Below are 57,671 nucleotides of genomic sequence, written 5' to 3'. Positions count from 1 at the left end.
ACTAAATGGAGCAGCCTATGAGATAAGTTAATAATTAGTTAATGGTTAATTCGATCCCAGCATAAAAAAGGCCGGTCGTGTTCGAAGCACTTCCGGCCAAAGCCTGGGTCGACCAGCTGCCCGCGGGCAGCTTCCGCAAAGATTAGATCAATAACCCAAACCACACAAAAGTATGATTTTTTTTAAATTAGCACGCCTTGGACCAAAGGCGCGCGCAAACTATTTTCATTCACCAATCTGCACCACCAAAAAGAGGATTGTTCCATGCCCATCAAAAAGATTCTATAAGCAAGCGGCGAGGTTTATTTTAATATTTATGTTCAGCATCTGCGCCTTGACCTCGAAAGCGCAAACAGTTTCGCTCAGCCTAAAAAACGCACCGGTAGAAACTGCATTCGCCGAAATCAAAAAACAGACCGGCTACGGCTTTTGGTATGAAAAAACAGCTTTACAAGGCTTGAAGCCGATCAATGTACAATTCACCAACACATTGCTAAAGACAGCTCTAGATTTGACCCTGAAAGATCAACCCTTGAGCTACGAAATAGTTGATCGAACGATCGTTGTTACCAGTAAATCTAAGGGCAAACCGCAATCGGATACAAAGGAAGAAAATAGGCAATACCAAATCAGCGGAAAAGTAACCGGCGAAGATGACCAGCCGCTGGCCGGGGCCACAGTGACAGAAACTGCACTTGATATTAACGTACAAACAGACCAGTACGGCAATTTTAGCTTTTACACCAGATCGATCAGAGGAGAAATTTCGGTCCGATACGTGGGCTATGAGCGACAAAAAGCCAATTACCAATCGGGCCAAGTGGTAAACGTGCGGCTGTCACCCCAGCAATCGATGCTGAAGGCTGTTGAAATCAATGCGGGCTACTACCAGACCAACCAAAGAAACCTTACAGGCAGCATTTCAAAAGTGACGTCTACCGAGCTAGAAAACCAACCTGTGACAAATCCCTTATCGGCATTGCAGGGAAGGACCGCGGGAATACAGATCGTACAGAGCAGTGGCACACCAGGGACTGCAACTTCGGTTATCATCAGGGGTCAAAACGGGATTGAAACCTCCACTTCTCCTTTATTCCTGGTCGATGGAATTCCATTTGGCGCCAGTACGCTGACAAACACGAATTCTGTCTCCTCTACAGTTTATGGAAATGCGGGCGCTAGTCCATTGAATTCCATCCCGACATCTGAAATAGAATCGATCGAAATACTGCGCGATGCCGATGCAACGGCAATCTACGGGTCACGTGGGGCAAACGGCGTTGTTCTGATCACTACAAAAAAGGGCAAGCAAGGAAGTACAAGGGTCAACTTTGCCCATTCCAGCGGGAATTCACACCTTTCGAGCAAGGTTAAAATGCTGCAAACGGAGGACTATTTGGCCTTGCGCAAAACCGCGATAGCCCTTGATGGCACGACGGTAAAAAATACTGATTATGACCTGAATGGAACCTGGGAGCCTAGTAGCAATACGAACTGGCAAAGAGCCTTGGTAGATAATTCGGCGCCTTTCCAGAACAGCAGCCTATCCATTTCTGGTGGCGGTCCCTTGAGTACTTTTCTTCTCAGCGGCAGCCGAAACAGCCAACAAAGCAGTATTGACAAGGCGAAAGGCTACAACAGGCTTGGAGTTCACCTATCTGCCAGCCAATCAACTGCCGACAAAAAACTCACCGCGAGTTTTTCAGGCACTTATAGCGCAGAAAAGACCGATTGGCTCAATACTGACCTATTCTCCCGGGCAATGAACCTGCAGCCAAATGCTCCAGCACTTAAAAACCCGGACGGTAGCCTGAACTGGGCGAATTCAACCTGGACCAATCCTTTGAGGTTTTTAGAGAACAGCTACGATTCGAACACTTCTACCCTGCTCGCCAGCTCCAATTTCAGCTACAGACCGATCAAGGATCTTTACATCAGGATCTCGCTAGGCTACACCTCGCAAAAACTCGATGACCGAAGCACCTTGCCCGTCAGCTATTATGATCCCGCCGAGGGACGGACACCAGCCACCTCAATCGCCGACTATAACAGTTCCGCCATCAGTGGATGGTCAGCTGAGCCGCAGGTCGCCTATAATAAAGCGACTAGTGTTGGCACCTTCTCGATCCTCGCCGGCACTACCTTCCAACGCCAGCAGCGCTCGGCGCTGCTCCTTCGAGGCACGGGTTATGCCAGCGATGCGCTTATAGAAAACCCGCGCGCGGCAACTACGCTTGCAGCGCGCGACAACGCCGAAAGCCGGTACAGCTATGCAGGTGTTTATGCAAGGCTTGGCTATTCTCTCAATGACAGGTACATGATCAACCTAACAGCGAGGCGGGATGCATCTTCTCGTTTTGGGCCTGGCCGCAATTTTGCCAATTTTGGTTCAATAGGCGCCGCATGGATATTTTCGGAACAAACCTTCGTTAAGCAGCACCTGCCTTTTCTATCCTTTGGTAAATTGCGCGCCAGCTATGGCACCACCGGATCTGACCAGATCGGCGACTATGAATTCCTTTCCACATATCAAAGCTCGCTTGGCTATAACGGTGGGCCAGGTCTTTCCCCCGTACGTCTGTTCAACCCCGATTTTGGATGGGAGACCAATAAAAAAGCCGAGATTGCCATGGACCTGGGCTTTTTCAAGGATAGGGTCCGTTTTGCAACCGGATATTACCGGAACCGCTCTTCCAACCAGCTTGTTGACTATCCGATTGCACTGACAACTGGGTTTTCTTCGGTGCGCTCAAATTTGGAGGCGCTAATCGAGAATACGGGTTGGGAATCCGAACTGTCTGCAACGGTCCTTAAAGGTAAGCGCAATATCCCGCAATGGACCATCGGATTTAATTTGACCATTCCGAGAAACAGGCTGCTCGCATTTCCCGGGCTGGAAAGTTCCAGCTACGCGTCAAAGTATGCAATCGGACGGCCGCTCTCTATTGGAAAGCTATACCATCTGCTGGGCGTTGACCCAAGTACAGGGCTTTATGTGTTCCAGGATTTCTCGGGGGATGGGCTGGTCACAGCGCTCGATCGGCAGCAGGTCATAGACAAGGTACAGGATTATTACGGTGGACTGGAAAACAGCTTTTCGTTCAGGGGAGTGGAAATATCCTTCCTTTTCCAGTTCGTGCACCAAAAGGCCAACAACCTCCACAATCTTTATGGCAATATGCCTGGCCGCAGTTTCAACCAGCCGTTAAGCTATCAAGGAAGATACTGGACCGCACCGGGGGATATTGCACAACTGCAGCGCCTCTCGACGGGTTCGCTTACCGCTGCCAATACAGCATTTAACAACTATCTGATAAGTGATGCAGGTGTTTCGGACGCTTCGTTCATCAGACTTAAGAACGTAGCGTTATCCTATGCTCCGAGCCGGGTCTTTGGCGGTAACCTGAAACTGTACCTCCAGGGGCAGAACCTTTGGACAATCACCAATTATCTTGGCATAGATCCAGAGAGCACAAACCTTTCCATGCCACCGCTGCGCACTGTCGTTATCGGGGCGTCTCTAACTATCGACGTTAAACAAAATCAGAAAAATCAATGAAAACAATATACTCAATAAAACTTCTTGCCATTACTTGCGTATGCGTACTGGCATCGTGCAAGAAATTTACCCAGACAGATCTTCCCTCGACACAGCTTGCCTCGTCTGCGGTATTCCAATCAGATGCAACCGCCCAGGCGGCACTCGGCTCACTGTATGTAAATTCATCCAACTTTACCGGTGGGAGCTTCTACTCGCCGAGCATCCTTGGTGCACAGTCCTCGGATGAGACCGACAACTGGTCTACAAGCCTAGCCGTACAGCAGGTAGCCGGTGCGCAACTGATACCTTCCAATAGCTATTCTACGACCCTTTGGGGTTCTTGTTATCAAACAATCTATTATGCAAATGCGATTTTAGAAGGTACAGAAGGAAACCCTTCACTTAGCGCCAAGACTGTTGCACAATTGCAGGGAGAAGCACTTTTCTTTCGTGCACTTGCCCATTTGACATTGACAGGCTTTTTCGGAAAGGTCCCCATTGTGCTTTCCACCGATTACAGCAAAAATAACCAGTTGGCCAGGTCCACCGTCGATCAGGTGCTGGCATCTGTCGTCAGTGACCTTGAGAAGGCTTCCCCACTATTGGAAGCTGATTATGCAGTTGCGGGTGGCGAACGGATCCGGGCGAACAGGTTTGCGGCAAAGCTGTTGCTGGCCAGAACGAGCCTGTATCAAGGCAATTGGGTTCAGGCTGAAAACTATGCAACTGATGTGGTCAATAGCAGCCAGTACGGTCTGGTCTTGCTCAATGAGGTATTTTTGAAAAATTCGAAGGAGACTGTCCTTGCACTGAAACCCTTTTCTGGCACGACGAATTCCGGAGAAGGGAATATTTTCGTGATTACGGCCAAACCGACCTACATCGCCCTTCGAAAGGGCTTTTATGACGGATTCGAATCTGGCGACCAGCGCAAAACGGCCTGGACTGCAAAATTGACCACCGGCGGGACAGACTATTACTACCCCGCCAAGTACAAGGTGAAAAATTCAGCAACTGTAACAGAATATTCTGTGATCCTGCGCCTAGCAGAGGCGTATCTGGTACGTTCTGAGGCCAGAATTCATCTGGACAAACTTCCGTTGGCCATAGCCGACCTGGATATGCTGCGTGCTAGGGCAGCCCTTCCCAGGTTTGCTGTCACCAATCCAGGCATAGGGAAAGATGCATTGCTCGAGGCGGTATTGATGGAAAGGCGTTCTGAACTATTTACCGAATGGGCACACAGATGGATCGACCTGAAACGATTTGCAAAAAATTCGGCTGTCCTTTCACCAATAAAGCCAGGCTATCAGCCAACGGCATCATTGTACCCCGTTCCGCAGTCGGAAATCAACATCAACAAGAACCTGGAGCAAAATCCAGGGTATTAATTTCCATAGGATGAGAAAACAAATATTCATTACCACATTGTTCCTATTCTTCTCCTGCGCGCTCCAAGCGCAGCAACCAGCGGGAACTGGAAATATCATGGAAGGGAACAAGGCGCCAGCACTCGTCCTTGATATCTATAAAAACGGAGTAGCAAACCCTAAAAGAACCAGTCTGGAAGCCTACATTGGAAAATGGCTCGTCATAGAATTTTGGGGGAAATATTGTGTAAGCTGCATCGAGGGGTTTCCACACCTTGAAGCGCTAAGAAAACATTTCGGCACCCAAGCGAACTTTTTACTCATCGGTGGCAACCATCCCAGATATGATCAAGGCATAAAAGAATTCTATGCGCGTTTCCGCAACGAATATGGCCTCGGATTCGATACCGCATTTGACACGTTGGCATTTAAAAGGTTCAAAATTTCTTCGACCCCGACCGCAGTAGTAATCTCTCCAATTGGTGGTGTTGCCCTCATCACCTCAGGGGCCAAACTGGACGAGAAAATACTGAACAGGTTGTTTTCGGGCATTCCAACAGATTATGGCACCGAGCGAAATAACCTTCCGTTGAACACCTTCACCGACACAGCGGACAATATGGATCACTACAGTACGATCGGTGGTTCAATAAACGGAGATAGGCCAATGCTCCAATTAGACCTGTCCAGAGGAGTGAAAGACGGAAAATTTGACACCTGGCCAATATCACTTGCTAGACTGTATATGCTTGCCAGTTTCGGAAAAGCAGTTTTCTTGCCGTCTGACACCTTGGCTGCTACAGTATGGCCAGCACCAGTGCTAGAAGTCACCGACAGCTCATATTTCTCTATTGATAAAGGACGGAAAAGTCCGTATCAATATCATTTACAGCTAAAAAGCCAAGGTGCGGATCTAAATGCAGTTCAAGCTGCGATTGCAGCTGACCTTAGGGAATGGTTTGGTTACAGAACAGAAATCTCGCTCCGGAAGATGCCCGTGCTAAAATTGGTGATTATAGATGAGGAAAAATTTGGCTTGCTAAAAAGTGTTTCCTCTGCCACTAGTCGAACCGGAGATGCAACTGGATACAGGTTTCGCAATTTAACATCAGCATCCTTTGCCCGTCTGCTAAGAAAATACCTTCCAAGCCATGTGATCATCGATTGCACGCAGGCAGATTACGGGATCGACCTTGATTTTAGTGCCAACATGACAAACGTGAGCTCAATCAGTAAAGCCCTACGGCCTTTTGGACTTGACCTGATCAAAACAACTGAAACGCTAAAGGTTCTTGTACTTACCGATCCTGTTATATCAAAACAAAAGAGGGAGCAGTGATCTGCTCCCTCTTTTTTAACGCGCTTCAATTAATCTCTTAATAGGTCGTGGCATCCGCTATCGCTAACGTCGGTTTTGTAACGATATGGAAGATCTCCCTGAGAGTTCTCGTCGATACACGGTACACTTTCCCCAGGAGTACACTCTGGCGCCGGGATTGGGGTCTGACAGGTGCTATCGTCTCCAGAGAAATAAATCGGTGTAAATTTGCTTGATGCAAAAGCTCCGCTAACTGCGAATACAACTGCAAGTACTGGCAAAATAAATTGCTTTTTCATGGTTTTGAATTTTATGGATGATTGCCTACTCTATCAAAGGTTTTCGGCTTCCCCTTTCTCCTGCGCAGGAAATATCTTAATTAACTTTTTCTGTAAAACTATTCCTCCAATAGCAAGGATCAGAAAGACACTGTTGAAAACCAGATGTTCAAACCAGCCCATCGTTGCTAGGATACCACCACAGCTACAAGGAACATGTGGGCTAAAATTTAATATGTAAACGATATATAGCGTAAAAATTGCCATGATCAGGGCCGCTGCATACAGTCCAAAAAGTCTTGACCTGCTTCTAAGCAATAAAAAGGAAATGACGATTTCACTAAAAGGTATCGCCCATCCGATCCAGTTGCGATAAGGACCTAGAAGTGGGGAATGTTCCAACTGTCGAAGAAAATATCCGTAATCGAAAAGTTTGTAAAATGCGGCATATAGGAATAAAATGACGTAAGCGTAACTGATCACATCACTTACTATCCTGGCCAGGTCAGGCCTCTTGTTTTTATTCAGGTAACTTTCCATAACGTTTGGTTGCACCATCAAATATTGGAAAGGAATGCAGCAAAAAATCCGACAAATGTCGGCAAAACGAGTACCATGAAATACATCTGTACCCAGGCAGTAATTTTCAAGATATTTCAGTGATAGCGGCGAAAGCCATCATTTTTGATTCCAAGAAAACTGGCGATATCCTTATGCTTAACCACATTGAAGATATTTTTATGTGCCTGATAGAATTTCAAGTATCGCTGCTTCGCATTTAATGTCGTTAGGCTTGCTGAATGGGAAACGCGCTGGTTTTCATAGCGTGACCTGATCTTTTCTATCAGTAATGGCACTTCGGAGAACTTTTCAACTAGGGAAATAAAGTCACGGTATGCAATCTCCAGGACAAGGCTGTCTTCCACAAGCTCGATCCTTGAAGCGGACGGTTCCCTTGCAAAGAAACCAGGGTAATAGAAGATAAAATCCGATGGGAACCAGAACCAGCTCACGCGCTCGGTTCCCTGCTCTTGGATAGCGGTAACTTCCTTTACCGTTCCAGCATGAAGAAACCACACCAACTGTTCCTTTCTTCCCACTTCGACAAGCACCCGCCCTTTTTTGAGTGAGCGGCAATTCACCAGTGGAGACAATGCGGTAGCAAAGCCTGTAGAAAGGGAGGCGTAGGAAGAAAGAGAAACCATCAGGTGCAGTAGTGCTTTCTGGTCGACCATATCGTTTGATCTTAGCATGTCCATTGAAATACAAGGGGCTTTTGAAGCCCCTTGCTGTAACCGAGAAACAATCTATCAACAGGCGAAACGGCTGGTCCATAAATCTGTTAATTCTCGAACCTAAATTTAATATGTTCAGATCATGACCAGGTAGCTCCAGCGTGTATTTCAGTGGCATAATTAAACTGGCCGAAGCCTTTGTTTGTTATCAATCCAATAATCCCTAGATTTATCTATGGAAATACCGGTGAACATTTACAGATACAGCACAAGGAATCGTTCATGTCCTGTGTATGCACTTCATTTATTTTTTGCACAACCGAAAAAAATCCATTAACTTGAAGGATGGCTTTTACACTCCCATCACAGCAGCAAACCATCACAAAATTTGTACGCAAGCACGCAGTGAAATCTATTTTGCTCTCAGCATTGTTGATTTGCCTATTGGTTTGCGTGCAGGACTACCTTCAGGCAAGCTTACTCCACCAGGGCTATTTTTTTTCCGAATCGCTTCTTTTCAAATCCTTTCTGTTGCCTACCATACCTATTTTCCTGTTGCTCTGGAAAAATAGGTCCAGGTTTGCTCATGCGCGGTGGACGTTAATTGCTATACCGCCTATCGCCTCCGCCATCCATCTTCTCGCTTATACGCTGATCATCTACCTAGTTTCGTCCGCAGCATTTGAGCACACCTACAGTTTTAGCAGCGTGTGGCAACGGTCGATCGCAGAAGATCTATTTAAATATATCTTGGTATACCTCATCGTTGCAATTGTAGTGTTCACTAACCGTGCATCTATGAAAGTTCCAATAGCCTCAAGGCTAATCATCCAGAATGGAAAAGAAAGCATCTCGGTATCATTCAGCGAAATACTATGGATCAGTACAGATCATCCCTATATTGCTATCCATACGAGAAATAGGCGGTATCTGTCGAACATTACCCTAAAAGGTATTGAAGCGAAACTCGACCCAGCTGAATTTATGCGTATCCATCGTGGTATCATCATCAGTTTGCAGCAAGTCGAAAGCTATCGTTCGAGGCTTAATGGAGATTACGATGTAAAGTTAAAATGCGGAGCAACAGTCAGGGCAAGCCGCCGTTATAGCAAACGGCTGCGCAATGAGCTCAGCCATTACTCCGTTTAGCCGAAAAAATCCTCCACCTAGCCTAGTCAGACAAATCAACTTGCCCCCAGCACCTATGTTTGCGGCATGAAACGATTTTCGGGATACATAATAATTTTATGCACATGCATAGCCAGCTGTTCAAACGGGCAACAGTCGACCAAACAGAATTACCAGCTCAAGGGTGCTCCGTGTGAGGGCTGTGAAGCCGTTTTTGAATACGGCAATAAAAAGCTCAAGCCGGTGGATACCTTACCCGATTTTTCATCAACTGGTCCGAGGCTCAAAGTTACAGGGCATATCTATATGCCCGATGGAAAAACCCCAGCTGCCGATGTTATCCTGTATATTTACCATACAGACCAAAAAGGCCTGTACCGCCATAAACCTGATGCGTCGGGCTGGGAAACAAGGCATGGCTCACTTCGAGGATGGATCAAAACCGATAAGTACGGGAACTACAGTTTTTACACTTTAAAACCGGGCACATATCCAACGCGCAGTGAGCCGGCCCATATTCATGGTACTCTGCTAGAACCCGGCGGAAGATATTATTACCTTGAAGAATGGCATTTTAAGCACGATCCATTGCTCTATAAGCTAGATCTTCAACCTAGATCCAACCACGGGGGCGAGGGTATCGTCGAACTCAAAAAAGCAGGTGACATTCTAGTCGCCGAACGTGATATCATACTTGGACTTAATGTAAATGATTATGAATAGATTAGTTTTAATCCTATCGGTAGCTTGGCTGGCAATCAGCAGCACCACAAAAATGGAAATCAATACCGCAACGTCATGGGTATTGTGGAAAGGAACAAAGATGCGCGGCAGCGGCTCCCATGAAGGCACATTGAACTTCAAATCTGGACACCTGCTTCTAAAGGACGGCAAAATAAGTGGCGGAGTGATCGAGATCGACATGAACAGCCTTGAGGTAACAGACATTCCGGTCCACGAAACCGTTCCCAGAAATGCCCTGACCACACATCTTAAAGAAGAATTCGAGACCAATAGATATCCACTGGCAAAATTTTCGGTGACCGGCTCAACCGACAAAAAGATCCGCGGCAACATGACCATCATGGATCGCACGTTGCCCATCAGCATTCCTTATAAAAAAACTGCAGATGGTTTTGTTGCCGATCTGGCCCTCAGCCGGGAGGCCTGGGGTATAGGTAAAAAGGCAAATTGGTTAGAGAAAAGGCTCGTCGATGACACCATACAGGTCCGCATTTTCCTAAAGTCTAAAAATTAACAATCAGAGTTGATCCTGGTTAATATAAATCTCGGTCGCAAATAAACCAAAAGTACGTTGTGGCCTAACCTTATTTTCCTGACCACACCACATTATTCCCAATTATTGCAAGCAAAATTAAGCAACATGAAATACCTATTTGCACTAATATCTGTCTTGACTGTCAACAACTGTCTCGCCCAGGATTTACCAAATATCAAATTGGCCGCTTCCTACTTTAAAGAAGCCGAGCTTGCAAGCAAGGGCCAAAAGCTATGGAAGGCAGAAATTTATGGCCCAACACTACTTGTGGAACCCAAGTCAAGGGTTGTCTATGCGAACGTGCAAGATGACCTGGGCATACTGAAACCCGCCGGAGGGATATTTTCTGGCATACTACCGAAGGAAGTAATGATAGCGAACACAGCCATCAACTGGGAAGGGAAAAAATGGTCGGTAATGCTGTTACCCCTGCCGCAGCAGCGGGACGAAAGAGTGAGCCTTATGATCCATGAATCGTTCCATAGGGTTCAGCAGGGCCTGGGTTTCTTCGACAAAAGCCCAACTGCAGACCACCTTGCCAACCTTCAGGGCCGGATATACTTTCTCTTGGAACTGCAAGCACTAAGGGCAGCACTTTTAAAGTCCGTACCCATGAGGGTGAAAGATCTTGAAAATGCCCTTGCGTTTCGGCAAAGGCGGGCAATTCTCTTCCCTGCGACGTTTGCGAATGAGAGCATCCTAGAGATAAGTGAAGGTCTTGCCGAATTTACCGGACTGATGCTGGGTAGAAACCCCAGGCACATCCGCCAGCACTTGCTCGACCAGATTGATAGTGCAAGCAACTTAAAATCACTAATCCGGTCGTCTGCCTACCTGACAGGCCCAGTATATGGGTATCTTCTCTATGGGAAAGATCCGCAGTGGACAAACCAGTTAAGCAGTACCACAACCTTTCCAGCCCTGATCAAAAAGACCTACCATTTTAAGCTGCCAATAAACATGTCAGCTAGCAAATTATTTATGGCCAAGGCACGATATAATGGGCAATCGATAGAACAGGCTGAGACTGAAAAGGATAGACAGCGATCGCTTATCGAAAAAACGTATATTAATATCTACACACAAAATCCGGTGCTTACCATCAAACTGGTCAAAATGGAAATACAGTTCAATCCCAACAATCTTTTTGATCTTGGCAACCTAGGTACGGTTTATCCAACAGCGCAAATAAAGGATTCCTGGGGAACTTTGACCGTTGCAAAAGGCAGCATGCTCATGAAAGACTGGCAGGTGGTCCACCTTCCAATGAACGGCACCGAACCGGCAACTACTGGAAATAAAATCAGCGGAGACGGTTGGCAGATGGATCTTAAGGAAGGATGGAAAATCCAAAAAATAGATTCCCTGCACTATCAGCTCACACAATAATGCCGTCTCATCATACCCAGAAAAAATGGATTTTAGCTGCATAAAAAATATCGTAAAGATCCGTTGCCACTGACTTCTCACTCCTAACATCTCAATTTTAAAATATGGCTCCAATCAAACTTAGTACCTGCTCGTTAATTCTACTTTTATTCTCGATCACCGCTCAAGGCCAGCGCTCTCATCCGACAGCACCCAAACCAGGGGTATATTCTTCGTCTATGATGACATCATGGTTGACGGTTACGCCGAAAATGTCAGCAAATCCGAGCAAGAGCAGATCTAGCCAGGTAGATTATGGTGTTGGATCGACCTCTTTTAAGGGTCTTTTCGGCGACCTTATCTTGAAGGATAACGGGACATATACTTTTACAAAGGATGCGCATGGGGGTACATGGAACTATAACGGGAAAACCAACGAGGTTTCATTTACTGGCTGGTTGGCCCCTTTCAAGACGCACTTTTTCCAGGACGCCAATTATATGATCATTTATACGGGAGACGTAAAGATGCCCGATGGAAATACACTGAACATACGTTACCTGAAGAGCAAAAAATAAAGTCTACTTCGCCTAATTCTCGCTGCTCCTCATAGTAAACTTTATTCGAAAAGGTCAAGTCAACCAATTTAAAATGAGGTAGTGCGCGGCATGATCGGTCCAAACGTCATAATATAAAAAGACATTTCCATCCAGTCACAAATTTGGTGGTCATGAGCAATTTTCCTAAATTTAAACATGGCAATCACCACCGCTGAACATTTCCAGATCGACCTCAAGGAAAAGACGCTCGAGGTCACCGAATCCAAGCTCGGCTCTCAGCGCATCTTTCATGTCAAGTTTCCAGACGGATTAAAGACGCTTGTACTCACCGTTGGCGAAAGCAAGGAAGGGGTCAAGTTCTGGACATCGGTTCCTCCAAATAGGGCTTCAGAGGCCAAGGAAATTGGCCCGTTAATTGCCCATTATTTTAGAGCTAAGAAAAAACAATAATGATATGTGCTATTACTACGGACAGAAGGTTACCAAGGCAGAGTTCATCAGGCTAAAGGAACTTGAAAAAGAAGTGATGAAATATGAATTCCTGAACAAGCAGGAAGTCCGCAACGGATTCGCCTATAAACAGGTTGCGGTACTGAAACCAAATGAGACCAGGGACAATTTTGACATCGTTGAAATGGAATGGGGAATGGTCATGCCCTACCTTAAAAACCGTGATGCTGTGGAAAAATTCCGTAACGGCTATAAGGACGAAAACGGCAAATGGGTCACCGGCTACACCACGCTCAACGCCAAGGCAGAAAACCTTTTCATCAGCGAGAGGGGCAAAAAATCCATGTTCGCCGATTCGGCCAAAGCAAGAAGATGCCTTTTCATCGTCTCTGGAATCTATGAATGGCAGCACATCCCAAAAAAGAACAAGAAAACTGGCCTTCCCTTAAAAGCAACGGAAAAATTCCCCTACCACATTACCGTTAAGGACGCGCCCTATTTCTATATCGCAGGCATCTGGCAGCCCTGGACGGACAAAGAAACCGGAGAGCATGTAGAAATGGCAACGCTGATCACCACAACTGCAAACCATTTGATGGAACAGGTCCACAATACCAAAAAGCGCATGCCGACCATCCTTAACGATGATCTTGCATGGGAATGGATGATGGGTGACCTTTCTGAAGAACGCATCATGGAAATCGCAGCTACCATGTACCCTTCGGAATACATGGATGCCTGCACGGTAGCCAAGGAATTTTTGGCTTCACTAGAACCGGCCACACCATTCACCTACGAAGACGTGCCAGCGCTTGAACTTTCAATTGCCAGTTAATGCCAAAGCACACCATCGGATTTGGCGGCAGCTGCCATTGGTGCACCGAGGCAATATTCCAATCGCTAATCGGCATAGCAAAGGTCGACCAGGGATGGATTCAATCCCAAGCACCTAACGACACTTATTCGGAAGCGGTATTTGTGACCTTTGATCCAAAAGTCATCAGCCTTGAAACACTCATCGAAGTGCATCTGTACACCCATAGCTGCACGTCAGAACATTCTATGCGGGGTAAATACCGGTCTGCTGTTTACTACGTAAATGCCGTACAGAAAAAACAAGCAATGGAGGCTTTCAAAAGCCTTCAAAAAGAATTTAACCGTCCAATTATCACCAAGATCATTCCCTTCAAAGCCTTTAAGCTTAATGATGAGCAGTACCTAGACTACTATAGGAAAAATCCAGAAAAGCCGTTCTGCCAGAACTTTATCAGCCCAAAGCTGAGAGCACTTCGAGCAAGTCATGCAGGGCAAATGAAATAAGTAAAGGTATTAATTTCCTGCTATCGACTTATATTTCAAGTACCTTTTCCATTTCGATGAGGCTGATGTCCGGCACTTTTGGATCGCCAAACCGACCTTCGATCTCTTCAAACGCAATAGCGCCTCCGGTAGGGAGATAGCCATGGCGCTCGTACCAGTCGATGAGTTCAATCCGGGTACTGATTACAGAAATGACAATCCGAGAGCAATTATTTTCAAGTGCAAATCTTTCTGATGCACTTAAAAGTGACTTGCCGATACCACCGCCCTGGGAAGTCGGCGACACTGCAAACATACCAAGATAAAGGTCTTGCGATTTTATTTCCAAACATACGGTACCCAAAATCTTACCTTCAGAATCAGAGCTTTTCAAGATCGTTACTATTGGACGCTGAAACATTTTCTCTAAGGCCTGTTCATCGATCCGGATGCCATCGAGGATTTCTGCCTCGGTCGTCCAACCGTTTTTGGATTCTTCGCCACGATAGGCGGAATTCACCAATCTGTTCAGCGCCTTGACTTCATTAGCGGTAGCTCGGGTTATTTTCATCTTTTTTATCGTAGCGCAAAAATAAACAATGTACCCAACCGAACAATAATCTTCCAAGCAAAATAAATCCCCAAAAATGTTTTATATTCAGTCAATCTAAAACCCTCCATGAAGTACCACTACCAGTTTGTCTCTCCCACCACCGTAAGAATAGAGCTCATCCCCGATGACCAGAAAGAAATCACCCTACTTGAATCGCTGCACTCAGCAGACATCAATGACCAAACCTTAAAAGTTCTGTTCCAAGAAGGTCTTGAGGCTTATGCCGCTGGCATGAACATCAAAAAGCTTAATTTCATGAAATATCCAAAAGTGGCGCTAGTAAGTTTCGAAAAAAACATGGTCAAGGATAGAATTTTGTTATAGAAATTAGCACCAACTAATTCAAAAAGAATTTTAAAATTACAATAGATCTCGCCGGTTATTTTTTACCGTCATCATAAGGCAGGTTGTACATCATCCCGCTTTTGGAAAGGGTCATCCTTCTTTTTTCAAAGATTTCCTCCATCACCAGCCACACATGGTCTACTAGATTAAAGTATTTCATTTCTGTTGATTCTGTTTTCTTTAGATACCCGGTAATTATGATTTCGCTGATTTCCTTTAGCTCCCCCCTGCGGTTCCAGATCAGCTTTTCATTGGGCCTGAAAGTTCTTGAGACAGGTCTATCAAAAATATCCTCGTTGTGCAATGCGTCCGAGAATGATCCAATACATTTGGAAAACTTGACTTCTCTTCCATCTGATGAGCTCAGGGAAACATAAGGCATGGCCATAATCTGCTTTTCCTCGGTAATCTTCTCAAAACCAAGATCTATCTCGGTAATAATTGGACGCGTGCAGGTAATGTTCATGCGAACGTCCAACATTCCGAAGTTGATGGCCTGACCCCGCTTTACTTCCGCATCGTCAGCTTCCCAAAGCTCGACTAGCCTTATTCCCACATGTTCAGCGTGGGTTTTTGTTCCTTTTGTATATACCTGGACCTGCAAACGATTATACCACTTTCGATGTCCGCATCGGCCATGATAGACTGCAGCTTCATGACAATATCCTTGTCCACTTTCTTCTTCAGAAACTTGCATTCGATGGCAGTCAAATGGGATCCATTTTCATCGGACTGCTCAGTGAGCACATCAACTTGGTGCTCAATGCCTGACTTTCCCATCACCTTGCAATTCTTGCCATACCCCTTGATCCTGACACCATCTTTATGACCAAGGTTTCCATATATGAACCTTGTGATATCTTCGTATTCCTTCCAGTCTAATTCTTTGTTTTCTTCACTAGTCATAATCGTTATACTAATTCATAAAGCTAAAATAATTTTTTCTGGTTGCCCATATCAACATCAGGCGTTCCGGAACGGAAGAGCCGAGATCAGAAAAAGCAAAGCCCTTATCTATGCCTGCCATATAAGCAAGAAGCAAGAACCGAAGGTTTTGCAGGCCACGATGTGCAGCAGCGGTATAAACAAATTGATAGGCAGCCATCATTTAGATTTGTCCTTATAAATGATATTCTGCCATTCTTCTGGAGATCGCGATACGAGCTTTTGATGATTAAGAAAAACGCCTTGAGCATAACTCTTGTCTTGCCAACATATCTCTATAATTTTTTTAATATTATCCTTCTTAATTTCAATTCCACGGGGTCGGTATATCATGCCTTTTTTTATACTTTGAGGCTTATCAAGCACAAGGTAAAATGTAAGACTATTAATGATTATTTTCATAAACTTTAGCATATCTCCTCGCACGGTAAAACTGAAACTGATGTAGTTGTAATGCTGTATTATATTACTTTCCGCATCAACATACATCCCCCAACCCTCAGGAAATGGTTTATCTTTGAACAAGATATCTGTATAGATTTCGAGAAGCTGGCAATTCACTTTGGTGTCGCCTGCAACGATTTGATTTGAAGATATAAATGTACAAGCTGTCTTTAACAGCCATTTTTCCAGATCTTCTCCACAGAAAATATTGAATTCATTATTGGGCATTTCAATCTGAAAACCTTTATCATACTCGTTAATTGTCCTGTGAAATTTTCCCATTTCGTTATCAAAAGGAGACAATAACGCATTATGGCGCTCGCATAGGACATTCGCGACAAAAGCTTTTTTAGCAACCTGTGTAATTTCGCCCTGTGGCCGCCACGCCAGGCCGCCAATATTTACGGCATTCGCATCACCAAGATTATTTAAGATGAATTCGGAAATATAATGTTCGCCAGAAATCTTCGAAGAACAATCATTGGTATGTTTAGCATAACATTTACTATGTGAGTAACCCGTTATACTATTTAAAGGTGCTAGAATACTTGGCTTTTTATTCCACAGCCCTCCTGACAAGCAGCAAAATTTTGCCTTTTTACCACTTTGGCATGGACAGGCTTGGTAGGGATCGAACATAATCGGAATAAATAATGAATTCGTTAAGCTAGGTATTCTCAATTAAAAAGAAAAGAACGAAAAAACTAAAACGACTGCGCCTGCTCCTCACCCTTCGCTTTCTTCGGTCTAGAATTCGTCCTTTTCCTGGTTTCTTTCACTTCAGCCTTCACCTCCTGTTTGGCACATTCGGTTTTTAACAGCTCAAAAATCTCCCGCTTGATCTGTTTATAATTTTCTTCCACCATTTCAGCGGTCACCTTTTTAACCATCGGAATATCTTTATAACCCTTTTCCTCAATAGCAATCGCCTCATGGTCATTCTGGATTTCAGCATGGAACATCTTCAGCTTGATTTTCTGCTCGGGATTATCCGCCACCACGCCCACAAATTCACCTGAAGACAAGGTTGCAATTTTGCTTGCTGGTATGGCATAGTCCATTTGCGTCGCACGAGTGATCGAGGTATCCGAAGAATTGATGCTCATCGAATCCTTTCTTTGTGAAATCTTGCCAAAATTCTCCGAGAGCTGTTTTGCCGTATCCCCTGTCACCTGCCCAGAGATCACGTTGCCCACGATCCCAGTGATCACGTCCGCCTGTTCCGAGCCATAGTCCTTGGTCAGCTGCGAGAAATCCTGAACCGCAAGGCAGGTTGAAACCTTATTGCTTCTTGCCGTAGCAATCAAGGAATCCATATTATTGAAATAGATTGTCGGAAACTCATCGAACACCAAAGAGGATTTCAGTTTTTCCTTCTGGTTTACCAGCTTGATCATCCTAGAAATGTAGAGCGAAAGCACCGCCCCATATACCTGCAATTTCTGCGGATTATTCCCCACGCAGACAATCTTTGGCTCCAAAGGATTATTCACATCCAATGTAAAATCGTTCCCGCTCAACACATAATATAACTGTGGCGAAGATAATCTTGCCAGTCCGATCTTGGCTGATGCGATCTGCCCCTCAAGCTGAGCCATCGCATTATTCAGGTACGCCGAAACAAAGGGATTGATCAAAACCTTAATCTCTTCTTGGGTCTTTAGCACTGCAAAAAGCGGATCATAGTCCGACTGCATCAGCTCGATCACATGCGGCAAAGTACAATACCTGCCATCTTCGTACTTTCTCAAATACCAGATACAGGCCGTTAAAAAATTGATCGGGGATTCCACAAAGAAGTCCCCCTGCTTTTTGATCCAGTCGCGGTTCAGCCCCAACATAATAGTTCTGGATGCCTCGGTCGCATCGGTAATGTCCTCCATTGCCTGCGGATCCAAAGGGTTGCACCTGTGCGTGCGGTTCAGGTCATCAAAATTGATCACAAAGAACTTCGGTTTTATCTTATAATTTCCAGCATATTTAAGCAGTTTGTTAAAAGCAATTTTGGAAAGGTCATCGAACTTGAAATCATAGATGAACATCGAAAAGCCCTTGCGGATATGCTGGTCGATAATATGGCGGATAACAAAATAACTCTTACCCGCACCCGGTGTTCCTGCCACAAGCAATCCACGAAAAGGGTTGATGATATTGATCCAGCTGTCACGGAGCAGTTTGCCCAACCGATATTTTGCGGGTAGGTTAATGGAAAACTCGTTCTCTAGCAATCTTTCCTCCTGCGGAAAGGTCTCGTTCTCCTCATTGAAGATATCGGTACCGAATTTATCCTTTAGAAGCCTAGACAATTGCCCGCCGCCTGTCAGGATCAATAAATATCCAACAGACGTTAATCCGATATAAGCAATGGCAATAATAGTTTTGGAGCTGGGCAGAAGGCTGGGCAGAAAAAAGCAAAGCGTGCTTGCAAAGTACAGACCAGCGCCAAACAAAAGATAAATTAAAATCGGCTTCAGCAGAATCTTCTCGTCCTTCTTGCCCTTCACCCCGACCAAAGAAACCACCAGTAAAAGCAAAGCCGCCAGCTTTGCCCTAAACAGTCCTTCAAACAAACCGGTCCTAGCAATGTTCCCAACGATCCTGTCAGTTATCCCTGCCGTCCATTCCCATGTAGCAAAAACCTGGTAACAGGCGATGTAAAAATGGATCGCCAGAATAAAAATGCTGAGCAACCTTGTAAAATCAATGATCTTGCGCAGTCCCTGCACATCCTCTCCAGTATTCATAAGCTAAAATTTTGTGATTGTTCCTCCCCAGGTCTATTCTTCCTTTTCTTGCCGATGACCGTCGGGTCATCATAGTCTGCCTTTTCAAGCAGCCCATCCAACAAGCCCTCTTCTTCTTTGTCCGGCTTTCCGCCCAGCCCCACATACTTTTCCAAATAATTGCTCTGCACTTCTTTCCTTAAATAAACCTTCGGCACATCCCTATCTGAAAACATTCCTGTAATCGCCTTTGCAGCATAGGCTTTACTGATATCACTCCCGTTGAAAACTGTTCTATGCATATGGTCGACAAAGGTCAGTCCGTAAATTAGGCCAGCCTCATTTCTTCTCAGCACTAAGGCCACCTGCTCTTTTGCCAGCTCCCGCAACAAGGTTTCTTTCTTCACCAAACTGTAGCGATCCACAACAACGTCAATCCTTTCTTTGAGGCTCTGCTTAAAGGCTTTGCGTTTTTCGGCATTCCTATCAAACCTTTTCTCCAGATTTTTCATTGTGGCACCATTGTAAAAAGCGCTCGCCTTGAAAGAAACACCGACCGGATTTCCGTCAGAACCTGCAATAGAATAGACCAGTCCCTTTTTCTCGAACATGACCGAGTCTTCAAATCCACGATCTACGTGCACGTTGAACTGCGCGAGCACCGCCTTGTATTCCGCAAAAGAAGTGTATGCATAGTCCCGCATCACAGCCCCCGTGATATTTCCCAGCTGTTTTTTGGTTGGTGCCGTCCCATATTCGGCTACTTTCAGATAAGGCTCATTATTCAGTTTCCTTCCCTGCGCTTTGACCAGTCCAAACTTCTCCTCGAGCTCTTTCCTTGCCGGCTCGGAAAGCCGCCATCCGATCTTGTTGGTAAAAATCGGCTTGCCGTCCCTTTGGATCCTGGTCGTTGCGATATGGATATGCGGATGGGCAGCATCCAGGTGCTGGTAGGCAATATAGGGCTGCTCGCCAAAACCGATCTTTTCCAGGTAAGCTGAAGTGATCTGCTGCATCTTTCCCATATCGAGCTGATCATCGGGATGAAAATTTAAAGTAATGTGCATCGCATTGCAGTTGATCCTTGGGCTCAACAGGTGCAGGGTCTCAAACCTGTAGAGCCTTTGCTGGTAATTGAGCCGCTCGATGTCCGTGGCAAAACCGCTTGCCATCAGCACTTTCGCCTCTCCCTTTTCTACCTTGTCCTCATTATAATGCAGGATCCCCCTGATCGATTTCCCTTCTACGATTTTTGCAACCATTTTTCCGCTAGTTTAGAAATCAGGGCAAACAGCCTTTCCATTTTGGCATCTGCCTTCAACAAAAGTTCCACCGTCCTATCCGAATGGAATTGCTTCTCGGCCGGCGATTTCACCGCATTGAAATAGCGGGTCTGCTGGTTGATGTTGATCCCTATGCTCTTTAGTTCCTTTCTGATTAGTGCCAGTTCCTCCATGGGTCCGTTCAAAGAAACATCCCTATAAAAACAGTTGATCCTACCACCCGTCAGGATCTTCCTTGCCACTTCGCCGATGGATTTGCAACTGCTTTCAGCAAGCAGTTTTTCCAGCCGCTTATAGGTAGCATCGTTCACCCTTAAAATGATCGGATGGACCAAGATCTCTTCTCTCTCTGCTACTGGTTTTCTGGGCATATTGTGCTATCCATTAATACTGTTTTCAGGTTTTGCGAGTTCCGAAGCAAAACCCTCCGAGCTATCGGAGCAAGATATTTTCGTATACGAAAATCCATCTTGCTGCGAGCCCGCGCTTGCCCGAATCCGCTCGTTGTTTGCTATTAATCAATTGGGGCCAGTTTAAAAAGGCTTGCTTTGGTGGGGTGATATGACGGCTCATACCTGATCAGGCCAAGGGCGATCAAATCCTTAAGATAGCGGTGGTAGGCAGTTCTTCCGCGGATGTGCGCATGGGCCATGATCCGCGACCTGCTGCTGCGAAAACCAATTACAAGATTGCCCGAAAGGCTTGCAAAACAGACAGCCAAATAAAAGCTGATGTGCCATGCGGTTAACTTTTCTTTTTTACTGGAAACCTGTAAAAATCGTTGCACATGTAAAACGATATCGCTCATCTTTTTTTCGACTGATTGGCTGATAAAATCTTGTTAATGTCATCAAGCTTGTAATAGGGAATGCTGCCGATCTTGGAATAGGGCAGCGTACCATTGATCCGAAGCGTTTGCAAGGTGCCGGAAGAAATGTTTAGCAGTTTTCTCACGTCTTTGCTACGGAGCAGTTTCTGCTGTTTTTCCGCCTGCTGTTTGGGAAGAAGTTTTTGCAGTTCTGCAAAGAGCTGTGTTTTGAAAAGTTCCAGGTCGTCTTTGGTAATAAGGTCCAGTGCTGTCATAATCTTGGATTTAATTCTTCCAAAATTTGCCATTAGCGTTTGGGCCATTTGACAATCACATGGGGAGGCGTTAACGAAAAGATTAAAAAAAAGAAAGCGGGAACGATCTTTTCGACCATTCCCGCTCATCTAAATTAACGCTCTCCATTATAAGACGCTCATGCGTTCGCTTTATTGCATCATCATAAATTTATTTTTGAGGTATTACCTGAATTTTCTGAGCTTGTTGTTCAGTTCCCGCATATCCCTGCCGATTTTTTCATCGAGCACCTTTGCATAATGCTGCGTGGTTCGGATATCCTTATGTCCAAGCATTTTGGAAACCGTTTCTATGGGTACATTATTGGATAGGGTAACTGTGGTTGCAAAGGTGTGCCTTGCGATATGAAAGGTGAGCACCTTTTTGATTTTACAGATATCTGCGATTTCCTTTAGGTAGGCATTCATTTTCTGGTTGCTTAGAATAGGCATCACCAAACCATCATGCTTGCATTCCAATCTATTTTTATATTTATCCATCAGTTTTTTAGGAATATCGAGCAAGGGGATATTCGATGAATTATCGTTTTTCTCCCTAGAGGTAAAGATCCAAAGCTCGCCATCATCGCCAATCCCGATTTCGCTTCGCTGGAGTTTTTTGACATCCGCATAAGAAAGGCCAGTATAACAGCTAAAAACAAAAATATCCCTCACCAATTCCAGACGTGGCATTTCCAGTTTCTTTTTATAGATGGTCTGAAGTTCATGCTTGGTCAGAAATTCCTTTTCCTTCGGTCTAGCCTTGTTCTTATAGAAAACAAAAGGATTGAACTCGATCCAGCGATGGGCAAGGCAAAGATTGATGATCTTGCGAAAGTGCTTCATGTATTTCGCTGTGGAGATATCGCTGATTTTTTTATCCGTACGCAAGAAAAATTCATAACCCGTGATAAAGGCATGGTCGATCTTGCAGATGTCGATATCCTTTGCCCTGAAATCTTTTTGCAAATAATCATTCAAATGGTTGACCGAAGATTTATAGCCTTTTAGGGTATTTGCCTTGAAACCAAGCCCGATAGAAGCTTCCATCTTGCGGTTGTGCTCGGCAAAAACTTCCATCAGATTATGCCGAACATCACCTTTTTTCAGGTATTTGTTCATCATGGCTTCTGGTGTAACATCAATCTGATTTCGGATGAGGTAGGTATGTATCTGTTCGACATTCCGCTCAATACCTTCTATATAGCTGTTAAGGGTCTTGGAAATTTCATTTACCCCCTTTGCTCGGTTGGCTGCTGAATTCCAGTTTTCCGGATCGATACTTCTTCCAATGGAAGCATCTTTTGCTATTAGATCTCCTGCGCTAATGCGCATGTAGATAAACTTTGGCCCATTTTGATAATTTTTGGGCTTCTTCAAATAGAAATGAAGAGAATAATTCTGACTCATAATTCTAGTCTTTTAAAGTGAAACAAAACTAGCAATGCAGCCTAAAAACGTCAAGATGTACCTAGTGAGTACTAGTTGATAATCAGATGATTAACCCTCTAATAGTGAGTCCTAAATCTCTCAAAAGTGCGACTCACTGAAAGACTCACTGTTGGATTGGGATTTTACGCACTATTTGACCCGTTTGTAAAAACAAAAAAGGCTCCAAACATATCGTTTGCAGCCTTTTTTACATTTTGATAATTAAATCCGTAGCCCAAAAACTACAAAACTCGAACTCTTTTATGGATGATTTGATGCTTTCAGCAACTATTGGAGATGATCCGCTAGCATGTGTATATTCCGATGAAAATGACCATGTAATTCCGTGGCAAACTGACCAGTGCTTAAGCTGGCAAAAGGGGTTGAAACATGCCTTATGATCTTTGATAAAAGTAATAATTATTTTAAAGATTTATGAGTGATTTTTTGGTGGTTCCTGATTCCTTTTTTTTCTCATCGATTCCCCCTGTAGCTCCATTCTATGCGCATCATGAACGATACGATCCAGGATTGCATCAGCAATGGTTTTCTCCCCGATAAGTTCATGCCATTTGCCCACAGGAAGTTGGGAAGTGATGATCATAGAGGATTTACCATGCCTGTCCTCAATGATTTCCATCAGTGCGGCCCGGTTTTGGGCATCAAAGGGCTGGATACCAAAGTCATCGAGTATCAGTAACTGTTGCCTTTCTATTTTAAGGATTTCCTTACTATAGGATCCGTCAGCCTTGGCCATCTTCAATTTAGCGAATAATTTAGGAGTGCTGGCATAAAGTACTCTATAGCCTGAAAAGCAGGCCTGGTGGCCAATAGCTGAGGCTACATAGCTCTTTCCGATACCGGTGCTTCCGGTAATCAGCAGGTTTTCATTGCGGTCAATGAAGCTACATTCGGCAAGGCGCATCAACTGGTTCCTGTCGATATTTCGTTCTATATAGTGCTTTATCTCCTCTATGGTTGCTTTATAGCGGAAACGGGCATACAACAACTGTCGTTCTATACGTCTGTTCTGCCGGTAATCCCATTCGGCTTCCAATAGGTGGGCCAATAACTCATCGCCAGTATAACCATCAGTCTGCCCGCTCTCCAGGCTGCTTTTGAAAGCGTGGAACATGCCGAAGAATTTCATCGACCTCATTTTTTCTAAAGTGTTGGTGTTCATATATTATTTGTTTATTGATAATAATCTTCTCCCCTAATATTTTCATGGCTGGGCATAGGCAGTTCATCCGCAAAAAGATTATCCTGGTAACTGTCCATCTTGTTTTCCAGGATAGATTGTATGGTCTTATAGTTGTATATTCCATAGCCCAACGCCCTTCTGCAGGCCATCTGAAGCCGCTCGTTCCCTACTTTTCTGGAAAAGCTGAGTATCCCTATACAGGATTTGTAAGCTTGTTCGGGATGTTGTTTACGTTCCAGTATTTTTAGGATATATAGCCTTACATCCTCATGGATGGAGGAGGCCCAGCCCAGAAACTTCTCCGGTGTCCATTCTGCCACAAACCTGTGCGAGGTGGCCATGTGGTCCTTGTCGGTGCTATAGTTGTACGGGCTTTTGATACGTTTATGTATCGCTATACGCTCGTAATGGAAGAAAGCCTCTACTGTGGATCTGGAATATAACAGCTTTATCTTCTTCCCGATAAAGCGGTATGGCACACTATAATAATGTTTGTCTATGCCCAGGCAGACGTGGCCGTTCTTCATTACCGTAGCGTAACATTGTTTTTTGAGTTCGTAGGGAATCAGAGGGAGGGCAGAAAGGGCTCCCCGTTCTATCTCTTCAAACTGTAGACGCCGGCTGTAGTTACGACCTTTCAATAATTGGTTGTTATGTTCTTCCAGGCTTATCTTTATTGCGGCATTCAAGGATTCGATGGAGTGGAAAACCATCTTCCTCAAAGGAGCATAGACACGGGAATAGATGATCTTGACGGCTCCTTCTACCAAAGCCTTATCGCGGGGTTTATAGGCCCTGGCAGGCAATATTGTGGTGCCATAATGGTCGGCAAAATCTGAAAAGGCCTCGTTCAACAGAGGTTCATAACGGCTGCTCTTGGTCACTGCCGCTTTCAGGTTGTCCGGCACAATAGCTCCCGGCACCCCTCCGATATAATGGAAGGCATGGTCACAGGCCATGATAAAGTCCTCTTTCTGCTGGGTTGCCACCGCTTCTACATAAGTGAGCTGGCTGGCGCCAAGGATAGCGACGAATACCTCTACTGGGATCACTTCGCCGGTTTCCTCATTTACATAACTCAGCTTCTGGCCGGCAAAATCAACATACAGCATATCGCCCGCCTTATGGTCCATATGCATTACCGGGTTTACACGAAACTTCCATTGCTTATAATAGAGGCAGAACTGGCTGTAACGGTAGCCTTGGGGGAATTCTTTCAGGTAAGCCTCCCATAACATCTGCCGGTTTACCCCTGTACGCTTGAGTTCTTTGTCCATGGCAGGGAAACATCGTTGAAGGGCTTGCATACGGGAACTGGGGGGCTGCTCCCTGCTTTTTCCAAAAAGATCTTCCAGTTCCTTGTCATTAAGGGCGTTTACCTCATCAAAGCTAAAGCCTCCCTGATTGAAGGCAGAAATGTATTTCCTTACCGTATTACGGGAACAACCGCTCTGTACCGTAATGGACATGATGCTGCGCCCCTGATGGGACATCCTGAGGATTTGTCTTATCTTATTCATGCTGATTGTCGTATTGGCCATTTCTGAGATGTTAATCCCTCAAAAATAGGCTTGATCTTACAGCATCTTTCAACGTCCTTACCTGGTCACTTTCCAGCGGAATACACTGGTCAGTTTCTAACGGAATGACTGGTCAGTTTAAATCGGAATAGGGTGGTCAACTTCATCGGAATCTCCAGTATTTCTGATGTTTGGATATTTGGAACTGATCAGGGCAAACAGGGAAATGAAATCTTCTTTACCTCCGTTCTCTTTTTTCAGGATACTAAAAATGCTTTTTAACTCCTCCAATACATCAGGTACTAATCCTAACTGAATCTCTTTGTTGTCTTTTTCATCTGTAATTCCTCCTTTTTGTGCAAATCCGAAATTGCTCATGCTTATTTCACTAAGTCCTTCGGGTAATGCCTGTCTACCGATCAGATTATCCTGTTCATCATCTTCAAACTCTTCTTCCCATTCCCGCCGGAGCTTTTCAGGTGGCTGAGTATTGTTCCTGCCGGAAAGAAATTTGAAAAACTCACTGCGATAATAAAGCAGGATAATGACCACGTACCAGACGAGTGTAAAAATGAGTGCGGCAATCAGAAAATCCTGCCAGGTGAATTGTTGTAACATATTGCTTTGTTTAAACCTGACACTTCATTGTGGCAGGTTGACGAAAGCAAAGGTTGGCAGTCTAAAATCCTTCTTATCCCATATGGGATAAATAGTGTTTAAAACTGCTTACTAATGTCAAAACGGATTTTCTTCTACTTATCTTTTCCGCTTCCAATTATCTTCGTCATCCATTTTCTGCAAGATTGCTTTCTGCATCTGCTCGGTAAAGTGGGTCTTACTTAAACGTTTTCTTTTTTTCATATCATCAAAACCCTTTTTAGGTACGCCAAGATTTATCCCAAAGAACTCACCTAATACTTCAAAAAACTCAACAATACCAATCTTTCCTTTTTCTACCTGGCAGTTTAGATAGATACCATAAGCTATCTCGATCAAGTGAATTACTTCTCCAGTCCATTTTAAAGTTCTGTTTACTTTGTTTCTGGATTTAGAGGGTTCCAAAGCTTCCAGTTGCATAAAAATGTAATGGTAGAGCAACTCATCGGCTTTGAACCGAGCAAATTTTTATGCGCAGTTACAGCCTTTTTCATATTTAATGTATAATTACTTTATGATTTCTAAGTACATCTTTCAAAACGTAAAAAAATTATAAGGGTCTTAGTTCAAAAGACAAAAATTTGAGACCTTTAATTTTTTTTAATTATAGGAATTATGTATTGATGATTAATAATATTGCAATGTTAAGGTTCCTAAATATGCGCCAATTTTAAATTACACTAATTAATGAGCGATAATGGAATTTTGCATTATTGCACTTCATTCTTATTAAACCACTTTGCGATTTCATTTACTGACCTGCCTATTATTATCTGATCGTCATAAAACTGAAAGTGGACAGTTTTATCAATCCATACTGATTTTTTATTAGTCGTTGAAATTGAATTAAAAATCTTCTTCGCATATAAATAACCTCCATCGCTTAATTCTCCATGTACAACTAACGTAGGTTTGGTTACTTTTTCTGCGACTTCTAAAGCATTAAAATTTAATGTTTCCAATTCACTCATTGCAGCTACCTTATTTTGCCATCCACCACGATAGCTAAAATACGGAGCCTTATTTTCCCAAGGATAATACCAGTCGTAAATTGCTATTGGTGGCAGTAACTGTTCAGTTCCAGTTTTATTTACAATATTGATATACTCTACTTCGCCGGTATTCTCGAATTTATCTTTAGCTAATTTGGCTCTTCTTAAATGATTGTTAAAAATTGTGTCATTACCTAACAGTTGCACCATATTCTCTTTTATGAGGTAATTACCTGAAATTAATGCAAGTGATTTAACTCTACTATCATCAATACTGACTTGCATCATTTCATTTGTGCCATTACAAATTCCCAATAAAAAGATCTTATTAGTGTCAACATCCTTTCTTCCAGTAAGGTAATCTATAGCAGCTTTGACATCCTGTTCTTTCTTCTTCAAGCTTTCAAACTGCCTTGGCTCACCATCGCTTTGTCCATAACCTCTGGCGTCAAAACATAAAGCGACGAAACCCTTTTCGGCCAACTTAGTAGCGTACTGAATAGGAGATTGTTCTTTAACTGAACATATTGGACCTAAAATAACGACAGCAGGTTTTTTATGGGCATTAGTTTTAGCACATAAAATCCCTTTTATATTCTGATTTTCACTTTTGAAGTTTACTTTCTCATTTTTCATAGGTTCCTCCATTTGTTTATATGATTTATTACATGAGACAAACTCTATGAACAAAAAAATAATAGTGATAAAATGCTTTGACCTCATATAATTATGCGTTAACTAAACCAATTCGTGTTTTATTAAATTTTTTCTCAGTAATTTCTTTTGCGATAAAAAAACCAACGTTTCCAGCTGAAACCTGAATTTTATCTGATAAAGGAAAATAAGTATCGCGATATAAATAATTTCCATCAGAATCTCCAGGAACTACCCACGTAGGGCAGATCATTAAAAAATTTATGTCAAGTGGAAATAAATTGCAAAATGCCTCCCAATGATCAGCTCTTTGATTTTTTAACTTTTCATTATCGTTGTCACTTTCTTTCATCAACGTATTTTCGGTTAAAAGCATTAATCCAGCACCGAATACCACAATCAATCGTTGGCTATCTTTGATTGATTTAGATAGTATGCGTGTTAAAGGGCTAACAATTTTTGTTGGGTCAGAATAGTTACGGTTTCCGACACTAGAAACAATGACTTCAAAACCTTCAATAACTTTTTTAATTTTCAATTCGTCTGTTAGCTCTCCAGTAACTACATTAACATTTTCTATTTCATAACTTGGCTGCCGAATATATACAGTTACATTATTTCCCACTTTTATATTTTCTTTTACAATTTGTCGTCCCATTAAACCTGTTGCTCCAAAAACAATTACTTTTTTGCTCATACTATTATTCTTCTAAGTCTATATAATTTTTAAACTCTTCAAAACTTACGGGTATGCGATCCTTAAAGCTTTTTGCAATAGGGATTTGAAGAAGCTTTCCAATTCCTTTGGGATTAAAAAAAACTGTTTGGGTAATTTTAGTTTTACCATCAGAATTTTCAAGTTTATAGTTGTGCCGAAACTCTCCTAAATATATAATATTAAACATCTTTAATTTTGAATAATGGGTAAACTCTTGGTTGGGTATAATATTTTCAAAATAAACTTTTGCCTTCCCAGAACCTTTAAATTTTCCTGTCATTACTGTACCGTTTTTTATGGTACCTTTTGGTTCAGTATGAACTTCTAAATACAAGGTGTTCCATTTTAGTTGCTCTTCTGGATTTAGTAATTTTTCAAATACTTTATCAACTGAAGCTTTTACAATTGTACTTTCAGATATCTCTAACATATTACCTTAATTTTTTGCTCACAGAAATCCCTGCTGAAGTTGCTTTAATTATAGATGTTTCATAATTTCCTAATTCATCCAAATACTTAAAAAAGCTTCCGTTATCTCCATATCCATCAGTTACATTATGCATTGTATAAAAGCCCCCAACAAGTAGCTTTGGTGATGCTGCCTTAAAAAAAAGCAAGTAGCTTTCCTTTGGTTGTAACGTTAGAGTAGCATCAGAAAAAACAAAATCGAAGTCTTGATCTAAAGTTGGAATAACATGCAAAGCCTCGCCAAGCTTAGCATCTATTAAATGAGAAACCTCTGCTAATTCAAAGTTTTTAATAGCCTTTTTATAACGAGTTTCATCGTTTTCAATAGTTGTAACTTTTCCGCCAGTTTGTTGCATAGCATAAGCCAACCAAATAGTGGAATGCCCAGTTGAAGTACCAATTTCTAAAATAGATGTAAAATAGTTTTCAGTAACTAACTTATATAAGGCTTCACCATCGGCATAGGGGATATTCCAATCTTTCCAATGGTTTCTTTGTTGTTCTAAAAACTTTTTTATGGAATTTCCTGTAGCCATCATTTACATTGTTTAAAACACAATGTAAACTTAACATGAAGTAGTATGAGGTTGTTAGGACAAATGTGAGGGTTTTCGGCACTTAATTTTACTAGTTTCCACTTAAAAATCCTAAGTAGAACTAGAATCCATTCAACAAGAATAAGTGTTAATTATTGTGTGATAATAATTATCGCAAGTTTTTCCTTCTAAATTCTAAGGGTGAAGTCTTGGTGTGTTTCTTAAAATACCTCGAAAAATAACTACTGTCTTTAAAACTTAATTTATCGGTTATTTGAGATATTGTATCATCTGAAAATTGTAGTAACTGTTTGGCTTCTAAAATTATTCTTTCCTTAATAATGTCGCTAGCAGTCTTATTGCATATCGTCTTTACGTTACTATTTAAATAATGAGCTGTAACATTTAACATGTTAGCATATTCAGTTAAGGTTAATTTTTTAAAGAAATTTTGTTCTACTAAATTTCTAAATTCCTTAAAAACAACAATTTGATGTTGTGTATTTCGATCAATGTTTGTTTCCGAAAAGAATTTTTGAATTTTTTTTAATAGTACAAATAAAAGTGCTTGTATAATATCAGGTGATTTTTCTTTTATCAATAGATTAACAATTGGTTGCAGTATAGACGAATTTGCTTCATTTAACTTTAGGTATGGATTTATATATAAGTTGTCAAGATAACAGAGTTCAAAAAGAATTTTTTTATCTTGAAAAAGTTGAAGAAAGAAATCTTCAGAGAACATAACGCAATATCCTTTAATTCCTTTCCATTCTTCAAATAAATGCAACTGACCAGGTGAAATAAAAAATAATGTATCAGGTTCTATTTCATAATCTTTATAATCTATAGCATGTTTACTTTTCCCATGTGTAATCCATAGTACTTCATAAAAATCATGTTTATGCGGAAATGACACGTTTTGCGGTTCATCCATTTCTTCGAACCTGCTTACATCAAAATCCAATTGATCGTTAGACTGATTTAAAAGATCTGAAATAGAAATTGTTTTAAGCATTAGTGGCCATTATTAGTTATTGAGCAAGAGGTTAGATTTCTGTGCGGTTGGAAAAATTAAATAAAGATGCAAAATCTTATGTTATAAGATCTGATTGTTTAAGTTAAATATCCGAGTCATTAAGACCCAATGTTCATCTGGTTTAGCAAAAGGGATTTTTTTTTGAAATTTATGCATTATAGTAGCCCATTCTTTTTGACGTGGCAAAGTAGTCATTTTCGCAAAATCTCTTTTCAAATCGAAATCGGGAATGGTTTCTAATATCATTACCAGCCTGTCTCCTACTCTGTAAATATCCATTTCGAGAATACCACATTGCTTGATACCTTCTACTATCTCCGGCCAAATTACACCAGGTCTGTGATAATTTTCATACATGGCAATCAAATTTACATCATCCTTAAGATCAACTATAAAACAATATTTCTTGTTTAGCATATCTGATTAATTTAAAGTAGTCTACAAAAGACGAAATAACGTCTAAAATATTTAAACTTGATAGAATTTGGAATTACTCATTACTAGATGAAAAACTTTCTATACTTTTATATTTAACAGTTTGTATATGTTCACAATACAGTACCAACTCCCCATCATTCTTAAAAATTTCATAGCTTGCTCTATAAAGTCCCATATCTTTATATTTAGGTTGTTTTTCAAGATCAGTTTTTATGGTATATATTGTATCTCCAATAAAAACTGGTTTAATAAAACGCAACTTATCATATCCATAACTAAATGCGTTTACACAATTAGTAGCAACAAGCCCTAAACCTGCGCTAAATACAAAAGCACCAGCAATCAAACGTTTGCCAAATATCCCCTCTTCTTTTGCGAAAATTTCATCTGCAACGTAAGGGTGCATATCTAAAACAAGTGTGTTGAACTGCATACTTTCACCTTCTGTAATGGTCCGTCGAATAGAGCGTAAACGTTTGCCAATTACTATATCTTCATAAAACCAGTCTTCCGCATTCCAAACAGGAATATCTTTGTGTAAGGCGGGGTTTGCGTTCGGATTTTTCATTTTAAAATTTTTTATTTATAAATAGTCAGTTAAATCTAATTTGATATTATTTTTTTAAACTTTTTACCAGGTATTTATGGATGATTGAATAGTCTATGCTACCTTATCAAACCTTCTATTGCAATGCCACTCTGTAAATTAGCAATATAGGCTGCTTCTGTACAAACCATTGTATTTAAGCAGTCTTCTATATTATTGTCAGGTACATATTTTTTATCTTGTACTGCATGAATGATTTCACTCATTGAACCGATAAATGCTTCTGGAAACCAAGAACCTTTAATATCTATACTTTGCCAGATTGCGGACTGTTCATTATTAGTGGTTATATATTCAAATATATCCAGCACTCCATTAGGATAGTCTAATAGAAGTCCCATTTTAATATAAATTGCACCATTAGTTCCTTCAATTTTTATATAAGATTGTTGATGTTTTACACCATATTGATGGCAATGATTAGTTAAAATATTTGCTCTTAAGTAATCACCGTAATCCATACAAATCACTGACCGTACAGATGTTAGTTCAGGCATTTTTGGATGTTTAATCGTCTTTGCGAATACAGTTTTAGGATCACCTAAAAAAGAACGAACCAAATCAATATAATGAATGCTATGATATAGAATTTCCATTCTGGGTAAGCCATATAAAAAATCCCACAAGTGCCATGGTGTTGAAACGTTTATATTAATTTCTATATCATATAAATCCCCTATTTTACCCGCTTCAATTAATTCTTTAGCTTTCAAAATAAACGGTGCATAACGCAACTGAAAATTAACACCTGCTATAAACTTTTTCTTTCTGCATATTTCAGCAATTGCTACTGCCTGTGTCAGATCTTCACCCATTGGTTTTTGTAATAAAATCGCAGCATTTGGTGGAAGTTGTTCTAAAACAGGAATTATACCAGACGCAGGTATTGCTATATCAAAGATTACATTATCATCACTTTCGAAAATTATTTCTTCTATTGATGCATACACTTTCGAAATATTAAATTGCTTTGCAACTTTAAAGGCTTTCTCTATATCCAAATCAAAAATCCCTCTTACAGTAAAGCCTGCTAGATGATATGCGGGCAAATGTCCCGTCTGTACAACCGCACCGGCACCAATAATAATAATTGAAATAGCTGTAGTTTGATTGTTCATGTAAAAAATCTTTTAAAACGAAAATTAGGAACCTAAATAATTACCGTATGTGAGTATGATAACAGCAAATAATAGTACGAGTAATGCCGCAGTTAAAATTCGTATGGTTTTTGGTTTTGCAAAAACCCATTCCTTCATGATCAGACCTACTACTGAACTAAATAACACTAAAATGATCATATGAATTGCCCAGCTGGTAAATTGGTAAGCTCCCAAACGTACATGTCCTAAACCATAAAAGAAAAACTGACAGTACCAGAGTGTGCCTGTAATTATAGCAAGAATATAATTTACCGGCAAAGCAAAGGAAGTGGTACTGCCGGATAGATTAACAAATTCTTTAAACGTTTGATGCTTCTTATGAAGGTATAAACAATATATTAGGGTACTAAAAAAAGCTCCCGTATTAGAAAAGATGTAAATAACGTTTCCACTGTAAACCCCGGCCCCGTATTTATTTGCAATCTCTGCAATGGGTGCTCCCTGGTCTAATGACAAGCCGAAAAAAGCAGAAAGGATTCCTGCAAGAATACATAACGGCAAACCTCTTTTCATATCAAAAACAGCCGTTGTTTTTTCAATCTCGCTCAGATCTTTTTCCTTCATTCTGCCGCTAATTCCGCAGAGTATAATACCAATTATGCCAACAGCAACTCCTGCAAGAATATAAATACCTCCAATTTTATTAAAAACGTTCATAAACTGTCCGTGAATTATTGGGGGCAATAACGTACCTAATACACAAGATATACCAATAGAAAAAGCATAGGTTAGAGAAAAACCGATATATCTGATAGCAATACCAAAAGCAGTCCCCCCAATTCCGTAAGCCGCCCCTAGAACAAATGAACTTAACATTGCACTGCGTGGAGCTTCCTGCAATACTGTTGTAAGTTTTGGAATTGTTATCCAGGCAACAAGCAAAGGAAGTACAAGCCAACAAACAACAGCTTGTGCAAGCCAGTAAGTTTGCCAGCTCCATTGCTTTGTTTTTTTTTGCGGCGTATAACAAAGAGAAGCAGAACCAGCGCCAATTGCATGCAAAATAATTCCTGTAAGAACACTCATTTTTAAGCTTTTAAATTATAAAACAAACTAGCATTAGTACTTAAAACTTGTTTTTGATCAGCTTCATTAAGTAAGCTACCAAGAATATCCTGATAAGCTTGCCATGTTTTAACATAAGATCCGGCCAATAAAGCCACCGGCCAATCTCCACCACAAAAACAATGGTCAATACCAAAATTCTCCAAAGCAAAATTGACGTATGGTTTCAAGTCATCATTCGTCCAATCTGTAAAGTTTCCCGAAGATGTTCCTAACCCGGAAATTTTAGCATAAAATTTTTTGTGACAGGCAGCCTCCTGCATTAATTGACCCCATCGTCCAAATTTTTCTTTTTGAGCTATAGGAGGTTGATTAAGATGATCAAAAACCATGTTTAGGTCTGGTATTTTTTCTGCTACTTTTAAAGCAGTTTCTATATGATTGAGACTGATACCCACTAAATCATAGGGGATTCCTAGTATTGCCAGTTGTGATAAGCTTTCTAAAACAGTTTCCTGTAAAAGCCATGCATCATTAGCTTCATTATGAATAAGATGCCTTATACCCTTTATGTATGGGTTTGCAGCAAAGTCATTTTCTAGTATTCGGGCAGTTGCAACCGGGTCTGTAAGTGGTAGCCAAGCTACAACTCCGTCAACCCAATCATATTTAACAGCTTGCTCGAGCATGTAATTAGTATCTTCAAGATTATTGGCAGCCTGCACTAAAACCCCTCTGGAAACACCTGCAGATTGAATTTCGGGTGTTAATTCATCAAGAAGGTAAGTTCTGTTGAGAATCGTTTTATTCTCATTTAACCAAGAATATTCAACTTTTTGTAAATTCCAGGTATGAACATGTGTATCGATAATTGGGTACTGCATGAAACTCTATTTTAAATCGAATCTGTTATTTATCTCTGTTGTGTGTTCTCCCAATAAAGGAGCCCCAATATCTGATGATAGCAACTGATTATCTATTCTAATCGGACATCTTGTTGTTCTCAACTTATATCCGGCTGAATTAATTACTTCCTGTTCCATTTGAAGGACTTTATAGCCTTCATGCTGAACCAGTTGTTCATAATTTAGTACTTCAGCACACCAGATATCAGCTGGTTCTAAAATATTTAACCAATATTGGGTAGTTTGACTCTTCAAAAGGCCCTTTAAAATCAACTTGATGCTATCTCTCTCGTTAAACCACTCTTTAGGATCCGTCTTTTCTAATAAAGGTTTACAATTAAGAAGTTCACCCAACTGCAAGATGTTCCCCATTGCCAGCGCTATAAAACCATTAGTAGTTTGGTAAATTCCGTAAGGTGCTGCTATGTAAGCATGAGCACTATTCACTGCACTCCGCTGTGGTAAATGATTACCATCATTATAAAAACAAGTCAGTACTTCAAACTGAAAATCAAGAAGGCTTTCAAGCATACTGATTTGTATTTTTGCACCTTTACCATTGGTACCTTTTTGAAATAATGCAGCTAAAATACCTTGGGTTAGCTGAGTACCGGCTAAGATATCAGCTGCAGCTACACCCATAGCTGTAGGCGCATCATTCTGATTGCCGGTTAAGTAAGTAACACCTGATACGGCTTGTAAAAGCAAATCCTGACCTGGCCTGCCTTTCCACGAACCATTTTTACCATAGCCAGATAACTCAGCATAAATAATTGAAGGGTTGATTTTAATTACTTCATCATAAGACAAGCCCAGTCTTTCCATTACACCTGGCCTGAAGTTGTGCATAAATATATCAGCTTTTTGCACTAATTGCTTGATTTTTGCTAAATCATACTCCTCTTTTAAGTCTGCTAAATAACTTTTTTTGTTACGGTTAATAGAATGAAATATAGTAGATTCGCCTGCAACCTTAATATCAGAAACGTACAGGCTCCTGCAAATATCTCCCACAACGGGTTTCTCAATTTTTATTACTTCTGCACCTAAATCAGCCAGCCGTAACGACGCTGATGGGCCGGATAAAAACTGACTGAAATCCAATACTAAAATCCCTTCTAATGGTTTTATCATGCTTTAGCTAGTTTAAATTCATTTGTAAGAGAATCGGTATGCTCACCAAGCTCAGGTGCAGGTTTCTCTGAACTTAAAATATTATCATTCCAACGAATAGGGCATCTTGTTGTAGTAATGGAAGTCCCGGATTTTGTAACAAAAGATTGTTCCATTTTTATAGAACGATACCCTTCATGTTCTATCATCTGCTTCCAATCTAAAACTGGCATACACCATACATCCTTGGGTACAAGTTTAGCTGTCCAAAACTCAGTCGTTTCTTGTTTCAAAAATTGGGTTAATATTAATTTAATTGCATCTCTTTCTTTAAAGACATCTGATTCTTCGAAATTATTTAGTTCCGGACAATCAATTATCTCCGCTATTTTATGGATTGGTGTCATGGCTATAGCAATGAAGCCATCTAATGTTGGATAGATTCCATAAGGGGCACTCAACAGTGGGTGCGCATTATTTAATAAAGAACGTTTTGGTAATTTACCAGAAGCAAAATACGTAGTTAATAGTTCGAATTGAAAATCAAGGATAGATTCCATAAGATTTACTTCTACCAATGCAGGTTTGCCAGTAATATTACGTCTAATTAGGGCAGCCAAAATTCCCTGTACTATATGAGAACCTGCCATAATATCTGCAATTGCTAAACCAAAAGGTGTTGGATTATCCATTTGATTGCCAGTGGTATAAACCAGTCCAGATAAAGACTGAATGAGCAAATCCTGACCTGGCTTGTCTTTCCATGGGCCTTCTGTACCAAATCCGCTAATAGTCGCATAAATTATTTTTGGATTAATTTGAACAACCTTTTTGTAAGAAAGTCCAAGTTTTTCCATAACACCTGGACGAAAATTATGGATTATCACATCTGCTTCTGCAATTAAATTTTTAATTTTTTGTATATCGGCTTCATTTTTTAAATCAGCCGCAAAACTTTCTTTATTTCGGTTAATTGTGTGAAATAATAAAGAACTTTCATCAACCCACAAATTCTTAATTGCAAGTTTACGACATGCATCTCCACCGTTTATTTTTTCAATTTTTATTACCCTGGCACCAAAGTCCGCTAATCTTAATCCTGCGGCAGGACCAGACAAGTATTGACAAAATTCCAATATGATTATATCTTTTAGAGGTAAATCATTACTGTTTTGCATGCTTTATACTTTTTATATACATTACATTGATCGCGTTTAGTACTTCTTTTGGATTACCTCCGTTTTGTAAATACGTTTTAATAGGGTCTCCAGCAATATCCTGGAAGTGCAGGTAACCATTATAACGAGGGCGTACAAAAGCATTATCTATTGTTGGTAGTGTGTTGACGAAATAATTATTTGCGATAATGTTATTCGTCTCGTTTAACCAGGCATTTCTGTTAGCAGGTTGTCCTCCATTTCCGGTGTATAAACCAGTTTGTATGGATGCATCGGCTATCCACTGTACAAAGTCCAGAGCCTCTGGTTGATACTTGCATGATGAAGAAATAGCAATACCAGTTCCTCCTAATGTGGTTTTTAAACGTCCAAAAGAACCAAACCGAATAGTTTCTGTATAGGTTAATATATTTTTTGCATAGCTATCCCGGGAATAATTGGAGTAACCGTATGCAAACGGGCAATACCAATAGTCATCCGTTGTTGTCATAAGTTCTGCAACAGCTATAGGATTGCAATCAAATATTCTTCTATCACATAAATCCCATAAACTATTCATGGCTTCTAATGCTTTCAATCCTATTTCATCATTAACTACTTTTTGCCTCTCTGGGTCTGTAAATGGATGATGACCATAAGCAATACAAAAGCTGTAGAATGCCATTAATGTGTCTATCGGAATGCCCGGAAGTAAAACTTTTCCTTGCTGTGCCAATTCAAGTAATTCTTCCCAGGTATCTGGCACTGTTTGAAGATTTTTATCAAATAAATCTTTTCTAAAACTTGCTACTGGAGCAGCAGCATCAATTGCTAGTGCCCATTGTTTTCCATCATATTCGTAACTGGAATGAGAGTAGCCTATAGAATCTTTAAATTGGGTTTTTAAGTACTGTTCAGTCAAATAATCATCTAATGGCAAAACATAATTACCGTTACTAGCGGTTCCTACCCAAGGATGATCAATTATTAATAGATCATAAACTTTTGTTAATTTATCTATTGGATAATCTGCAAACTCTTGAAGAGTTCTTTTCTTCCAGTTAATCTCTATATGCGGATATAATTCATTATAACGCTGGGCACCCGCAAGTAAGGGAACAATACCTCTCGTATGTCCCCATGTAATGCCATTTAAAACTATCTTTTCCATTTAATTATTTATCGCTGGATATAGAGGAATTATAATTGATCTTAAGCATGTTTTTATCTGCTTATGATTATGAGACAATTGAAAATTTAAATGCTTTAAATAAAAAAGATCTAACTGAATAACATGAAAAACTCATAGCACATCATAAACAATAATCAATGTTGTATTTAAAAGCTACTTTGGAATTTCAATTTTTTGAATATCAACTTTGCTCGCTGTCCCATCTGGATAATACGCTATAGTTTTTAATGTCACAGGATCTGCTACCTCAAATGGTTTAGTATAGCGTTTGTCTTTAGTTGTTGGCTCTAAACCATTTAAAGTGTAATAAATTTTTGGGTTGTAAGCCTGTGTCTCCAGTGATATTAATACTTTCTTTTGCGTACTATCTGCTATTATAGTAGGAGTAACATTAAAGGCACTTTTGCTATAATTAATACCCAATGCATTATATCTTTTATATTGATAGTCCATTCTCTGCTTGAAAGATTCCCAATCCTTTAAATTCTTCTGTGTCCATACTACTTCAGATAATGCCGCTAAACGTGGCATCAACATATATTCAACTTTGGCCTCATCGTAAATGTATTCTGTCCATAAATTAGCCTGTGCCCCTAAAATATAATCACTTTCAGATTTAGATAATGTTTCGGGTGTTGGCTCATATGAATACACTCTTTGTAAAGTGTTTAAACCTCCGATAGCTACTGGCTCTAATGCTGGATTGCCTTGATAATGATCAAAATATAAATGAGAATTAGGGCTCATGATTACCTCATGATTTTGTTTAGCAGCTGCAATACCGCCAGTAACACCTCTCCAAGACATTACAGTTGCATTTGGTGCTAATCCTCCCTCTAATATTTCATCCCAGCCAATAATCCGCTTATTTTTTGTAAGTAGATAATTTTCGATTCTTTTGATGAAATAGCTTTGAAGCTCATGTTCGTCTTTAAGACCTTCCGCTTTTATTCTTGCCTGGCATTTATCACAATGTTCCCACCGTATTTTTGGAGATTCATCTCCTCCGATATGTATAACCTTACTTGGAAACAATTCAATAACTTCAGATAACACATTCTCTAAAAATTGAAACGTTTCCTCTTTTCCGGCGCAAAAAACATCATCATAAACCCCCCAGGTTTTACCGACTGTAAACGCTTTTTCAGTACAAGACAATTCGGGATAAGTTGCTAAAGCAGCCATAGCATGACCAGGCATTTCAATCTCAGGTACGATATTAATAAACCTTTCCTGAGCATACTTAACTATGTCTTTAATTTGTGCCTGTGTATAATAACCTCCGTATCTTTTGTCATTGATTTCAAAAGTATTATCAGCTCTTTTAATCATGGTTCCATCACGCCAAGCACCAATTTCTGTCAATTCTGGATATTTCTTTATTTCTATTCGCCAGCCTTGGTCATCTGTTAAGTGCCAGTGAAAAGAGTTCATTTTATGAAGCGCCAGATGGTCTATAAATCTTTTTATAAAATCAACACTATAAAAATGTCTGCTTACATCAAGCATCATTCCACGCCATTTATACCGTGGTTTATCAACAACCTCTACTGCAGGAATTGATAATTTTTGATTATTATTTTTCCATTGTACCGGCGGGATAAGCTGAAAGACAGATTGCATTCCATAAAATATACCGGGTAATTGATAACCGGATAATGTTATTTTTTTAGGAGCTACAGTTAAATGATAACCTTCTAGACCTAACGTATCTATTCCTTTAACTAAAGTGAGTACTATAGCATTGTCATTAGTAATTTTTTTAGAATTCACCTGAATTTTCAAACTCATTTTTCCTAAATCTTCAATTTGATCTTTTAAGAGTTTAGCTAAACGCATCAGCTCTATGTTGTTTTCATCTACATAGATTACAGTTGCTGAGGATATATCAAACTGCCCAGTTCCTTTAATCAGGCTTAATGGCTTTGGAATAATTTCAGTATCTAAACGTACATTTTGTGTTTGTGCATTGCTGATGGTATAGCCAAAACATACAGAAAAAAATATTAATATTGATTTTATATAGATTTTCATTTTTTTGAATTCAAGCATAAGTTTGTATTGAAAAGTATTATGTATCCTATTAAATTATTTATTTACCGCATGTAGTAATTATAAAATCATCAAAACCGTTAGTGTGGTAACTACTTCCGATTCCTGCTAACCCATGTGTATAAGTATTATCTTTTACTTGACAAAGCTTATTATTATTTATACTCGCAGAAACTGTATCGTTATTCATTTCTAGTTCCACGATATTCCATTCTTTTATTTTACCTTTATATATACCTTCTTTAATCACTTTCGAACCTGCTTTAAGTTCCCAGCTACCATTGCTAAACATTTTGAATACATAGGCTTCCGGCTCTTTATGAGCTCTATGAAGTTCTGTAGCCCTTCCCAATAAAGAAATGTATGACGTACTATCATTTGTTAACATTACATTACAACGAACCCTGTAATTGCTCCAGGTGCTATCTCCTAAAACGGTTTCCAGATAAGTCTTCTCTCCTTCCCATTCTATACCTGGCTGCTTTACCTTTTGCTGTAAAAAATTTCCATTTTTTTTATTGTCAGATACTACTTCAAATGCTCCCCCCTGATCTGAAAAATATTTTGGTGACTTGCCGGGAGACGATGTATTAAAATTATCAGTATAAGGAAATGGAAAAGGCTTTCTCTCGGGAATTATAGTAAAGCCACCTTTTTGCTGTCCTGTAGTGGTTGTTAAAGAATATAAGGATCCTGGTTCTAAGTTTAATTTTACGTTTTTATTATTGATTTCAATAGAAGATACATTAACAAATTCTTTGACATTTACCTTAGATTGCCAAACTTGAAGACTATCAGAAGATACATTAAACGGAAGAGTAACTAAGATTGGTTGGTCTTCTTCAGCATCTATGGTCTCTATAATTAAACTCACATCCTGATTATTTTTGTTTTGAGATATCAGGGTAACATAACTGCCCCCTTTTTCTAAATAACCTGAAGAATTATTTAAATATTTCCATCCCGGTTTTGCAAATTGTGTAGTATGTGCAAAAGCCCATAATGCAGGCTCAATCTCATAAAATCCAGACCAAGGTGTATTAGCTTTCATCATACCTGAATTAGGCAGGGCTAAATTATCATAATAAGAGGTAATAAGGCTCCAGGTTATGTTTTTGGTCATTCGTCCTTCTATATAATCACGGTTAAACATTTTTGCTAAATATTTGAAACCATCCCAATCCCCTTTCCAGGGGCCTCCCTCATTATTCCATAGCGGTACTCCTAAGGCTTTTGCATTATCACTGCTGTTATATGCTTTTTCTTTTTCTGGATAGTGATCCCCAATAACTGCTACAGATTTAAGTAGCTCTTTATCTTTTACCATATCATCAGCAATTTTCCACTGATTTCCACAACATAGATCGGCAGCAACAATTTTCACATTCTGCAATTGAGCAGTATCCAAAGCTTTTCTAAGATCTTTAATCCATTTGATATCATACATTCTTTCATTCCAAACACCGATGTAATCCAAGGAAATTTGATGAAAACGTGATAACCCTTTAATATATCCTATAATATAATCGATATTATCTTTAGAATAATAAACACCATTCCCAATCCATCCCAGAGCTCCCCATTCAAGCGCATCTAAAAAGATTTCAGGATTTCTTTTTTTTGCTTCCTGCATTAGCCAAAATTCATACCCTCTTTCGTAATAAGATAGTTTTGGATTGAGGAGCTCGTCCTTTGTTCTTGCATGACTTGGTTCTGCTCCGCTTGTTGAATTTATATCCCCTCCAATTTCAACTTTAAAATGCTGAAGTGAAGCAGCAAAACCAGGTTTAAAAAGAATATCAAGAATTTGGCTTCTGTAAGGCTCTGGATAATCAATTAATAATCTTGATGAAGCTCCGGCACTTAGAGCACCTAACCCTTCGAATATCCTGCCTTCACTTTTATCATCAACAGTTATATGTTGAACTTGAGCAGATGCAAAAGCACAGAGAAGTATTAAAGTGAGAGTTGCTATCGAATTTTTCATTTATATGTATATGATGATTTATTTTCTCAATAAAAAAGCTTGTATTTTGCCATTTTTAAATGTTTTTGGAACATCAAGTGTAACTGTTATCTCCAAAGACGGTGCAATCCCGGTTAGGTTAAAGTGAACCCTGTCGGGAAATCGCTCGCTTTTTAACAAATACTGATCTGCGTTAACATGATCAAATATTAGATGTTTTTCTATTATTTTTAATCTTTGATCATTTGAAAGGTTATCCAGAAATAAACCTGATTCACTCCAGTCATAAGAAAATTGAGGCTTTTTCGAATCTTCACCTTGAAAAACAAAAGCAACTTCATACGCCTGGGGATCTTTTAAGTATTCCGAAAGATTTAGTTTTAGATTTACTTTTTCTGGAATAGACTTATAGTCCCACTCTCCAACATTTCTAATATTCCAATTATCTTTTACAACAGGGAGATCTATAAGAGGAGTGCCAGTATAATAAGCTTTTAATGATTTAATCTTTGGCTTTCCAATTGAAGAATTTACATTTAATCTGACTTTTGATATCGTTTCTTCAGGAAATTGAATAATTAATTTATGACCAATGGAGGTACCTTCAAATACAGTTTTCCATTGCTTTTGATTGGTTAAAACTTGTACCTTGAAATCTCTAACCCGCTCTCCATAAGCAATATCTTCCATTATTGTAATATGATCTATAACAGTCTTTTTAGGAACATTTAAATCAATAATTTCACCTTCTCCTTTTGTTTCAGCCAATGGATTTCCGAATCTTTTCTTTATTTCGTTTCCAAACTCAGCTAATCTTTCTACATCTTTTTGAGGAATTAGCCCTGTAGTGTCAGGGCTAACATTAATTAAAAAAACAGCACCTCTTCCCACAGAGAAATAATACAGTTTCACAAGCTCTTCTAAGGGTAATACTAAGCTTTCATTTTTTGTAGTCCAGAACCAGTTTGGTCTTCTCAAACTTACATCTACTTCAATCGGTAACCAGGTATCACCATTTGGATCGCTATGACTAGATGTACTGTTACCTGATTGCGCATCAGCTTTTCTAACGGCATTCCAGGCTGGATAAGGAGCAAAGCCCATTTCATTTCCTACCCATCTTATTGTTGCCGCAGAACTTTGAAGTATTACAGCTTCAGGGGCATATTGCTTGATTATGTCCGTGATACTAAAAACTAAGCTACCATCCACCCATACTTCGTGAATGGGGCCGTACTGGGTTAATAGTTCTTTTAATTGAGTTTTATAAATAGTTTCGTATTCTTTCTGAAATTTTTCGTCTCTGGCCTTACCCCCCATCGCAACTTTAAGATACCTGTCTTCAGGACTTAAATAAACACCTAATTTTAAACCATATTTTTTACAGGAAGCCGCCAAATCCTTCATTACATCACCTTCTCCATTTTTCCAAGGGGTGTTCTTTACTCCATATTCTGTAGTATTTGTTTGCCACCAACAGAATCCTCCGGTATGTTTTGCTACGAAAATTATCATTTTTGCTCCATATGATTGAGCAACTTTAGCCCACTGATCTGTGCTCAACTTCGTAGGATTAATCCTGGACAATGGAGTTGACAAGTCGTCATATTCGTGATCCTGCCATGTTGCAGGACCGAAATGAACGAACATTGTCAATTCCATATTATGCCATCTTAATTGTGCCTCTGAGGGCAATGGAAGGTTTTCCGGCTTAATTTGCGATACAGCACTGAAAGTAATAAATAAGAATAGCAAACTGAGAGATAAAAATTTCATATTATATTTTATTTTCTGATTTACCAGTTAGGATTTTGAATAAGTATATCAGGATAAAGGGATATTTCTTTGGTTGGCAAAGGCTGGAGGTAATGTTTATTAGCATCAAAGCGACGGTTTGCTGCGCTTTCCGCTACAAGAAAACCTTGTGCATCTGTTGTGAATAATCCCGAAGAATATGGTGGACGAAGTGCCCATTCTGTTCCAGAGATTTTCACTCCCCTTATTAGCAAGGGTAGCTCGTTTTCAGCCGTTTTCCACCTCCTAAGGTCAAAATATCTTGAATTCTCAAACGCCAGCTCTACGCTTCTTTCCCTTCTTATCTCGGTTCTCATATCTAAGCTATTGGCGGTTACAAATACATTAGTTAACCTAGGCATATTTACGCGTTCTCTCAATAAATTAATAGAAATATCTAAATCAGCATCTGAAATTGCACCAGTTTTTTCAAAAGTTGCTTCAGCATAAATCAGGTAAATTTCAGCAAGTCTTAAGATATGCCAGTCAAAGTTATGTTTACCATAAATTGTATTTCCTGTTACATCTTCAGATGAAAATTTATAGAGCATGTATCCTGTATTTGTATTTCTATTATTATTTACGCCAGGATAATTTGGAGCAGGAGTAGTAGCTGATTGAGTTCTAACCGTTTCTAAACCTGGTAAAGTCAGCGTCATCGTCATTCTCGGGTCTCTGTTCTGAAATTCAGAAGTAAGTGTTGAATATCCTTGGAAGCTGGGAGACTTACTAATAGGTAATCCGTCTTGACTCAAATACAAGTCCGCCAGTTTTTTTGTAGGTACTGTGCTTCCCTGCCCAGCTGTCCAGCCAAAGTCTGATTCTGAAACATCTCTTCTGATCCGGCGATCCAAAATAGTTTCTGATGCATCATTTCCTTCTTCAATAAACAGGTATCTATAGCTTTGATTTCCTTTGCCTTTGAATAAGCTATATTGATTACTTTCCATTACCTTTTTTGCGGCTATTATTGCTGTGTCTAAAAATCCCTCTGAATCAGAATTATTGTGGAATTTATCCCATGTTCCTGCATAAAGTGCAACTTTAGCTTTTATGCCATAAGCAGCTCCTTTTGTTACTCTTCCAATATCAGCACTGCTTAAAGAATTTTTCAGAGGCAAACCAACAGCGGCAGCTTCTAAATCGGCTAAAATGAATTTTACGGTTTCTTCCATAGTAGATCTTTTAGTGTACACTTCCGGATCATTTACATCCAATGTTTTATCTATAATGGGAACTCCACCATACAAGCGAAGCAGTAACCAATAATTATAGGCCCGAAAAAATCTGGCTTCCGCTATCCATCTTTGGATTTCTGAAGTTGCTCCATAATCCTCCGCTTTCTCCAATAAATAATTGCAGCTTCTGATTGCAGCATAGGCCGAGGTCCATGTTGCCGAATTCTCTGGTGCAGTATAACTACCATTACTGACTGGATTCGGGCTATATCCAAAAGCAATGTCGGAGTTATTGTCACCAATATTTGGTTGCTCCAAAGAATTGTAGAAATTGTTTGCAGCCAGCTTAAACTCTTCTGGATTCTTCCAAAATGTAGGATCAGAAATTTGCGACTGGGGAGCTAAATCTAGTTTTTGACATCCATAAGCTAAGCTCAGAAGTGCCACGAAAAATATATTTCTTTTCATTGTATCAATATTATATTATCATTATTTTAGAACTTAACGTTTAGGCCGAAAGAAAAGGTTCTGTAAAACGGATATCCATTTTCAGTAGCATTTTCTTCCGGATCATATGATTTATCCCAAGTTCCTTTACTGAACTCAAAGATGTCCTGCCCACTTAGGTAAAGTCGCAATGTGCTAATCTTAAATTTGTTCAGCATTTTTGGAGAAAAATTATAACCCAACTGTATATTCTTTAAACGCAGATAAGAGGTATTTATTAATTGTAATGTAGATGGTCTATAATTCCAGGAATTTAATCCTGCATCAAAATTAAGTCTTCCTAACTCTGCATCTGGACGAGCAGGGTCCCAAGTCTTGTTATAAAAATATTCAAGAGGTTGCCAGTAAGGCTGTGTAAAGGGATAACTGAATTCACCTACTCTTATCACATCTCTTTTGCCTATTCCCTGAGCAAACAAAGAAAAATCAAACTGCTTGAAAGCTAAATCCAAATTGAATCCGTAACTCCACTGTGGTCGTGGGCTTCCAAGGTATTTCATATCTCCACTTAATCCTTTAGTCCGGTCGCCGAATGCAGTAATAGATCCGTCACCATCTAAATCTCTGTACATTACATCACCAATTCCTAAATTTCCTGGAATCCCCTGCAATTTTTTATACTCGTCTAATTGTGCTTGAGTTTTAATTATTCCATCACTTACGTATCCAAAATAAGAAGCTAAAGGATATCCTTCTCGAGTGTTAACGAAACCTGCGTTGTAAGCATCTTGTCCTCCTAAGTAAGTAAGCTTGTTTGTATTATTAGAGACATTTCCCCTTACACCATATTGAAATTGGCCTATTTTATCTCTCAAACCCATACTTAATTCAAAGCCCTTAGTTTTTAGCCTTCCTGCATTACTAGCTGGAGGATTTGCCCCTAATGTAGCTGGAAGGGTAATATTTACCAGCATGTTCTTGTTTTCTTTTGTGAAATAATCAAAACTCAACTCGAATTTGGATCTAAAAAAAGCCATATCAACACCTATATTTCTTGATTCAATTTCTTCCCAGGTTCTGGACGGAGAAGCGAATCCTGCAAGTGAAGCAGACGTCGTAGGTGTATTTGTTGTACCAAATGGATATCTACCGCCAACATTAATGAGTTGAATGTAATCGTAATATCCAAAAGCATTTATTTCTTGGTTTCCTGATAGTCCCCATGAGCCTCTCAACTTCAAATTATTAAAAACATTTAATTTTTTAACAAAGTCTTCTTCTGATAGTCGCCAGGCTAAAGATACCGCAGGAAAAACAGCACTCCATCGTTTATCCGGAGAAAATCTGGAACTACCATCTATACGAGCAGTCGCATCGATTAGATATTTACCTTTGAAAGAGTATCCAAACCGAGAAAAATATGAGTTAAGTGCGAATCCAAAAGCGTTGCTGTTGTTAGAAATATTAGCAATATTACTTTTGTCTGCTAAGTTTAAAGTAAATAAGTCATTGCTTATAAAATTTCTGCCCGCAGCATAGACATTAGAAAAGTCAGATTGCTCATAACTTGAACCTACCATCAGGTTGAAATCATGATTTTTATTTATTGTCGTATTGTAATCTAAATAACCTGTAAAATTTTTATAAATATTCTTTGAATTATCATAAGAGGCCGAATTTGGGTTGTTTATAACATCTGGATTCAAAGTGTCATCATAGTTATAGCTCTGGAAGAAACGATAGTTTGCATTATCATCGCTGCGTAGTACGTTTATACCGGCTTGCGTTACCAGTTTTAATCCTTTTACTATATCATAATTCAGCTTAAAATTTGTTAAAATCTTATCATTTGTGCTTTCTCTCCTTCCGCCTTCTGATATCAGCTGTAAAGGATTCACAAATCCCTGGTATCTATAATAGTTCCCAGATGGCGTATATACAGGAGCAAATTTAAATAATCGCACTGTCCAGTTTAAAGTAAAATCCTGCATAGAAGGTTCTGTAGTATTAAGACCTTCATACGAGAACCGTGTTTCTAAATTTAGCTTATTTGAAATCTTAAAGTTTAAATTAGAGCGAAGATTATATCTGTCTGATTTATTATTCCCTACTTTATAAACACCATTAGTAGTTAAATATCCTCCTGAAAAATAATACTGAAGATTATCATTACCTCCACCAACTGTTATGTTGTGGTTTTGTTGAGGATTAGTACCATATAGTATATCATTCCAATTAGTCGTAGTATAAAACAAAGGATACGACTCTAGATAAAGTATTTTTCCTACAGGACTGGGATTTGGATCATTAGCTCTCGCCTTCTCCAAATCACTTTCGGTAAATGGTTGGGGATTTCCAGCATTTTTTGATGCTTCATTATACATCTCATACAACTGAGGCGTTGTTGTAGATTTTTTTAGAAAACTGGGCACTTTTAGAGCTAGATTAGAAGTATAGGTTACTGATAACTTTTCGTTATTTCCTGATTTAGTAGTAACTAACACAACTCCGTCAGCTGCTCTGGCGCCGTATATTGCCGCAGAAGCGTCTTTTAATACTGATATAGATTTAATATCGTTAGGATTTAATGAACTCATATCACCAACAATTCCGTCAATTAATACTAGCGGGTTGTTACCATTAATCGAAGAAGCCCCTCTAATTTCAAAAGCATAGTTTTCTCTACCTGGAGCACCACTTGATCTGGTAACTGTTAATCCAGGCACCACTCCTTGTAATCCATTTAATGTATTGGTAATGGGTCGATCTTGAAAAGTACTTTCATTAACAGTGGTAATTGCTCCTGTCAAAGTTGCTTTTGATCTGCTGCCGTATCCAACAACTACAACTTCGTTTAAGGAAGCGGTATCTGAGACCATAGTAACATTCAATGTATTTCTACTGTCTACTAATATCTCAGTTGATCTAAAACCTAAATAATTAAAAATTAACGCCCCATTACTAGGTACATTAATTATATAGGAACCGTCAGCAGATGTTTGAGTTATCACATTGCCGTTTTTCACGCTAACAGTTACACCTGGTAAAGGTATCTTCTGTTCGTTTGTAACTTGTCCCTTTACAGAGATGGGTGTTTGTGCAATCAAATCATGACTTAAAAATAAAATCAAGGTGATTACTAAAGAACCCCTAATTCGAAAGAGTAAATAATACTTCATATTTTTTTTGGTTTAAGTTGATAGTGTAAACTTCTGCGTTTTTTAAGTCAAAAAGATTGATATTTTTTTTAAAAAAATGGATAATTTTTCGATTTATTATCTAATTTCAATATTTAAAGTTACTTACGTATAATAATACTTTAGGAGTAATAATGATTAGAAAAAAGGAAGGATTTAAGGGTCAAGAAGCGATAGCTTTACCCAGAAAAGTTTTACAACAATGTGTTAATAATCCTTTAATAGGTAATTTATTTATTACATGGATAGGATATTATCCTAAAGCCAAATTTCATTTCAGACAGAGGAAACATGGAATTCAAGAGCATATCATAATATATTGTGTAGACGGAAAAGGGGATGCATTTATAGAGGGTAAAAAAATAAAAATTATGCCTTCTGACTATCTTATTCTTCCTGCTGGAAAAACACATCAATATTCCTCATCACTGGAAAATCCATGGAGCATTTATTGGTTTCACTTTAAAGGAGAAGGTTCTGACATTTTAGTAGATATATTATATAAGAGAATGCTAGCAGGAAATAACAACCAATTGATTAGTGATGACCTGATAGCAATTTTTAAAAATATTTATAAGAATCTTCAATTAGGATACAGCCTAGACAAGCTTATCTACATGCATATGAAAGCTAGTCATTTTTTGAGTTTATTCATTTATCCAGAAAAACCAAATAATTTATATTACGAACAAAAAAAAGATGTTTTTGACATAGTAATTCTTTTTCTTAAAGAGAATATTAGCAAGAGTCTGTCATTAGAAGAAATTGCGGAAGTTGCAAATCTTTCAACAGCGCATTTCTCCACATCTTTTAAAAAAAGTACTGGTTTTTCACCTATAGAATATTTTAATCATTTAAAAATGCAGAAAGCTTGTCAACTGCTTCAATTTACAAACCAAAGAATAAATGAGATAGCTAACCAAGTTGGAATTGAAGATCCTTACTATTTTTCCAGATTGTTTAATAAAATCATGGGAGTTGCTCCTAAAGAATATAGAGATAAAATAGAGTTTAAAAAACCATTATTGTAATCTTTTGTGTTGAATTCCCTTTATCTCAAATACATATCCAGTTTTCGGATTTTTATCGATGATTTCTTTTGATACGCCTATTGAAGCACTGGTTATATATAATATATCATCATCCTTATCACAAAAAACTCCTTTTGTTAGATTCCAGGCTGGCAACTGTATGGTATATTTTAATATACCCTCGTTACTAAAACATCGGAATTTATTACCACCAAACTCTCCAATCCAAAGGTTTCCATTACGATCAGTTATAATTCCGTCAGGGTAAGAATCTAATTGGCTCCAGTCTATTAACAATTTTTTATTTTCTGTTTTTCCTTCATGAACTATTTGAGAGCAGTAGATTCCTTTTTTATGGATGTTGTTACCCACTGTTTCTACAGTATATAAGAAACGGCAATCATTACTGACTGCTGGTCCATTTGCTACTGTATAGTTTTTGTCAACCTGAGTTCTTTTTAAATTTTTGTCATAGTAATAATAGCAGCCAACTTTTTCTGTACTGTTCATATCCATTGAACAAGCCCAAATACCACCATGATTATCAATAATACCATCATTAAACCTTACGTTTTCAAGCCCTTCATTTATTTTGTCAATCCTAATAACGGTTGTGGTACCATCTTTATTTAAATCAATATAATGTAAACCAGATCTTAAGCCTGCAATCAACTTGCTTTCCTTATTAATGATTAAGAAACCTATATACTCTGGAGTTTCCCATTTGGTTATTTCATGAGTAAAAGGATCATACCTGTAAATTTTACATTCCAAAATATCTACCCAGTATAACAAACTTTTATTGTAGTCCCACATAGGCCCCTCGCCCAGTATACACCTAAAATCGGAAATACAATTAACCGTTAGATTATCTATTAACATGGTTCTTTTGTCCATTTTCCGTTTACTAACCTTAGGATATTTAATGGATTTTCATTTTTTAATTCATCAGCAAGAAATTGCTGGGGAAAATCCTGAAATGCAACAGGGGCAACAAAACGCTTAATAGCAGCTGAACCAACCGAAGACGCTTGTCTATTAAAACTAGAAGGAAATGGGCCACCATGGTTCATTGCATGACATACCTCAACACCGGTAGGATATCCGTTAAACACGATTCTTCCAGATTTTTCTTTTATAATATTTACAAGATCTTTGATAATTGATTCATCATCTGAACTAGTTGAATGAAGGCTACAAGTTAGTTGCCCTTTCAAAGATTTAACAATATTCTTAAGTTGAATAATATTTTCGCTTATTACAATAGTTGTAGAGGGTCCAAATATTTCTTCTGTGTAAATATTGTCTGCCAGAAAGTCTTTAGCTTTGATAATAAAGGCATTGGGTTTAACTTTATTGTGAGGTAAAACTGAGTCTTTATCTGAATGAGTAATGATTTCAACATCATCTATCAATGAGATGTTTTGTATACTTTTGTTATAAGAATCACATATCGTTTTATTAAGCAGGGTGTAAGAGGAGAACTGTAAAAGCTGGTGTTTAAACTCTGTTATAAAATCAGAAGCTTCTTTACTATCAACTAAAAGTATAAGACCAGGATTTGTACAGAATTGGCCCCCACCTAAAGTAACTGATGCTGCAAGATCTTTCGCAATTTTAACCCTATCGTGTAAAATTGCACCTTTCATTATAATTAAAGGGTTAATTGAACTCATCTCTGCATAAATAGGAATAGGCTCTTCACGCTTTAGTACAGCATCTTGTAATAGCATGCCTGCTTTAAAAGAGCCGGTAAAAGCAACAGCTTTGATAGCCAAATATTGAACAAGTGCCACGGCCTTTTCATTTGAAAGATAAAGTGAAGAAAAAACTCCTTCTGGAAGTTTATTCTTTTTTGCCGCTTTGACTATAGCTTTCGATACTAAGGCATGCGTTCCCGGATGAGAAGGATGCGCCTTGATTATTACGGGACATCCCGCAGCTAAAGCTGATGCAGTATCGCCCCCGGCAGTAGAAAAAGCCAGTGGAAAATTACTTGCTCCGAAAACCGCAATCGGCCCAATGGGAAACAACATGCTTCTAATATCTGGTTTCGGTACAGGAGTTCGTGTAAGATCAGAAGTATCTATCGTAACATTTCTCCACCAGCCAGCATTAACAAGCTCTGCAAAAAAACGAAGCTGATTACATGTTCTACTTCTTTCACTAACGATTCTTTCCTTTGGATAACCTGTTTCTTCATGACATCTCTGAATTAAGAGATCTCCTAAGTTCATAACTTCATCCGCAATATCATTTAAAAATGCAGCTTTAATAAAAGATGAAGTATTTTTATACTCATCAAAAGAATTTATAGCAAATGTTATGGCTAAGTCCATTTCTTCTTGAGTAGCATAATAAAACTCTTGTGGCAAATCACCATCAACAACAGGTGAATATGCTTTAAAGAATTCTTTTCCCAGCGAACTTGTACTGTAGCCTATAAAATTAGATCCATCCAGCATACTTGAATTATTTTAAATATTAATTTTTTATATTACCAATTCACTATTGTTCCATCATCTATGGTAGCGGCTTGAATTACTTTTACAGGTTCCTGTTTGAAAGGATATTTTTTCGCCAGTTCTTCGTTAACTTCAATGCCTAATCCTGGGCGTTTCGGTGCAGATACATATCCGTTTGAACATAAGGGCTGGCCTTCAACTATATCGTAAAACCAAGGCACTGCATCCATTTTTTCCTGAATAACAAAATTTGGAATTGCGGTATCGTAATGAATAGCAGCTGTTCCAGCAATGGGCCCTAATGGATTATGTGGAGCTATACCTACACCTGCAATTGCAGCAAGAGCCGCTATATTCATTGCTTCTGAAAATCCACCGCAATGGCAAAGGTCAGGTTGAGCAATATCAATTAACCTATCTTTTAATAGTGGTTCAAATTCTGAAAATGAAATTAGTCTTTCTCCAGTTGCAAGCGGGCAATTTATTTTACTTTTTATCTCACGTAAAGATGAGACATGTCCTGGTTGTAATACCTCTTCTACAAAGAAGGGATTAAAGGGTTCTAATACTTTTATAAACTGCACAGCTGCACTTACTGAACCAGGCCGACCATGGAAATCTACCATGATATCAACCTCATCACCGACTGCGTCTCTAAGTTTACCCATCATACTTTCTACATGACGAAATTCTTTTACAGATGCGGTATAATTTACATATGGTATAAAAACAACTTTTAAGGCATCATAACCTTTATCTATAACTTCTAAGGCTTTATCTACAATAGTCCCTGCTTCTAAACTCGAATAAACAGATTCACTATCTCCCATTCCCAAATGCGTATAAACTCTTATTTTATCGCGTACTTTACCCCCTAAAAGCTGCCAGACCGGTACATTCAGTGATTTTCCAAGTATATCCCAAAGTGCTATTTCTATTCCACTAATAGCAGTTTTACCGATTACGCCAAGTTTCCAAAAACTATGTTTATTCATAATTTCTGATAAGCGAGTAATCTCTCTCGGATCTTTGCCTATAAGTAGGGGTTTAAGGTCTTCAATGGTCCCAGCCACGCCTCTTGTTTTCCATTCCAATGTAGCTTCTCCCCAACCAAATAATCCTGGTTCGGATGTTAGAATCTTTACAAAGATCCAATTTCGCATTTCAGCATTTACTACAAAAACTTTTATATCGGTTATTTTCAACATCTATTTAATTTATTTGCGAAAATCTGCTTTTTAAAAAGTACGATTAAGATTTTTTAAGGATGATATTTTCTATCTCTTCTAATGATTTGCCCTTAGTTTCAGGTACATATCTCCAAACAAAATATGTCCCTATTAAATTAAAAAAACCGAAAATAATAAAGTTCACAGAAGGGCTCACCTTAAGTAAATAAGGAGAAATTAAAACAACAATAAAACATGAAAGCCACAGGAGTGCCGAAGCCAAAGACAATGCTTTTACACGGATATAATTTGGAAAAATCTCTGACAAAACAACCCAAGTTACTGGGGCCAATGTAAACGCATATGTAGCAATAAAACCCATTACAAAAAAAAAGACTAATCTGCCATCAACTAAGTCATTACTAAATGACCAGCTAAGCATAAAAAGAAAAAAAGACATAAATAATGTACCTATAAAAAGTAATTTTTTCCTACCGACAAGATCTATTAAAAAAATAGATAATATAGTAAAAAGGAAAAACACAAGACCTACAAAAACCGCATTTAGTAAGCCATCCTCTAGATTAATATTTGCTTTTAAAAAAATCACCTGTAAGTAGGCCGTTATGTTATTAGATCCACAAAATTGTTGTAAGACTGCCAAGCCACATCCGATAAATAGAACAGGTGCAATTCTTTTATCAAAAAGGTCCATCAAAGTACCTTGTTTTGAGTTTAAGCGAATTGAGTTTTCAATACCTGTTAACTCTCTTTCAACAAATTCCTGATTTCCTATAGTTTTTAATATTCTTTCTGCTGCATCCCTGGATTTCTTTTTCATAAGCCATCTTGGACTTTCTGGGATAAAAAACAGCATAGCAATAAATGCTGCTGATGGGATAAAAGCAAACCCGAACATCAATCGCCAGTTCTCCGGTTTATTAATATCGCCAAAATAAAAACAAACTACACTTGCGAGCAGAATTCCTAATATAATCATGAGCTGATTTAAAGAAACCATTTTACCCCGCATTTTACCAGGAGCTATTTCAGCAATATACATTGGAGATAGCACTGAAGCAGCACCAACACCTGCGCCTTGAAAAAATCGCCATAAAGCAAGATCAAATGTATCTTTAGCAAGCACAATCCCTAATGTTGTTATTAGAAATGAAAGAGCTGTTAATTGAAGAGACTTTTTTCTTCCTATTCTATCAGCTATCATAGAGATTAATAATGCGCCACTCATACAACCCAATTCAAAAATTGCAACAACCCAACCTAAAGCAAACCCCTCCAATGAGTATTGGATCTGTATAAAAGGTATTACTCCTGTTATTACTCCTAGTTCAAAGCCAAACATAAACCCACCCATAGTAGCAATGATGCTAATGAATATGATGTAAAGCCTGTTAAATTCCTCAGCTTTGGGATTTCCAGAAATATTTAATATCCTTTCTTCATTCATAAGAATTATTAGTATAGAACTTTAAACGATATATAAATCAATTAACTTCCTCATGTAAAGAATTGATTAGTGGCCGGCCCATATGTTCAGCTTCGATTTTAAAAACATCTCCCCCGAGAACTTTGATATCATCAGTAAAACTTAAAACAGATGTTCCAAAAAAATGGACATGTACATCTTTTGGCTGCCTAAAAAGATCATATTTAAAGTTGTGGTATTCTAAATTAGCTATGTTATGACTCATGTTATCTTCGCCCGTTAGGAACTCTTTCTCCCAGATTACTTTATTATTTCGTATGATTTGGGTAGTTCCTTTTATATTACCAGGTAAGTCATCAAGTAGCAATTCTGGACCAAATGAACACTGTCTTAATTTGGAATGTGCGAGATACAAGTAGTTCATTTTTTCCATCTTATGATCAGAAAATTCATTAGCAAGAGAAAAACCTATTCTACAAGGTTTACCTTTTGAATTTATAATGTAAAGCCCAGCAATTTCTGGTTCCTCACCACCATCCAGAGCAAAAGAAGGAAGTGAAAGAGGATTACCAGAAGCTACAGCCGTTAACCCATTCCCTTTATAAAACCACTCTGGTTGAACACCTGGTTTAGAATCTTTAAATTTTCCATTCATTACCCCTTCCTGATAGATTTTGATGGAATCTGTTTGCTGGTTTACAGAATTCCCATTAGCTTGAGTATGCATTTCATCTCTTGACTTGGCACTACCTAAATGGGTTAAACCAGTTCCAGTAATCCAGGTATGATAAGGATCAGGATGATCAAGAGGAACTAATACCCTATTTTCATTAATAATAATTTCATAATCTTCACGATCTGAAGTCGTAAGCTTAGAAATTGCATCTTTAATTTTTAAATTATTTTTCTCAGCAAAGAAAAATAATTCATAAGTTGAATAGACATGATCAAGCGAAAAAATGCTATTATCTTCAACAATTCCAACTCTTCTTACTTTTTTTTTATTTACAAATTGTATGATTCTCATATATTCAACTTATTAACAATCCATCATTATTGCTGCTTGTCCACCATCTATTAAATAAGTTTGTCCGGCTGAAAAAGCAGCATATTTACTCGCTAAAAACACGAACCATCCTCCAATTTCTTCAGGTGTTCCTAATCTTTTCATTGGGTAAGATTCGATTATTTTTGACTTTAATCGCTGAGGATCCGGAAAACTTTTGAACCATTCATCAGCTAATCTGGTCTCAACAAATCCTGGTGCGACCCCTACAGTTCTTATTCTAGGGCTCCATTCAACTGTTAAAGTTTGTATTAATGCTTTTAGCCCGGTTTTAGCAACATTATATGGAAAGCTTCCGGCAGTCGTATTAAATGCATGACATGAGGCATTAAAAATAATAACTCCCTCTCCATTTTTTTCAAGATATGGTTTGCATAAAAGTGCAATATTCCAGTGAGACTCAAGGTTTAGTTTTATATTATAGTTCCAGTCTTCAGTACTACAATCTTTGGCACCTTTATAAACATTGGTGCCTGCATTAGATGCTAATATATCTATTGTTCCAAAGTGCTGAATTGTCTTATCTACAAAATTTTTCAACTCCAGTGAGTTTATAACGTTAGCCTGAACATACAAGGGAAGCCTGCCGGATTCATTTTGGACCTCAGTTATAAAATTTTGAACTCCTGGATCACTATGATCCTCTAATGAACAACCAGCTATATTTGCATTAGCTTTCGCAAACATTTTAGCTATTATTGTTCCTATTCCCGAAGAAACTCCTGTAATAATTACTGTCTTATCAGATAAATCTATATTGAAGGCCATATATTAATTTAATATTTGAATATCTGATAAACACATAAGGTATATCTGATATTTTATATCTTCTTTGTTGGATAAAAGTCTAATATTTCCTGAAAAAAAAGATTAAATATTATTTTGAAAAGATGGACAATAATTCGACAATCTGATAATCTCTTACATACAACATTTGATGAACGTTCTTCAAATGTATATTTAGTAAGCTTTTGCTGATTAGCTATCTTCTTTTTTAATGGGAGAATATTTTTAGTTACTAGGTAAAAGGATTATTCTTAGATAAATAACTCTATCAAATGTAACTTTGACAGAATTGTTCGGCTAAATTTCAAATACTAAGAAAATCAATCTGTTTTCAAATGCACTCTTAAATATTTTAATAATTTCATCTATAGAGTATTTCATGCTCAGACTAAAATCTAATCAAATAGCAAAATTATTAAAGCGACTCTCTTAATTTTAGTTGAAAAGGAATTTCTAACTGCATTGTATGTGATTCTGCAATTACTTTTGCAGCCATCTCGCCCATTTGTTTAAAGTTGGTAGATATAGTTGTTATTCCGCTTAAAAGAATTCTCTTTATTGGCGTTTCATTATACGAGATGAGTCCTATGTCTCTACCCAATACATAATTTAATGAAGTTATATTATCAATTAATGTGATTAAGTCGTCTTCCATCAAATTGATATAAGCGTCGCCTTTTCTAATTTGATTGTACTCTACAGCAGAAACTATATTGTAATTAATTGAGAATTGTATACAAAATCGAGTAAAACCGTATAGAATTTCCTTAGGCAAATAACTCTCTTTAGGAAATATTATTTTTAAAGTATGATATTTTCCGAGAACTTCCTTTGCTTCAACAAGTGCAGTATAAATATCTTTTTCGAAATTTTCGTAAACCGCGGAATAATTACCCTCTATTCCAGGTATATTTTTATCTAAAAGAATTAGTTTCTCAGAAGGTAAGGCATTTAGAATTTTGCATGCTTCCTTAGCACCGTATGTAAAGTGGGGGAT

54 protein-coding genes and 2 pseudogenes are annotated in these 57,671 nt (G+C 39.0%); 13 read left to right on the top strand and 43 right to left on the bottom strand.

The annotated features are described in order from the left end of the window. Positions 1–172 precede the first annotated feature (172 nt). The 3 genes from WG904_RS19350 to WG904_RS19340 are packed head-to-tail and all read left to right on the top strand — an operon-like array spanning position 173 to position 6,250. Entirely contained in the window at positions 173–3,559 is a 3,387-nt protein-coding gene (locus WG904_RS19350) for a SusC/RagA family TonB-linked outer membrane protein (RefSeq protein ID WP_339581003.1), read from the top strand. Beyond that, complete coding sequence (locus WG904_RS19345) at positions 3,556–4,932, top strand: RagB/SusD family nutrient uptake outer membrane protein (protein WP_339581002.1); 1,377 nt, start codon at positions 3,556–3,558, stop codon at positions 4,930–4,932. The genes WG904_RS19350 and WG904_RS19345 overlap by 4 nt, the downstream gene beginning before the upstream one ends. A 10-nt stretch (positions 4,933–4,942) precedes the next feature. After that, a complete protein-coding gene (locus WG904_RS19340; RefSeq protein ID WP_339581001.1) occupies positions 4,943–6,250 on the top strand; it encodes a TlpA family protein disulfide reductase in 1,308 nt (435 codons plus the stop codon). A 29-nt stretch (positions 6,251–6,279) separates the two neighbouring features. Here WG904_RS19340 and WG904_RS19335 read toward each other — a convergent pair whose 3' ends face one another. The 3 genes from WG904_RS19335 to WG904_RS19325 all read right to left on the bottom strand — a co-directional run bounded on the left by WG904_RS19335 (position 6,280) and on the right by WG904_RS19325 (position 7,742). Next, positions 6,280–6,528 (bottom strand): DUF6520 family protein, encoded by a 249-nt coding sequence (locus tag WG904_RS19335; RefSeq protein WP_339581000.1) that lies wholly within the window; start codon positions 6,526–6,528, stop codon positions 6,280–6,282. Positions 6,529–6,561: 33 nt separating this feature from the next. Beyond that, the gene (locus WG904_RS19330) at positions 6,562–7,047 is read right to left on the bottom strand and encodes a DoxX family protein (RefSeq protein ID WP_339580999.1); all 486 of its coding nucleotides are present in this window, start codon (positions 7,045–7,047) and stop codon (positions 6,562–6,564) included. A 116-nt stretch (positions 7,048–7,163) separates the two neighbouring features. After that, complete coding sequence (locus WG904_RS19325; protein WP_339580998.1) at positions 7,164–7,742, bottom strand: Crp/Fnr family transcriptional regulator; 579 nt, start codon at positions 7,740–7,742, stop codon at positions 7,164–7,166. Positions 7,743–8,087: 345 nt separating this feature from the next. On the opposite strand from WG904_RS19325, the gene WG904_RS19320 reads away from it, so the two are divergent. From WG904_RS19320 to WG904_RS19285, 8 genes are all read left to right on the top strand, one after another. After that, positions 8,088–8,891 (top strand): LytR/AlgR family response regulator transcription factor, encoded by an 804-nt coding sequence (locus WG904_RS19320; protein ID WP_339580997.1) that lies wholly within the window; start codon positions 8,088–8,090, stop codon positions 8,889–8,891. 66 nt (positions 8,892–8,957) lie between these two features. Further along, positions 8,958–9,593: a dioxygenase family protein gene (locus tag WG904_RS19315; RefSeq protein ID WP_339580996.1), complete on the top strand. Its 636-nt coding sequence runs from the start codon at positions 8,958–8,960 to the stop codon at positions 9,591–9,593. Next, the gene (locus WG904_RS19310) at positions 9,586–10,128 is read left to right on the top strand and encodes a YceI family protein (RefSeq protein WP_339580995.1); all 543 of its coding nucleotides are present in this window, start codon (positions 9,586–9,588) and stop codon (positions 10,126–10,128) included. The genes WG904_RS19315 and WG904_RS19310 overlap by 8 nt, the downstream gene beginning before the upstream one ends. Before the next feature lie 126 nt (positions 10,129–10,254). Next, positions 10,255–11,538, top strand: coding sequence for a hypothetical protein (locus WG904_RS19305; RefSeq protein WP_339580994.1), 1,284 nt, complete (start codon positions 10,255–10,257; stop codon positions 11,536–11,538). A gap of 104 nt (positions 11,539–11,642) precedes the next feature. After that, a complete protein-coding gene (locus tag WG904_RS19300; protein ID WP_339580993.1) occupies positions 11,643–12,095 on the top strand; it encodes a hypothetical protein in 453 nt (150 codons plus the stop codon). Positions 12,096–12,272: 177 nt separating this feature from the next. Then, positions 12,273–12,527, top strand: a complete 255-nt coding sequence (locus tag WG904_RS19295) for a hypothetical protein (RefSeq protein ID WP_339580992.1) — start codon at positions 12,273–12,275, stop codon at positions 12,525–12,527. A 4-nt stretch (positions 12,528–12,531) separates the two neighbouring features. Further along, complete coding sequence (locus tag WG904_RS19290; RefSeq protein WP_339580991.1) at positions 12,532–13,362, top strand: SOS response-associated peptidase; 831 nt, start codon at positions 12,532–12,534, stop codon at positions 13,360–13,362. Further along, on the top strand, positions 13,362–13,847 hold the full coding sequence (locus WG904_RS19285; RefSeq protein ID WP_339580990.1) for a peptide-methionine (S)-S-oxide reductase: 486 nt from the start codon (positions 13,362–13,364) through the stop codon (positions 13,845–13,847). Before WG904_RS19290 ends, WG904_RS19285 begins: the two co-directional genes overlap by 1 nt. A gap of 28 nt (positions 13,848–13,875) precedes the next feature. Here WG904_RS19285 and WG904_RS19280 read toward each other — a convergent pair whose 3' ends face one another. Further along, positions 13,876–14,397 carry a GNAT family N-acetyltransferase gene (locus WG904_RS19280; protein WP_339580989.1) on the bottom strand — a complete coding sequence of 174 codons (522 nt, stop codon included), beginning with the start codon at positions 14,395–14,397 and terminating at the stop codon, positions 13,876–13,878. A 108-nt stretch (positions 14,398–14,505) separates the two neighbouring features. On the opposite strand from WG904_RS19280, the gene WG904_RS19275 reads away from it, so the two are divergent. Continuing rightward, positions 14,506–14,763, top strand: coding sequence for a hypothetical protein (locus WG904_RS19275; RefSeq protein WP_339580988.1), 258 nt, complete (start codon positions 14,506–14,508; stop codon positions 14,761–14,763). A gap of 55 nt (positions 14,764–14,818) precedes the next feature. On the opposite strand, the gene WG904_RS19270 is transcribed toward WG904_RS19275, so the two are convergent. From WG904_RS19270 to WG904_RS19115, 32 genes and pseudogenes are all read right to left on the bottom strand, one after another. Then, on the bottom strand, positions 14,819–15,340 hold the full coding sequence (locus WG904_RS19270) for a hypothetical protein (RefSeq protein WP_339580987.1): 522 nt from the start codon (positions 15,338–15,340) through the stop codon (positions 14,819–14,821). After that, entirely contained in the window at positions 15,331–15,690 is a 360-nt protein-coding gene (locus tag WG904_RS19265; protein WP_339580986.1) for a restriction endonuclease, read from the bottom strand. Before WG904_RS19265 ends, WG904_RS19270 begins: the two co-directional genes overlap by 10 nt. 10 nt (positions 15,691–15,700) lie before the next feature. Beyond that, on the bottom strand, positions 15,701–15,892 hold the full coding sequence (locus tag WG904_RS19260; protein ID WP_339580985.1) for a hypothetical protein: 192 nt from the start codon (positions 15,890–15,892) through the stop codon (positions 15,701–15,703). After that, positions 15,889–16,812 carry a hypothetical protein gene (locus tag WG904_RS19255; protein ID WP_339580984.1) on the bottom strand — a complete coding sequence of 308 codons (924 nt, stop codon included), beginning with the start codon at positions 16,810–16,812 and terminating at the stop codon, positions 15,889–15,891. The genes WG904_RS19260 and WG904_RS19255 overlap by 4 nt, the downstream gene beginning before the upstream one ends. A gap of 65 nt (positions 16,813–16,877) precedes the next feature. Further along, positions 16,878–18,917, bottom strand: coding sequence for a conjugal transfer protein MobC (gene mobC / locus WG904_RS19250; RefSeq protein WP_339580983.1), 2,040 nt, complete (start codon positions 18,915–18,917; stop codon positions 16,878–16,880). Then, positions 18,914–20,158 carry a relaxase/mobilization nuclease domain-containing protein gene (locus WG904_RS19245; RefSeq protein ID WP_339580982.1) on the bottom strand — a complete coding sequence of 415 codons (1,245 nt, stop codon included), beginning with the start codon at positions 20,156–20,158 and terminating at the stop codon, positions 18,914–18,916. The genes mobC and WG904_RS19245 overlap by 4 nt, the downstream gene beginning before the upstream one ends. Then, on the bottom strand, positions 20,140–20,550 hold the full coding sequence (locus WG904_RS19240) for a mobilization protein (protein ID WP_339580981.1): 411 nt from the start codon (positions 20,548–20,550) through the stop codon (positions 20,140–20,142). Before WG904_RS19240 ends, WG904_RS19245 begins: the two co-directional genes overlap by 19 nt. Before the next feature lie 143 nt (positions 20,551–20,693). Continuing rightward, positions 20,694–20,987: a hypothetical protein gene (locus tag WG904_RS19235; protein ID WP_339580980.1), complete on the bottom strand. Its 294-nt coding sequence runs from the start codon at positions 20,985–20,987 to the stop codon at positions 20,694–20,696. Beyond that, positions 20,984–21,262, bottom strand: coding sequence for a helix-turn-helix domain-containing protein (locus WG904_RS19230; RefSeq protein WP_339580979.1), 279 nt, complete (start codon positions 21,260–21,262; stop codon positions 20,984–20,986). The genes WG904_RS19235 and WG904_RS19230 overlap by 4 nt, the downstream gene beginning before the upstream one ends. A gap of 204 nt (positions 21,263–21,466) precedes the next feature. After that, positions 21,467–22,690 carry a site-specific integrase gene (locus WG904_RS19225; RefSeq protein WP_339580978.1) on the bottom strand — a complete coding sequence of 408 codons (1,224 nt, stop codon included), beginning with the start codon at positions 22,688–22,690 and terminating at the stop codon, positions 21,467–21,469. A gap of 454 nt (positions 22,691–23,144) precedes the next feature. Beyond that, positions 23,145–23,894 (bottom strand): IS21-like element helper ATPase IstB, encoded by a 750-nt coding sequence (gene istB / locus WG904_RS19220; RefSeq protein WP_339580977.1) that lies wholly within the window; start codon positions 23,892–23,894, stop codon positions 23,145–23,147. Between the two features lie 11 nt (positions 23,895–23,905). Beyond that, on the bottom strand, positions 23,906–25,456 hold the full coding sequence (istA, locus tag WG904_RS19215; RefSeq protein ID WP_339580976.1) for an IS21 family transposase: 1,551 nt from the start codon (positions 25,454–25,456) through the stop codon (positions 23,906–23,908). 117 nt (positions 25,457–25,573) lie between these two features. Next, positions 25,574–26,053: a hypothetical protein gene (locus tag WG904_RS19210; protein WP_339580975.1), complete on the bottom strand. Its 480-nt coding sequence runs from the start codon at positions 26,051–26,053 to the stop codon at positions 25,574–25,576. 138 nt (positions 26,054–26,191) lie between these two features. Beyond that, a pseudogene (locus WG904_RS19205) lies at positions 26,192–26,548 on the bottom strand (RteC domain-containing protein); the annotation flags it as partial. A gap of 254 nt (positions 26,549–26,802) precedes the next feature. Continuing rightward, on the bottom strand, positions 26,803–27,720 hold the full coding sequence (locus tag WG904_RS19200; RefSeq protein WP_339580974.1) for an alpha/beta hydrolase: 918 nt from the start codon (positions 27,718–27,720) through the stop codon (positions 26,803–26,805). Positions 27,721–27,811: 91 nt separating this feature from the next. Continuing rightward, the gene (locus WG904_RS19195) at positions 27,812–28,435 is read right to left on the bottom strand and encodes an NAD(P)-dependent oxidoreductase (RefSeq protein ID WP_339580973.1); all 624 of its coding nucleotides are present in this window, start codon (positions 28,433–28,435) and stop codon (positions 27,812–27,814) included. Between the two features lie 4 nt (positions 28,436–28,439). After that, complete coding sequence (locus tag WG904_RS19190) at positions 28,440–28,886, bottom strand: SRPBCC family protein (protein ID WP_339580972.1); 447 nt, start codon at positions 28,884–28,886, stop codon at positions 28,440–28,442. 1 nt (position 28,887) lies between these two features. Beyond that, complete coding sequence (locus tag WG904_RS19185) at positions 28,888–29,463, bottom strand: O-methyltransferase (RefSeq protein ID WP_339580971.1); 576 nt, start codon at positions 29,461–29,463, stop codon at positions 28,888–28,890. Positions 29,464–29,629: 166 nt separating this feature from the next. After that, positions 29,630–30,478: a helix-turn-helix domain-containing protein gene (locus WG904_RS19180; protein ID WP_339580970.1), complete on the bottom strand. Its 849-nt coding sequence runs from the start codon at positions 30,476–30,478 to the stop codon at positions 29,630–29,632. Between the two features lie 81 nt (positions 30,479–30,559). Beyond that, a complete protein-coding gene (locus WG904_RS19175; RefSeq protein WP_339580969.1) occupies positions 30,560–30,916 on the bottom strand; it encodes an L-rhamnose mutarotase in 357 nt (118 codons plus the stop codon). Positions 30,917–30,989: 73 nt separating this feature from the next. Further along, positions 30,990–31,505, bottom strand: a complete 516-nt coding sequence (locus tag WG904_RS19170; RefSeq protein ID WP_339580968.1) for a MaoC family dehydratase — start codon at positions 31,503–31,505, stop codon at positions 30,990–30,992. Positions 31,506–31,603: 98 nt separating this feature from the next. Then, complete coding sequence (locus tag WG904_RS19165; RefSeq protein WP_339580967.1) at positions 31,604–32,662, bottom strand: Gfo/Idh/MocA family protein; 1,059 nt, start codon at positions 32,660–32,662, stop codon at positions 31,604–31,606. Between the two features lie 24 nt (positions 32,663–32,686). Continuing rightward, entirely contained in the window at positions 32,687–33,730 is a 1,044-nt protein-coding gene (locus WG904_RS19160; RefSeq protein ID WP_339580966.1) for an L-rhamnose/proton symporter RhaT, read from the bottom strand. 2 nt (positions 33,731–33,732) lie between these two features. After that, entirely contained in the window at positions 33,733–34,593 is an 861-nt protein-coding gene (locus tag WG904_RS19155) for an amidohydrolase family protein (protein ID WP_339580965.1), read from the bottom strand. 6 nt (positions 34,594–34,599) lie between these two features. Further along, positions 34,600–35,748 (bottom strand): CaiB/BaiF CoA transferase family protein, encoded by a 1,149-nt coding sequence (locus tag WG904_RS19150; RefSeq protein WP_339580964.1) that lies wholly within the window; start codon positions 35,746–35,748, stop codon positions 34,600–34,602. Further along, entirely contained in the window at positions 35,745–36,905 is a 1,161-nt protein-coding gene (locus WG904_RS19145) for a CaiB/BaiF CoA transferase family protein (RefSeq protein ID WP_339580963.1), read from the bottom strand. Before WG904_RS19145 ends, WG904_RS19150 begins: the two co-directional genes overlap by 4 nt. Then, positions 36,892–38,055 carry an extracellular solute-binding protein gene (locus WG904_RS19140; protein WP_339580962.1) on the bottom strand — a complete coding sequence of 388 codons (1,164 nt, stop codon included), beginning with the start codon at positions 38,053–38,055 and terminating at the stop codon, positions 36,892–36,894. The genes WG904_RS19145 and WG904_RS19140 overlap by 14 nt, the downstream gene beginning before the upstream one ends. A 174-nt stretch (positions 38,056–38,229) precedes the next feature. Next, a complete protein-coding gene (locus tag WG904_RS19135) occupies positions 38,230–40,110 on the bottom strand; it encodes a beta-N-acetylhexosaminidase (protein WP_339580961.1) in 1,881 nt (626 codons plus the stop codon). A 58-nt stretch (positions 40,111–40,168) separates the two neighbouring features. After that, positions 40,169–42,115 (bottom strand): galactocerebrosidase, encoded by a 1,947-nt coding sequence (locus tag WG904_RS19130; RefSeq protein ID WP_339580960.1) that lies wholly within the window; start codon positions 42,113–42,115, stop codon positions 40,169–40,171. Between the two features lie 18 nt (positions 42,116–42,133). Next, positions 42,134–43,870, bottom strand: coding sequence for an alpha-L-fucosidase (locus WG904_RS19125; protein WP_339580959.1), 1,737 nt, complete (start codon positions 43,868–43,870; stop codon positions 42,134–42,136). A 20-nt stretch (positions 43,871–43,890) separates the two neighbouring features. Then, complete coding sequence (locus WG904_RS19120; protein WP_339580958.1) at positions 43,891–45,534, bottom strand: RagB/SusD family nutrient uptake outer membrane protein; 1,644 nt, start codon at positions 45,532–45,534, stop codon at positions 43,891–43,893. Between the two features lie 26 nt (positions 45,535–45,560). Beyond that, the gene (locus WG904_RS19115; protein WP_339580957.1) at positions 45,561–48,692 is read right to left on the bottom strand and encodes a SusC/RagA family TonB-linked outer membrane protein; all 3,132 of its coding nucleotides are present in this window, start codon (positions 48,690–48,692) and stop codon (positions 45,561–45,563) included. A gap of 152 nt (positions 48,693–48,844) precedes the next feature. Here WG904_RS19115 and WG904_RS19110 point away from each other — a divergent pair, with 152 nt between their 5' ends. After that, on the top strand, positions 48,845–49,741 hold the full coding sequence (locus WG904_RS19110) for an AraC family transcriptional regulator (RefSeq protein ID WP_339580956.1): 897 nt from the start codon (positions 48,845–48,847) through the stop codon (positions 49,739–49,741). Here the strand turns inward: WG904_RS19110 and WG904_RS19105 are convergent. From WG904_RS19105 to WG904_RS19075, 7 genes and pseudogenes are all read right to left on the bottom strand, one after another. Continuing rightward, the gene (locus WG904_RS19105; RefSeq protein ID WP_339580955.1) at positions 49,733–50,638 is read right to left on the bottom strand and encodes an SMP-30/gluconolactonase/LRE family protein; all 906 of its coding nucleotides are present in this window, start codon (positions 50,636–50,638) and stop codon (positions 49,733–49,735) included. The genes WG904_RS19110 and WG904_RS19105 overlap by 9 nt on opposite strands. Then, on the bottom strand, positions 50,617–52,206 hold the full coding sequence (locus WG904_RS19100) for an aldehyde dehydrogenase (NADP(+)) (protein ID WP_339580954.1): 1,590 nt from the start codon (positions 52,204–52,206) through the stop codon (positions 50,617–50,619). The genes WG904_RS19105 and WG904_RS19100 overlap by 22 nt, the downstream gene beginning before the upstream one ends. A gap of 32 nt (positions 52,207–52,238) precedes the next feature. Further along, on the bottom strand, positions 52,239–53,414 hold the full coding sequence (gene dgoD / locus WG904_RS19095; protein WP_339580953.1) for a galactonate dehydratase: 1,176 nt from the start codon (positions 53,412–53,414) through the stop codon (positions 52,239–52,241). 43 nt (positions 53,415–53,457) lie between these two features. After that, on the bottom strand, positions 53,458–54,843 hold the full coding sequence (locus tag WG904_RS19090) for a sugar porter family MFS transporter (RefSeq protein WP_339580952.1): 1,386 nt from the start codon (positions 54,841–54,843) through the stop codon (positions 53,458–53,460). A gap of 37 nt (positions 54,844–54,880) precedes the next feature. Further along, on the bottom strand, positions 54,881–55,849 hold the full coding sequence (gene araD1, locus WG904_RS19085; protein ID WP_339580951.1) for an AraD1 family protein: 969 nt from the start codon (positions 55,847–55,849) through the stop codon (positions 54,881–54,883). Positions 55,850–55,861: 12 nt separating this feature from the next. Beyond that, positions 55,862–56,656, bottom strand: coding sequence for an SDR family NAD(P)-dependent oxidoreductase (locus WG904_RS19080; protein WP_339580950.1), 795 nt, complete (start codon positions 56,654–56,656; stop codon positions 55,862–55,864). 433 nt (positions 56,657–57,089) lie between these two features. Beyond that, positions 57,090–57,671 (bottom strand): annotated as a pseudogene (locus WG904_RS19075) (GntR family transcriptional regulator); the annotation flags it as partial.

Origin of the sequence: Pedobacter anseongensis (genome assembly GCF_037482965.1) — a bacterium.
GTDB lineage: Bacteria > Bacteroidota > Bacteroidia > Sphingobacteriales > Sphingobacteriaceae > Pedobacter > Pedobacter anseongensis.
This window is presented reverse-complemented; position numbering and strand designations above follow the sequence as displayed.

Bases quoted from the DNA above. Each gene is read 5' to 3' on its own strand.
- WG904_RS19350 (WP_339581003.1), top strand. From the start codon at position 173: ATGATTTTTTTTAAATTAGCACGCCTTGGACCAAAGGCGCGCGCAAAC.
- WG904_RS19345 (WP_339581002.1), top strand. From the start codon at position 3,556: ATGAAAACAATATACTCAATAAAACTTCTTGCCATTACTTGCGTATGC.
- WG904_RS19340 (WP_339581001.1), top strand. From the start codon at position 4,943: ATGAGAAAACAAATATTCATTACCACATTGTTCCTATTCTTCTCCTGC.
- WG904_RS19335 (WP_339581000.1), bottom strand. From the start codon at position 6,528: ATGAAAAAGCAATTTATTTTGCCAGTACTTGCAGTTGTATTCGCAGTT.
- WG904_RS19330 (WP_339580999.1), bottom strand. From the start codon at position 7,047: ATGGAAAGTTACCTGAATAAAAACAAGAGGCCTGACCTGGCCAGGATA.
- WG904_RS19325 (WP_339580998.1), bottom strand. From the start codon at position 7,742: ATGGTCGACCAGAAAGCACTACTGCACCTGATGGTTTCTCTTTCTTCC.
- WG904_RS19320 (WP_339580997.1), top strand. From the start codon at position 8,088: ATGGCTTTTACACTCCCATCACAGCAGCAAACCATCACAAAATTTGTA.
- WG904_RS19315 (WP_339580996.1), top strand. From the start codon at position 8,958: ATGAAACGATTTTCGGGATACATAATAATTTTATGCACATGCATAGCC.
- WG904_RS19310 (WP_339580995.1), top strand. From the start codon at position 9,586: ATGAATAGATTAGTTTTAATCCTATCGGTAGCTTGGCTGGCAATCAGC.
- WG904_RS19305 (WP_339580994.1), top strand. From the start codon at position 10,255: ATGAAATACCTATTTGCACTAATATCTGTCTTGACTGTCAACAACTGT.
- WG904_RS19300 (WP_339580993.1), top strand. From the start codon at position 11,643: ATGGCTCCAATCAAACTTAGTACCTGCTCGTTAATTCTACTTTTATTC.
- WG904_RS19295 (WP_339580992.1), top strand. From the start codon at position 12,273: ATGGCAATCACCACCGCTGAACATTTCCAGATCGACCTCAAGGAAAAG.
- WG904_RS19290 (WP_339580991.1), top strand. From the start codon at position 12,532: ATGTGCTATTACTACGGACAGAAGGTTACCAAGGCAGAGTTCATCAGG.
- WG904_RS19285 (WP_339580990.1), top strand. From the start codon at position 13,362: ATGCCAAAGCACACCATCGGATTTGGCGGCAGCTGCCATTGGTGCACC.
- WG904_RS19280 (WP_339580989.1), bottom strand. From the start codon at position 14,397: ATGAAAATAACCCGAGCTACCGCTAATGAAGTCAAGGCGCTGAACAGA.
- WG904_RS19275 (WP_339580988.1), top strand. From the start codon at position 14,506: ATGAAGTACCACTACCAGTTTGTCTCTCCCACCACCGTAAGAATAGAG.
- WG904_RS19265 (WP_339580986.1), bottom strand. From the start codon at position 15,690: ATGACTAGTGAAGAAAACAAAGAATTAGACTGGAAGGAATACGAAGAT.
- WG904_RS19260 (WP_339580985.1), bottom strand. From the start codon at position 15,892: ATGATGGCTGCCTATCAATTTGTTTATACCGCTGCTGCACATCGTGGC.
- WG904_RS19255 (WP_339580984.1), bottom strand. From the start codon at position 16,812: ATGTTCGATCCCTACCAAGCCTGTCCATGCCAAAGTGGTAAAAAGGCA.
- mobC (WP_339580983.1), bottom strand. From the start codon at position 18,917: ATGAATACTGGAGAGGATGTGCAGGGACTGCGCAAGATCATTGATTTT.
- WG904_RS19245 (WP_339580982.1), bottom strand. From the start codon at position 20,158: ATGGTTGCAAAAATCGTAGAAGGGAAATCGATCAGGGGGATCCTGCAT.
- WG904_RS19240 (WP_339580981.1), bottom strand. From the start codon at position 20,550: ATGCCCAGAAAACCAGTAGCAGAGAGAGAAGAGATCTTGGTCCATCCG.
- WG904_RS19235 (WP_339580980.1), bottom strand. From the start codon at position 20,987: ATGAGCGATATCGTTTTACATGTGCAACGATTTTTACAGGTTTCCAGT.
- WG904_RS19230 (WP_339580979.1), bottom strand. From the start codon at position 21,262: ATGACAGCACTGGACCTTATTACCAAAGACGACCTGGAACTTTTCAAA.
- WG904_RS19225 (WP_339580978.1), bottom strand. From the start codon at position 22,690: ATGAGTCAGAATTATTCTCTTCATTTCTATTTGAAGAAGCCCAAAAAT.
- istB (WP_339580977.1), bottom strand. From the start codon at position 23,894: ATGAACACCAACACTTTAGAAAAAATGAGGTCGATGAAATTCTTCGGC.
- istA (WP_339580976.1), bottom strand. From the start codon at position 25,456: ATGGCCAATACGACAATCAGCATGAATAAGATAAGACAAATCCTCAGG.
- WG904_RS19210 (WP_339580975.1), bottom strand. From the start codon at position 26,053: ATGTTACAACAATTCACCTGGCAGGATTTTCTGATTGCCGCACTCATT.
- WG904_RS19200 (WP_339580974.1), bottom strand. From the start codon at position 27,720: ATGAAAAATGAGAAAGTAAACTTCAAAAGTGAAAATCAGAATATAAAA.
- WG904_RS19195 (WP_339580973.1), bottom strand. From the start codon at position 28,435: ATGAGCAAAAAAGTAATTGTTTTTGGAGCAACAGGTTTAATGGGACGA.
- WG904_RS19190 (WP_339580972.1), bottom strand. From the start codon at position 28,886: ATGTTAGAGATATCTGAAAGTACAATTGTAAAAGCTTCAGTTGATAAA.
- WG904_RS19185 (WP_339580971.1), bottom strand. From the start codon at position 29,463: ATGATGGCTACAGGAAATTCCATAAAAAAGTTTTTAGAACAACAAAGA.
- WG904_RS19180 (WP_339580970.1), bottom strand. From the start codon at position 30,478: ATGCTTAAAACAATTTCTATTTCAGATCTTTTAAATCAGTCTAACGAT.
- WG904_RS19175 (WP_339580969.1), bottom strand. From the start codon at position 30,916: ATGCTAAACAAGAAATATTGTTTTATAGTTGATCTTAAGGATGATGTA.
- WG904_RS19170 (WP_339580968.1), bottom strand. From the start codon at position 31,505: ATGAAAAATCCGAACGCAAACCCCGCCTTACACAAAGATATTCCTGTT.
- WG904_RS19165 (WP_339580967.1), bottom strand. From the start codon at position 32,662: ATGAACAATCAAACTACAGCTATTTCAATTATTATTATTGGTGCCGGT.
- WG904_RS19160 (WP_339580966.1), bottom strand. From the start codon at position 33,730: ATGAGTGTTCTTACAGGAATTATTTTGCATGCAATTGGCGCTGGTTCT.
- WG904_RS19155 (WP_339580965.1), bottom strand. From the start codon at position 34,593: ATGCAGTACCCAATTATCGATACACATGTTCATACCTGGAATTTACAA.
- WG904_RS19150 (WP_339580964.1), bottom strand. From the start codon at position 35,748: ATGATAAAACCATTAGAAGGGATTTTAGTATTGGATTTCAGTCAGTTT.
- WG904_RS19145 (WP_339580963.1), bottom strand. From the start codon at position 36,905: ATGCAAAACAGTAATGATTTACCTCTAAAAGATATAATCATATTGGAA.
- WG904_RS19140 (WP_339580962.1), bottom strand. From the start codon at position 38,055: ATGGAAAAGATAGTTTTAAATGGCATTACATGGGGACATACGAGAGGT.
- WG904_RS19135 (WP_339580961.1), bottom strand. From the start codon at position 40,110: ATGAAAATCTATATAAAATCAATATTAATATTTTTTTCTGTATGTTTT.
- WG904_RS19130 (WP_339580960.1), bottom strand. From the start codon at position 42,115: ATGAAAAATTCGATAGCAACTCTCACTTTAATACTTCTCTGTGCTTTT.
- WG904_RS19125 (WP_339580959.1), bottom strand. From the start codon at position 43,870: ATGAAATTTTTATCTCTCAGTTTGCTATTCTTATTTATTACTTTCAGT.
- WG904_RS19120 (WP_339580958.1), bottom strand. From the start codon at position 45,534: ATGAAAAGAAATATATTTTTCGTGGCACTTCTGAGCTTAGCTTATGGA.
- WG904_RS19115 (WP_339580957.1), bottom strand. From the start codon at position 48,692: ATGAAGTATTATTTACTCTTTCGAATTAGGGGTTCTTTAGTAATCACC.
- WG904_RS19110 (WP_339580956.1), top strand. From the start codon at position 48,845: ATGATTAGAAAAAAGGAAGGATTTAAGGGTCAAGAAGCGATAGCTTTA.
- WG904_RS19105 (WP_339580955.1), bottom strand. From the start codon at position 50,638: ATGGACAAAAGAACCATGTTAATAGATAATCTAACGGTTAATTGTATT.
- WG904_RS19100 (WP_339580954.1), bottom strand. From the start codon at position 52,206: ATGCTGGATGGATCTAATTTTATAGGCTACAGTACAAGTTCGCTGGGA.
- dgoD (WP_339580953.1), bottom strand. From the start codon at position 53,414: ATGTTGAAAATAACCGATATAAAAGTTTTTGTAGTAAATGCTGAAATG.
- WG904_RS19090 (WP_339580952.1), bottom strand. From the start codon at position 54,843: ATGAATGAAGAAAGGATATTAAATATTTCTGGAAATCCCAAAGCTGAG.
- araD1 (WP_339580951.1), bottom strand. From the start codon at position 55,849: ATGAGAATCATACAATTTGTAAATAAAAAAAAAGTAAGAAGAGTTGGA.
- WG904_RS19080 (WP_339580950.1), bottom strand. From the start codon at position 56,656: ATGGCCTTCAATATAGATTTATCTGATAAGACAGTAATTATTACAGGA.